Genomic DNA, 57127 nt, shown 5'->3' on the forward strand with positions numbered 1-57127 from the left:
GACGCAATGGATCGCCAACGGTTCCACTCTCTCCGTCATGCTCGGGCTTGACCCGAGCATCCAGTGCCTTGAGCCGCGGAAGCAGGACTAGATCCTCGGGTCAAGCCCGAGGATGACGGCGAGCGGGGCGGCCGCGAAATCAGCTTTGTCAGCATCCCCGGGTGCCCGCAGTCTCAGGCTTTTGCCCGGGAACGACTAACGCTGGCATCGACCTGCATATGCACAAACACCGCATTCAGGCAGGCGCCCCCAGCTGACGCGGTGCGTCGAGCGCGCGCAATCTCCCTTCATGGTTGTGAACGCCACCTGAACGCCGGGTTCAGCCTGCGTTCGGCAGCCGGATGCTTATATGTCCGCATGCGCTCCCAAGACCGGAAAGACCCGGCCATGCGCATGGGATGGGGCAACATCGTGCAGGTCTATTTCTTCGATTTGTATTGGGGCGACGAGCGTTTTGTCGACGAGGATGGCATCAGCCACTTCGACGAAGGTTCCGCCTTGTATTACGGCCAGCGAATTGCTGACAGGATCGGCCGCGATGCCGACTACGGATCTCTGAAGGTCCATATCCGGTCCGGCAACGGCGAGCTTCTGGCGATGATCGCACCATCCAATGGCCGTGGTCGCGAACAGGACGCTTTGATCGGTCGTCGCAGCCTGGGTGTTTTCCACCGGCCCGTCGACGTCCACCCCGCCCTATCCGCGCTCATCTGATCAATCGATCGGCACGGGGTACCGCGATCTGATTCGGGCCTCGGTCGATCGCTTTCCGTGCGCAAGCCGGACGGTTCTGATGCCGAAGACCAACGACGCGATCGAGATCACGCAAGCGATGGCGAAGACTGCCAGCAGAGCGTCGCGAATGACCACCACGCGCGCACCTTCATCGAAGCCGCGCATGTTGGCCGTCAGTCCGAAGGCAGCGGCGCCGATCGCATAGCCTGCCGATTGCAGCGTCGGCAGTAGCGCAGATGTCTTGTCCCGCTCGGCGGTTGGCGACACGTCCATCAGCAATTGGCTGAGCGTGCCCCAGCAGACGCCGAATCCGGCCCCGATGGCAACCTGGCCCGCAAAAACCAGCCGAAACTCCCCTGTTGCGATCGCCAGTGTCAAGCCGACGAGACCGAGGCATAGAAGCAGTGGCCCCACCCAAATCAACCGCACACGCAGATCGTGCGAGCGAAGGCTTGCAACCAGGATGGCCGTCAGGCTCCACGACATCGCCATCAAGGCGCTGGAGAAGCCAGCGGCCGTCGGACCGAAATTCCACAGATGCTGCAGGCCATAGACCAGGTAGACGGAGCCGGAGGCCTGAGCCAGTGGCATCAATAGAATGATCCAGAGGCCAGTGCCGAGCGGCCGCCGGACTGCGAACGCGCCGAGTGGCAGGATCGAATGTCTGGATCGGCGGTCGATGTGGATGGTGTTGACGAGAATGGCGATCGCCGTCACCAGCAAGGCTGCCATGGCAAAGCCGTTCTGCACCATGTTCGAAACCGAGATCAGCAATATGCCGAGGCCGAATGCGGACAGGCGAAGGAGCGGAATGGGTTGCACGACTTGAGACGACCTCGTCTGTCGGGGAACGATGGCGACAACAAGCGCGATGAAGATCGCGGCAGCGGGAATATTGACGAAGAATGCCGCACGCCATGACCAGTATTCGGTCAGAAATCCTGATATGAGTGGGCCAGCAAAGGCCGCGGTCGCCCAGACGATGGCCTCGGCGCCGAAAACTTTCGGCACGAGCCGTGGCGGGAAAAGTTCGGGGATCAGCGCGTAGCAGACGGCGGCAATGACGCCCTCGCCCAAACCTTGAAACAGTCTTCCGACCAGGACCTGCGGCATGCTCGTCGCCAGCGTTGCGATCGCGGTACCGGCAACGAAAACAAGTGCCGCTGCAATCAACGTGTTGCGGGCGCCGAAGCGAGCCTTCACGTTCGCCGCGAGCGCCCCGCCGACGATGGCAAAGACGAGATAGAGCGTGAAAGCCCAGGAGAGCAGTGCCGCGCCGCCAAAGTCCTCGACAGCCGTCGGCAGTGCCGTCGAGATGAAGAACTCGTTGAAGGCGAAGAGCGCGACACCGAGGCAAAGCGTCACGGTGGCCGCTAGGTGGTTGGGCTGCAGCAACTCGCTCCAACGCCCCTCCGCTTCTGAATGCGGGCCGGATTTTCCAGCGTCGCGGCCGTCTTTTGTCATGCTCATCCTGTCATTTCCGCCTGTTGGTCATTTCGGAAACAGAACTGTTACGACCTCAACCGCGGTTGAGGTAAAGCCCATTTCGTGAGGATGTCGATTTTCGAAGAGCGCCTACAGGTTGCGTCCTGCGTGAAGGGTGCCGTGGATCGTGGCGAAAAATCTGGCATTGGCGCTTTCCTTTCTGCTATAAGAACGGTTCGGATATTTCGGACGGTTCCGGTGTTTACGCGCCGGAGACCGTTTTCTTTTGCGTTGGCGCCGCCCCCAAGCGGCGCCTCGTTCTTGATGAAGGACATTGAAATGGTCGACAAAGTGCCGATGACACAGGGTGGATTCGTCAACCTGCAGGAGGAGCTGCGCTGGCGCCAGCAGGAAGAGCGACCACGAATCATCGAGGCCATCGCTGAGGCACGCGCGCATGGCGACTTGTCGGAAAATGCCGAGTATCATGCGGCCAAGGAAGCCCAGAGCCACAACGAGGGCCGCGTCGGCGAACTCGAAGATCTGATCGCACGCGCTGAAGTCATCGATCTGTCGAAGATGTCCGGTTCAAAGATCAAGTTCGGCGCCAAGGTGAAGCTCGTCGACGAGGACACTGACGAAGAAAAGACCTATCAGATCGTCGGCGACCAGGAAGCCGACGTGAAGGCTGGCCGCATCTCGATCTCGTCGCCGATCGCCCGCGCGCTGATCGGCAAGGAAGTCGGTGATTCCATCGAAGTGAACGCTCCCGGCGGTTCCAAGGCTTACGAAATCCTCGCGGTAAACTGGGGCTGATAGCCCCTTTGGGGCGGCGGTTCCGCTTCGCCCCGATCCCCCTGCCTTCCAAGACATTGATTGTCGCATGCCCAAGGAGAGCGCTTCCGTGGCTGATATCCGGGACGTCGAGGTCATCGCTCCCAATTTCAAGCGACGCCTCTCGGGCGTTACCTCGACGATCATCCAACTGATCCCGATCCAGCGCGCGCTGGGTCAGAAGATCGCGGTGCTTGGCCCCGGCCTTCCCGACAGCCTGCCTTCGATCCGGTTTCTCGATCTCTTGCATCTCTGGAAAGCACCGGCGGGCCGGCGCTGCCGCGTCTGGCACGCACGCCGCAATGTCGAGATGTTGCCGGCGATAATCCTGCGCGATCTCTTGCGCATGAAGTTGAAGATCGCCTTCACCTCGGCATCGCAGCGCCGCCATACGGGTTGGAGCAAATTTCTGATCGGGCGGATGGACGCGGTGATCGCGACAAGCGGCAAAACCGCCGCCTATCTCGAAGTGCCGAACGACGTCATCCTGCACGGTATCGACACCAGACGATTCGAGCCTCCGGCCGATCGGCACCAGGCGAAAGCCGCGCTCGACGTCGACCCGGCCCAGAAGTTCGTCGGCTGCTTCGGACGGGTCCGCCGTCAGAAGGGCACCGATCTTTTCGTCGACAGCATGATCGCCCTCCTGCCCTGCCGTCCGGGCTGGAGCGCGATCGTCGCTGGCCGGGCCACGGGGCCGCATGTGGCGTTTGAAAACGAGCTCAAGGAGCGCGTCGCGAAAGCCGGACTTGCCGAGCGCATTCTATTTGTCGGCGAACACACCAACATCCCCGACTGGTACCGGGCACTCGATCTTTTCGTCGCGCCGCAGCGCTGGGAAGGGTTCGGCCTGACGCCGCTCGAAGCCATGGCATCGGGTATTCCGGTCGTGGCGACGGATGTCGGTGCATTTTCAGAGCTCGTTGTGAGCGGAACCGACGAAACCGGCACGGTCGTTCCGGCCGACAATCTTCAAGCCATGGTGGAGGCGACGGCCGCCTTCATGGATGATGACCGGCGGCGCACGGCGGCCGGCGCGAGCGGCCTGGCGCGGACCGCCACCTCGTTTGCGATCGAAGGTGAAGCGGCCGCCATCAATGCGGTGTACGAGCGGCTGATGCGCTGACTGGCCGAATGGCCAGTTGCCTATTTCTTCGAGGTGAAGAGTTTCAGATAGGCATCGGTGATGGCCTGCTTGGAAAACTGGTTCATCAGCGTCTCGTGTCCGCGTTCCGCCAAGCGCAAGCCAAGTTGCTGGTCGTTGGCGATGCGCTCTATGGCACGGCCGAAACCGTCGGCATCGCCGATATCGACCATCAGGCCGTTTTCGCCGTCACGCATGAACCATTGCGGACCTTCAGAGCGGCTGGAAACGACCGGTGTCCCTTGCGCCCAGGATTCGAGAACGACGTTGCCAAGCGGCTCGTGGCTTGACGCCATCACGAAGATGTCGGCGGCGGCGAGGAACGGGCGGACGTCCTTCTGCCATCCGGCGAAGCGAACGCGGTTTGCAACACCCAGGTCGGCGGCGAGCTTTTCCAGGTTTTCGCGCTGTTCGCCGTCGCCGATCAGCCAGAGGTGTACGTCCGGCACCTTGGCGATCGCTTCGATCAGCGTATGGAAACCCTTGCGCGGAACGAAGCGGCCCATCGACATCACCACCGGCGCGTTGTCTGGCGTATCGAGCGTCGCGCGGCTGACGGGCGGGACCCGTTCGGTACCGGTGAAATTGGAGATGACCTCGACATCGCGCTTCCAACCGATGTTGCGCACATGTTCGGCGATACCAGGTGTGTTGCAGACGAGGCAGTCGGTGTTGCGGAAATAGTCGAGACGCAGCGGATAGTCGCCGAGCCGCGAGATCTTGATGCAACCCTTGTAGTTCGGCATCAGCCGGCTGGCGCGCGGCATCCAGGCAAACAGTGCGTCCGGCTTTTCCCGCCGCGCCATGCTGCTGACCTTCATTGGCAGCAGGATGCGGTCGAGCGAGAGATTGCGGAAATTGCTCTCGACGATCCGCGTCGCGCCTTCGATGTCCTTGCGCCAGATGCGCCCGGGACGAATGACCGCCGTCTGGTCGACGCCGCGCTCGGCCAAGGAGTTGACGAGATGGACGAAGAAGCGCTCCGCGCCGCCGTCCTTGCCGAAGTGGTAGTGCATGACTTTCATGGGAACCTCACGGCTGCCGGCGCGGCCGATCCATGTCGTCATGGTTCGGATGGCGCTTCAGCGCGTGCCTCTGATAGATCTTGGCGGCAGTCAAAAATGCGTAGACGGCCCCGGTCATGGCTTCGATGAACCCGGGGAAGCCGCAGCGCCAAAGCCCGTTGCGGAAATAGAGACGATAGAAATAGAGCGGTGGGCTAACGAGCATCTTGTAGGGGCGCGGCGGTTTACCCGCAGCAAACTGCTGGTCTGCCTTCAGCGTCGAATACTTGTTTTCCTTCAGGATCTGCTCGTCGATAACAAGTGGACGATAGTGAAGCAGGCTGCCCTTGCGGGCCACGCCGACCTGACCGTCCGGGACGATCCCTTCGTGTACCTTCTGATTGAGGTCGTAGCGTCCCCTGCCCTTGCGGATCAGGCGCAGGTTGCGGCGCTCGTGCACGCGCTCCGGCGTGTAGCCGTAACCGATCAGATAGGGGCGGCGCGCCACGCGCCAACCAACGGTCTCGGCCGGTCCGTCGAGGAGCGATGGTAAAAGCGCCTTGAGCGGTTCATCGAGACGCTCATCGGAGTCGATGTTGAAGCACCAGGGCTGTGTGCACTGATCGAGTGCGAACTGCTTCTGGCCCGCATAGCCCCGCCACGGCTCGTGCATGAAGCGGATCGGCCACCCCTTGTCGACGAAGGATTGCACAAGTGCGGCGGTTCCATCCGTCGATCCTGAATCGACGATGACGATTTCGGCGCATTGCGTTAGGCTCTCGATGCAGTTGCCGAGATAGGCCTCTTCGTTCTGGCAGATGATGAAGGCGGAAAGCGGAAGTTTGCTCATGGATGACGCCACTCAACTCCGGTCGTGTCTGCGTTCTCCAAGGGAGCCTCGCTGCCGTTGCGGATCCTCAAGTCTTCGGGATCCTAGATCTGGACCAGCCCGATATCCTTGACCTGGCGAATGGTCAACATCGTGCGCACCGTATCGACCCGCTCGTTGGCCGTCAAAACTTCGATGACGAAATCCTGAAACGCGGTCAGGTTTTCGGCAACGCAGTGAAGCAGGAAGTCGCTTTCGCCCGAGACCGTCCACGCCTGGCGCACGATCTGCCATTCGGCCGTTGCCGCTGCGAACGCCTTGAGATCCGCCTCCGACTGCCGCTTGAGGCCCACCATGCAGAACGCAACCAGGTCGAAGCCGAGCGCCGGCGCGTTCAGCAGCGCGTGGTAGCCCTTGATGACGCCGGTTTCCTCGAGTTTGCGAACGCGTCGCAGACACGGTGGCGCCGAGATGCCGACACGCTGGGCGAGGTCCACATTGGTCATCCTGCCGTCACGCTGGAGCTCGCGAAGGATCTTGAGATCGATTGCGTCGAGCTCGACTTGTTTCGTCATGAAGGTTCGTCCTTTTCACACGGCGACTTTGGCGCACAAGGCTAAGTCGAAACAGGAGTATTCTTGTTGGTTGCCCGGCGTGTTGTCGTCGCCGAGCCGATTATATCAGGATGGCCATAAGGTCGGCCGACTGCGGCCCGTCCGTTCGACCTGCATGTGGCGATAGATGCTGCGCCTGCATTCCTGTTCGGCAAGCGCGAGCTTTGCGCGTTCGCCGTGCGATCGTGTAGACGTGACGGCGTATGTTTGCGATCCGGGGGCCATATCGAGGGCGAGACAATTCTCCGGTGGTGAATTGCCAAACGCGATGAGTTCGCGGTCGAGCCAAACGCGGCTTGCATTCAACCCCATATGCCTCTCCAGCAAAGTGAATCCGCGTGAAATATCGCCAAACTGATCCGACAACAAGCATCTGCGCCCACTATTCGCGGGAAAACCGGCGCTACGGTGCGGCCGGGGCGGCTAAAGTCGATTCATTCGGGGCGATACATCGAAAAATCTGTGGCAACCCGGACTTTACCCTCCGCCCTGGTCCGTCCGTACGGCACGCAGGGGGCTAATGTCATGCCGCTGGCGATGCTATATCTCATGCCTCTGTTGCTGCCCCGCTTCCCATGCCGTGTGATCACGGGCTTGTGACGTGAATGCGCGCGACGCAAGCGGTGCAAAAATGCCTGATCTGGTGTCAAATCGGCGCCTTGGGCTCAAGCACTTGTGTGTATCACCGCTGCCGCCCTTGAAAGTCCCCTGGGGGAATACCTAAAGTATGGCACTATTTGCCTGTGATGTAACGGAAGCGGACATGCCCTTCGGCTGTTCGGTGAGCGAAGGACAAGACCATGACTGCCCGCCATGTAAAAGTGCTGATCATCGGCTCCGGCCCGGCCGGCTACACTGCCGCCATCTACACGGCGCGCGCAATGCTGGAACCCGTTCTGATCGCCGGTATGGAACAGGGCGGCCAGTTGATGATCACCACCGATGTGGAGAACTATCCGGGCTATGCCGACCCGGTCCAGGGGCCCTGGATGATGGAACAGATGCTGAAGCAGGCGACGCATGTCGGTGCTGAGATCGTTAACGATCTGGTGACGGATGTCGACCTTTCCGTTCGTCCCTTCCGGGTCAAGACCGATAGTGGCAATGACTGGACGGCCGACGCCTTGATCATCGCCACCGGCGCCAAGGCCAAGTGGCTCGGCATCGAAACCGAGCCGACCTTCATGGGCTTCGGCGTATCGGCCTGCGCCACTTGCGACGGGTTCTTCTATCGCAACAAGGACGTGATCGTCGTCGGCGGCGGCAACTCGGCCGTTGAAGAGGCTCTTTATCTCTCCAATCTGGCAAAGACGGTCACTGTCGTTCACCGGCGCGATTCGTTCCGCGCGGAAAAGATCCTGCAGGAGCGGCTGTTCGCCAAGTCCAACATCAAGATCATCTGGGACCACGAGGTCGTCGAATACCTCGGCGCTGCCCCCAAGCCGCCGATGCCGGCGTCGGTCAATGGCGTCAAGCTGCGCAACACCAGGACCGGCGAAACCAGCGACATGGTCACGGATGGCGTCTTCGTCGCAATCGGCCATGCGCCCGCCGTCGAACTGTTCAAGGGCAAGCTTCGGCAGAAATCGAACGGCTATCTCTGGACAGCCGCTGATTCGACGGCGACGGATGTATCAGGCGTTTTTGCCGCAGGTGACGTCACCGACGACATCTACCGCCAGGCCGTGACCGCTGCAGGCATGGGGTGCATGGCGGCGCTTGAGGCCGAGAAATACCTGGCGGGTCATATGCCCGTCGCAATTGCAGCCGAATAGAAGCTGCGAATCGGGAGGCTCCCCGCAAGGAGCCTTTCCGTTGGGAACAGATGCATCAGCCGCACCCGGAGGACATGATCCCGTCCCCCGGGGTGATTTCATATGGGGGACTTCATGTCGCTGGATTGGGACAAACTGCGCATTTTTCACGCGGCGGCCGAGGCTGGGTCGTTCACGCATGCGGCAGACAAGCTCCATCTCTCTCAGTCGGCGATCAGCCGTCAGGTGAGCTCGCTTGAGCAGGACGTCGGCATCAAGCTGTTTCATCGCCACGCGCGCGGCCTGATCCTGACCGAGCAGGGCGAGATCCTCTACCGGACCGCGCACGAAGTGCTGATGAAGCTCGAAAGCGTCAAGGTGCAACTGAGCGAGACGACGGACAAGCCGAGCGGCAAGCTGCGCATCACGACGACCGTTGGCCTTGGCCAGGGCTGGCTGACCGACAAGATTCAGGAATTCATGTCTCTGCACCCGGACGTCCAGGTACAGCTGATCCTCGACAACGAGGAGCTTGATGTGAACATGCGGCATGCCGACTGCGCCATTCGCCTGCGCCAGCCGCAGCAGTCCGACCTGATCCAGCGCAAGCTCTTCACCGTGCATATGCACGTCTACGCGGCGCCCTCCTACATCAACAAGCACGGCGAACCGCAGTCGCTTGACGATCTCGACAATCACCGCATCATCACCTTCGGTGAACCGGCGCCGAACTACCTGCTTGATGTCAATTGGCTCGAAATCGCCGGTCGCGATTCCGACAATCCGCGGACCTCGCACTTACAGATCAACAGCCAGACCTCGATCAAGCGCGCCTGCCTGCTCGGCATCGGCATCGCGATGCTGCCCGACTATATCGTCGGCCGCGACCCGGGCCTCATACAACTTCCGATCAGCGCCGACATCCCGTCGTTCGACACCTATTTCTGCTATCCGGACGAGATGAAGAATGCCGCCAAGCTCAAAGTCTTCCGCGACTACATTGTCGCCAAGGCGAGGAACTGGAGCTTCTGACGTCGTAGCCGCCATTGCTTGATTTGTGAGCATTTGCCGGATGGTCGCTTAGTTCGTTGTTTTCTAATTGTAATTTCTATGGTGCGGCGCATTTTGTGCGCCGCATTTTGTTTGTGCGATGCAAAAATGGGCAGTGATGCGCGCATCACATGGCTGACATGCATATTAAATGATTGCTGCCCGCTCAAAAAAGCAGCATACCACCCTCAGCTGATGCATCTTTGGTGGCTTCTCCTCCCAGTGCCACCGCAGCAGCTGTTCCCCTCTGGAGGTTTAATTACCTTCACAACTATAAGGGCCCAAGTCATCTTGCGGCCCTCTTTTTTTGTCTACTGTTAGGACACGGGCGAGCCGTGACGAAATTCACAGCCGGCTATTGAAAGCCGGTACTTCGCTTCCCATATCAAAATGCAGCTGATGCATTCTTGGTGGCTTTCTCCTCCCCGCCACCGCAGCAGCTGTTCCCCTCTGGAGGTTTTAATTACCTTCACAACTACAAGGGCCCAAGTTTTCTTGTGGCCCTCTTTTTTTGCCCATTTTCTCCTCACGTTCTTGTGATTTGTATATCGCTCATCGGCGATACATTTATCGATAAAACGCGATATGGCGATAGACGATGGATCGAGACGAAATCTTAAAGGCCCTGGCGCACCCGGCAAGAGTGAACATTCTTGCTTGGCTGAAGGAGCCCGAGGCGCACTTTCCGACGCAGGAGCATCCGTTCGAAATGGGTGTTTGTGCGGGCCAGTTCGAGCGCTGCGGCCTGTCGCAGTCCACCGTGTCTTCCCATCTCGCCATTCTCCAGCGCGCTGGCCTGGTGTCGACCCGGCGCCTCGGCCAATGGGTTTTCTACAGGCGCAACGAGGAGACGATTGCTGCGTTCCTGAAGGACATCGGCAGTCTCTGACACCCACCCCCCAAGATTCAAACTGAAACCGAAAGGACCTGCAATGGCCACCCTCTTCGACCCCATCACTGTCGGCGACATCGCTCTGAAGAACCGTATCGTCATGGCACCACTGACGCGCAATCGTTCGCCAAAGGCCGTACCGAACACCCTCAACGCCACCTACTACGAACAGCGCGCATCGGCCGGCCTGTTGATCACCGAGGCGACCGCGATCACCCAGCAGGGCCAGGGCTATGCCGATGTGCCCGGCCTCTATTTACCCGAAGCCCTCGATGGCTGGCGCAAGGTTACCGATGCCGTGCATGCCAAGGGCGGTCGTATCGTCGTGCAGATGTGGCATGTCGGCCGGATTTCGCATGATTCGCTGCAGCCGGGCGGTGGCAAGCCGGTAGCGCCGTCGGCGATAAGGGCAAAGTCCAAGACCTACCTGATCAATCCGGATGGCACGGGCTCGTTCGCCGAAACCTCGGAGCCGCGTGCGCTCGACATCTCCGAGCTCGATGGGATCGTCGAGGACTATCGCAAGGCCGCTCGTGCCGCGATCGATGCTGGCTTTGATGGCGTCGAGATCCACGCAGCCAATGGCTATCTCATCGACCAGTTCCTGCGTTCCGGCTCGAACGAGCGCACCGACGCCTATGGCGGTTCGATCGAGAACCGCGCCCGCTTTCTGTTCCAGGTGGTCGATGCCATCACATCGGAGATCGGGGCTGGCCGTGTCGGTATTCGCCTTTCGCCGGTGACGCCCGCCAACGATGCCTTCGATCCGGAGCCGCAGCCGCTCTTCGGCTATGTCGTCAAGAACCTGGCTCGCTATCCCTTCGCCTACATCCACATTATCGAGGGTGCGACCGGCGGTCCGCGTGACCATCAACAGGGCGAACGTCCGTTCGATTACCATGCACTGCGTGCTGCCTATGTTGCAGCGGGCGGCAAGGCGGCCTGGATGACGAACAACGGCTATGATCGCGATCTCGCAGCAAAGACCGTCGAAAGCGGCGAGGCCGATCTGGTTGCCTTTGGTAAGCCGTTCATTGCCAATCCGGACCTTGTCGAGCGGTTGAAGGAAAACGCTCCGCTGAATGCGCCGGATCAGGCGACGTTCTATGGCGGGGGAGCAAAGGGTTATACCGACTCCCCCGCCCTGGAACGGGGCGCCTGATCCCACCCCACCCCTCAAGCCCCGCCGATCGGCGGGGGTTGGTCGTTTTTTTGGGTGTCCCCCCCCCCCTGTTTTCTTTCTTCCTCGAAAAATGGTCGCTGCAGCCGGGCGGCGGAAGGGTCGCCACGCGATCGAGCCAACTGCTGCCGGTGCGCTGGCGCGGTCTGCCGGCAATGCTGAAGGTCGCGGAGGATGACGAAGAGCAGCGCGGCCGGTTGTCGATGCGCTGGTGGGCCGGTCAGGGTGCAGCCGAAGTCTATGCCGCAGACGACGACGCGCTTGTGATGGAGCGTACCGACAGCCGGCGATCGCTGTTTCATATGGCGATGACGGGAAGCGACGAGGCTGCGACCCGAATCATCTGCAACACCGTGGCCGCGCTCCATGCTCCCCGCGAAACGCCTGTTCCGGATCTCATCCCGCTTGAACGGTGGTTTGCAGCGCTGGCACCGGCGGCGCGTACCCATGGCGGCGTTCTGGCGCGTTCGCTGGCGGCAGCGGAGGCCTTGTTTGCCGATCCTCATCCGCCGGTCGTGCTGCACGCGGATATTCATCACGGCAACATTCTCGACTTCGGCGCCCGTGGCTGGTTGGCGATCGATTCGAAGCCGGTCTATGGCGATCCGGGTTACGATTACGCCAATCTCTTCTGCAATCCGGAACTGGCTGTGGTGACCGAACCCGGTCGCCTGCAACGCCACCTGCCTGTTGTCGCCGAGGCGGCGGGGCTGGCGCCGCGCCGTATCCTTTCCTGGATTCTGGCCTATTCCGGACTCTCTGCCGCCTGGTTCTTGGAGGATGACGACGACTTCAATGTCGAAGGCGAAATGCTGATCGCACGGATCGCTGCAGCCGAACTCGACAAATAGCGTCAGCGGCTTTTCAAGAGGATCACTGCATAGACACATGACGTGTCGCCGCCGTTGCGGAAGATGCAGTCTTTGGGTGGGCCAAGCTCCAAGCAATCGCCCTCTGCCAGCACATGCGTTTCTTCGCCTTCCGTGAAGGTCAAAGTGCCCTGTTTCACCCAGATCAACTGGCGAAACATCGCGTAGGCGGCCGCCGGCATGGGCACTTCCGCGCCCGCCGGCAGTTCGACCTCGACCAGTTCCAGCGGCAGGTCGGAGTTCGGCGAGACATGCCGCCTGAGATATCCGCTTTGCGGATCCCGCCAGATCGGCTGGTTATCACGGCGCGACAGGCGACCTTCGTGGATTTCAGCTCGGGCGATCAGTGTCGACATGGTCAGGCCGAATGCGCCTGAAAGCCGTGCAAGCAAGGTCGCCGTCGGGCTACTGTCCGCGCGCTCGATCTTGTGGATCATCGTGCGGGAGACGCCGGAGCGCTCGGCAAGCTCGCTCAGCGACCAGCCACGGATTTCCCGTTCAAGGCGGATGCGATCGCTGATGCGTTGATCGAGGCTGTACACTTTAGTATCCATGTCGTAGTCATATAGTGTACGAACATGCGAGGCAACATGCTGATCAGGCAAGCAAGGGAAGATGACCTGCCGGTCATCTGCGACATCTACAACGACGCGGTGGCCAATACGACCGCCATCTGGAACGAGACGATCGTCGATGTCGCCAATCGATCTGCCTGGCTCAAGGCGCGAAGCGATGTCGGATACCCGGTCCTCGTCGCCGTATCTGATCACGGCGATGTTGCCGGCTACGCCTCTTTTGGAGACTGGCGGCCGTTCGACGGCTATCGGCACACGGTCGAGCATTCCGTATATGTCCACCGCAGCTGCCGTGGTGGCGGCATCGGCCGCCAGCTGATGGTTGCCTTGATCGCCGCGGCCGAGCGTCTCGACAAGCACGTGATGGTGGCGGGGATAGAATCGGAGAATGCCGCCTCGATCCGGCTTCACCAGCAGTTGGGTTTCACCGAAACCGGCCGAATGCGCGAAGTCGGGACGAAGTTCGGCCGTTGGCTGGATCTGACCTTCATGCAATTGGTGCTCTCCACCGGCTCACCCGCCTGACGGGTGGGTTTTTCCGAGCCCCGCGAGATGCTATGTATGAAGCCGGTCTGTTCGATGAGGCATTGCGGGCACTGCATGGGGAACGGCGGCTCAAAGAGTTTTGCGTGTGCTGCCAGGGGGCTGCTCGCGTTGTTGATCGCCCTGAGTTTGGGAATGCCGGAAATTGCCCATGCCCGCATCGACGAACTGCCGGTGCGTGCAAAATGCATCTATGTCGGCCGGTCAGCCATGGACCCCGCCAAATCCCTGTGTGTCAGCAAGGAAAGCTTCGAGCGCGACGTTTGCGGCGTCATCGATCACTATGCCGCGGCGAATGATCTGCCTTCAGCCTTCTTTGCGCGCCTGATCTGGCGCGAAAGCCTGTTCCGGCCGAATGCGGTCAGCCCGAAAGGGGCCGAAGGGATCGCGCAGTTCATGCCAGGCACGGCGAAAATGCGCGGCCTTTCCAACAGCTTCGACGTCGTTGCCGCCCTGGGGAAATCGGCCGAGTATCTCGGTGAACTCAAGACGCGCTACGGCAATCTCGGTTTTGCCGCCGCCGCCTACAATGCCGGTGAAAATGGGCTTGAGCGTTTTCTCGAAGTCGATTGGCTGCCTGCGGAGACGCGCAACTATGTGCTGGCGATCACCGCCTACAGCGTCGAGGACTGGCGGGACAATCCCCCCAAGACACTCGATCTGACACTCGACAAGAACAAGAATTTCCTCGACGGCTGTGTGGCGCTCGCAAGCACGCGGCAACTGCGCGAGATCGACGTGATCGACGAGGCCGAGTGGGCGCCCTGGGGCGTACAGCTTGCCGCACATTTTCAGAAGTCGATAGCGCAGCGGCTGTTCGTCAACGCGGTCAAACGGTTGCCGGCATCGATCCGTAGCGAGAAGGCGTTGCTGCTGCGTGAGCGCAATGCCAGCTTTGGTCGCCGCATTCGGTATGCCGCCCGCATCGGTCGCGACAGCCAGGCGGAAGCCAATGCGCTTTGCGCCACCATACGGAAAAATGGTGGTGCCTGCCTGGTTTTCAGGAACTGACCGGCAGCTTTGCGGGCGTGAGTCCCTCGCCGACCCCGATTTGTCCGGCACTCTGCGGCAGGCAGCCGAGCGAATTGAGCGTTGTGGCCATGGCTTCATCGATGGGCGTATGCGGCTCCTCGCCGAGAAATGCTACCAGGCGATCGTTCGGCATCTGCAGCGGTTGGCGCCAGACGTAGCGCATCTTGCGCAGCTCCCGAAAGAGAGGAACGAAAGGCGATGCCAGCGTCATCAGCCACCATGGAAAGGCACGTGCCGGAAGCGCCTGACGTCCTGCCGCACGCCTGATGGCAGCAATCATCTTCGTGCCGTTGTCATCGATGAAGCCGCGCATATGGTAGACCGCAAAGGCCGGCAGGTCCTCGGCGCGCTCGACCAGACCGATCATCGTCTCGGCCACATCGGGCAGATACGCCCATTGGTGCGCGATGCCCTTCCTGCCGGGATAGCTGATGGCGCTCAGCGGCTTGCCCGGCTTTACCAGCCCTTGCGAAAACCAGTTGTTGGCGGCGTCAGGACCAAAGAAATCCCCTGCCCGCAGGATGATCACGCCGACACCGGCGTCTGACGCAGCCTTAAGCCGAAGTTCCATTTCCTTGCGGATCATGCCCTTGTCCGTATGCGGGTTCTGCGGGCTGTCCTCGGTCAGGACGGGGAAAGAATCCGGACCGAAATTGTAGATCGTGCCTGGCAAGAGAATGCGTGCGCCTTCCGCTTTCGCGGCAGCAATCGTGTTGTCGAGCATCGGCAACACCAGCGTCCCCCAGTTTCGATAGCCGGGCGGATTGACGGCATGCACGATCAGCTCGACGCCTTCTGCGGCGGCGCGAACGTCGAGCCGCTTCATTGCATCGCCCTCCACCCATTCGAACGCAGCTGCCGTCTTCGCTGCCTTTGTGATATTGCGGTTGAGTGCGCGCACTCTCCATCCCCGTCGGCTGAGGCCGCGGGCAACAGCACCACCGATGCCGCCGGTTGCGCCCAACACCAGGACTGTTCTTGCCTTTTCCAGTTTGTCGGCCATCACATCTGCTCCATCTGTTCTGATGGAAACACTGTCCTGCAAGTCCGGGATAAACGGAATTGCCGTTTTCTGTTTCATCGCTATACTTTTATGTATGAGTAAGATTGAACCGAGCTGGGACTACTACCGGACTTTCCTGATGGTGCTGAAGGAAGGCTCGCTGTCGGCGGCCGCGCGCGAGCTCGGACTGACGCAGCCGACCGTCGGGCGCCATGTCGATGCGATGGAGGAGATGCTCGGGTTTCCACTGTTCACACGTTCGCCGCAGGGGCTGCTGCCGACCGATGCCGCCCGGGCGCTGCAGCCCTATGCCGAAACGCTGGCAGCAACGTCAGCAGCGCTGCTTCGTGCCGCCTCCGGTCAGCAGAACACGGTGAGCGGTACGGTGCGCATCAGTGCCAGCGAAGTGATCGGTATCGAGGTATTGCCGCCGATCCTCGCCGAACTGCATGCGCAATATCCGGATCTGACCATCGAGCTCTCGGCTTCCGATGCGATCGAGGACATTCTGCGGCGGGAGGCGGACATTGCGGTGCGGATGGCCGTTCCCGGCCAGGATGCGCTGGTGGCGCTTCACATTGGTGCGGTATCTCTCGGCTTTCACGCCCATCGCCGCTACCTTGACCGGCGCGGCATACCGGAGACGCTTGCCGATCTCAGCCGGCACAGCCTGATCGGCTACGATCGCGAGACGGCGGCAATCCGGGCAATCATCGGCCGCTCGCCGGACCTGCCGGAGGTGCGCTTTGCGTTGAAGGCAGACAGCAACCTCGCGCAGCTTGCCGCCATTCGAGCCGGTTTCGGCATCGGCATCTGCCAGAACGCACTTGCTGCCCGGGATCCCGACATTCTTCCCGTGCTGGCGGACGACTTCGCAATGAAGCTCGAGACTTGGCTCGTCATGCATGAAAACCTGAAGACGGCGCCGCGTTGCCGCGTGGTTTTCGACGCGCTAGCTAAGGGATTGAGGGCTTATATTCGCAAGCCTCAGGAGATGTCCGCCTCATAAGAAAAGCCCGCCATTTGGCGGGCTTTTCAGTCGGTTGAAGCTGTCTATCAGGCTTCGGCTTCAGGCGTTTCCGGTGCGCCGTTTTCCGCCGCCACCAGTTCCTCGCCCTCTTCGTCGCCTTCCGGTTCGCTGATGCGCTCGACCGAGACGACCTTTTCGTCCTTGGCCGTCGAGAAGATCGTCACGCCCTTGGTGGCGCGGCTCGCAAGCCGGACGCCATTGATCGGCACGCGGATCAGCTGACCGCCGTCGGAGACGAGCATGATCTGGTCGTTGTCTTCGATCGGGAAGGCCGCGACGAGCACGCCGATTTCAGCCGTCTTCGAGGTATCGGTGGCGCGGATGCCCTTGCCGCCGCGACCCGAAGTGCGGAAATCGTAGGACGACGAACGCTTGCCGAAGCCCTTCTCCGAAACCGTCAGCACGAACTGTTCGCGCGCCTTCAGCTCTTCGTAACGCTCGTTGCTGAGTTCGCCGCCTTCGGTGACTTCCTCGCCGACCAGAGCGATTTCTTCCTCTTCGCCGTTGGTCGTACGCCGCTCGGCGGCTGCACGCTTCAGGTAGGCCGCCCGTTCCCATGGCTCGGCGTCGACATGGCCAAGAATCGCCATCGAGATGATGCGGTCGCCATCGCCAAGGTTGATGCCGCGCACGCCGATCGAGTTGCGGCCGGCAAAGACGCGCACGTCGTCGACGGGGAAGCGGATGCACTGGCCGAGCGCCGTCGTCAGCATGACGTCGTCATGCTCGGTGCAGGTGTCGACCGAGAGAATCTCATCGCCATCCTCCTCCAGCTTCATCGCGATCTTGCCGTTGCGGTTGACCTGGACGAAGTCGGAAAGTTTGTTGCGGCGAACCGTGCCGCGGGTCGTCGAGAACATGACGTCGAGGTTTTCCCACGTCGTTTCGTCCTCGGGCAACGGCATGATCGTCGTGATGCGTTCGCCGGGTTCCAGCGGCAGCATGTTGATCAGCGCCTTGCCGCGCGACTGCGGCGTGCCGATCGGCAGACGCCAGACCTTCTCCTTGTAGACGATGCCGCGAGAAGAGAAGAAAAGAACCGGCGTATGGGTATTGGCAACGAATAGCCGGGTAACGAAATCCTCGTCCCTGGTCGCCATGCCGGAGCGGCCCTTGCCGCCGCGGCGCTGCGCACGATAGGTCGTCAGCGGCACGCGCTTGATGTAGCCGAGATGCGAGACGGTCACGACCATGTCTTCGCGGGCGATCAGGTCCTCGTCGTCCATATCAGGGCCGCCTTCGGCGATCTCGCTGCGACGCGGCGTGCCGAACTCCTGGCTAATGGCGGTCAGCTCGTCCTTGACGATCGTCATGATACGAAGGCGCGACGACAGAATGTCGAGGTAATCCTTGATTTCCTCGCCGATCTTGTTGAGTTCGTCGCCGATTTCGTCGCGACCGAGCGCGGTCAGGCGCTGCAGACGCAGGTCGAGAATGGCGCGCGCCTGCTCTTCCGACAGGTTGTAGGTGTTGTCTTCGTTGATCCGGTGACGCGGATCGTCGATCAGCCGGATGAGGCTGTCGACGTCATGCGCCGGCCAGCGGCGTTCCATCAACTGTTCGCGCGCGGTCTGCGGATCGGGCGCCTGCCGGATCAGCTTGATCACTTCGTCGATGTTGGCAACGGCAATGGCGAGACCGACCAGGACGTGGGCGCGGTCGCGCGCCTTGCGCAGCAGGTATTTCGTTCTCCGGCTAACGACTTCTTCGCGGAAGGCGACGAAGGCGCGCAGCATGTCGAGCAGCGTCATCTGTTCCGGCTTGCCGCCGTTGAGCGCCACCATGTTGCAGCCGAAGGACGACTGCAGCGGCGTGTAACGGTAAAGCTGGTTCAGGATGACGTCGGCATTGGCGTCGCGCTTGAGTTCGACGACGACGCGGTAGCCCTGACGGTCCGATTCGTCGCGCAGATCCGAGATGCCTTCGATGCGCTTGTCGCGCACCAGTTCGGCCATCTTCTCGATCATCGTCGCCTTGTTCACCTGGAAGGGGATCTCGGTGATGATGATCTGCTCGCGATCGCCGCGCATCGGTTCGATATGGGCACGGCCGCGCATGATGACCGAGCCGCGGCCGGTCTCGTAGGCCGAGCGGATGCCCGAACGGCCCAAGATCAGCGCGCCGGTCGGGAAGTCCGGCCCGGGGATGATTTCCATCAGCTCCGGCAGTTCGATCGCCGGATTGTCGATCAGCGCCATGCAGCCGTTGATGACTTCGACGAGATTGTGCGGCGGAATGTTGGTCGCCATGCCGACCGCGATGCCGCCGGCGCCGTTGACGAGCAGGTTCGGGAACTTCGCGGGCACTACCACAGGCTCGCTCAGCGTGCCGTCATAGTTGTCGCGGAAATCGACCGTTTCCTTGTCGAGGTCGTCGAGCAGCGAGTGCGCGGCCTTCTGCAGACGGCACTCGGTGTAGCGCTCTGCCGCCGGCGGGTCGCCGTCGACGGAGCCGAAGTTGCCTTGGCCGTCGATCAGCGGCAACCGCAGCGACCAGTCCTGGGCCATGCGCGCCAGCGCGTCGTAGATCGCCGAGTTGCCGTGCGGGTGGTACTTACCCATCACGTCCCCGGTGACGCGGGCGCATTTGACGTACTTCTTGTTCCAGTCGATGCCGAGCTCGCTCATCCCGTAGAGGATGCGGCGATGAACGGGTTTCAGACCGTCACGCACGTCTGGAAGCGCGCGGCTGACGATGACGCTCATGGCGTAATCGAGATAGGACCGCTGCATTTCCTCGATGATGGAAATCGGCTCGATGCCTGGCGGAGTCTTTCCGCCGCCGGGAGTGCTTTGCTCAGTCAATTGTGATCACGATCTTTGTTCAGAATCAGTCGGATATTTATAGCCGAATGCGCCTGGAAGCGCCAATTTTGGCCCGTGGTTGTGAACAGTCTTTTGCCGTCGGAGCAGGCTTTTCTAGGGCATTGCAGCGGAAATCGGAAGTGCTGGCGACAAAGTCGGCCCCCGGCCTGAACGGCTATGAGAAGGTTCCGTCACATCCTCATTAAGCTATTGCTCAAGCTTTGGCCACCGGCCCCTTCCCAAGCCCCCGATGCTTGCCTAACAATGCCCCTCTGCCACCGGGAAAACCCGGGGTAACAATCCGGAAGGGGAAACGGATGTTCAATGTCGACCTCCTGGTCAACGCACTCACCACGCTGCTCGTCACGCTCGATCCGCCGGGGCTCGCTCCGATCTTTCTGAGCCTTACCGTCGGCCTCAGCCGGCAGGAGCGCTTTCAGGTGGCGACGCGCGGCTCGCTGATCGCCTTCTTCATCCTGGCCGCCTTTGCCGTCTTCGGCAACGGTATTCTCGGTCTGCTCGGCATCTCCATCGGCGCCTTCCGCATCGCCGGCGGCCTGCTGTTGTTCTGGATCTCCTTTGAGATGATCTTCGAGAAGCGTCAGGAACGGAAGGAAAAGACCGGCGAAAATGCCACCGTCAAGGACCACATCCACAATATCGCCGTGTTCCCGCTGGCCCTGCCGCTGATTGCCGGACCGGGCGCGATTTCTGCGACGATCCTGCTCGCCGGCTCGTTCCCGACCGCGGTCGAGCGCACGCAGTTGCTGATCGTCATCGCGCTGTCGATGGTCAGCCTCTTCCTGGCCCTCGTGATCGCCGAACGCATCGACCGTTTTCTCGGCGTCACCGGCCGGGCGATCCTCACCCGCCTGCTCGGCGTTATCCTGGCGGCACTGGCGGTTCAGTTCGTCGTTGATGGCGTCAAATCGGCAATGGCGATCTGATGTCATTATACCAACCTGCGCCGATATTGACCTCTTGCGCCGGAGCGATTTTGGTTTCCGGCAAGGAGAGAACCGGAAGCGGACCCAAGCGGTCCGGTGAGGATTGTCGACGCCGTCCGCAGGCCAAAAGCGCCCGGCCCTTCGGGTGGGCCGTCTGTCGGCCACCGGCAGTGTCGCAATCCTCGACCGATGCTACTGCATAATTCCTTAAACCGGATCCGATTTAAGGATAAAATTATGCAGCAAGTTTAAAGCGTTACAGCGTCCTTTGCGCGTCAGATTTGACGCGCGGCGCTGTAAGGCATCGCTCTGCGGTATGCTCCTCGCCGGATGACCGCAGACGGTCCCACGCAATAGGTCAATATCAACGCAGGTTGGTATTACGACGTTGGCTGGCCGAGGCTTTCGTTTGAACGCAAGAAGGGCCGGTTTCCCGGCCCATCTTCAATGTCACGATATTGCCAAACGGAGCCCGACACCGTCTGAGCCTGGTCGTCAGAGGGCGACCGCAGATCGCTGTGCTTAAGCCGTGGCTCAGAACGGGATGTCGTCGTCCAGGTCGCGCGAGAAGTTGCCGCCGGCCTGGCTGCCCTGACCACCCTGGCCGCCGCCGGAGCGTCCGCCACCGGAGGACTGGCGTGGCTGCTGGTCGTAGTCGTCGTAACCACCACTGCCGCCACCGAAGTCGCTCGAACCGCCGCGGCTGACGCCGGAGCCACCGCCCTCGCCGCGACCGTCAAGCATCGTCAGCGTCGAGTTGAAGCCCTGCAGCACGACTTCCGTCGAGTAACGGTCATTGCCGGTCTGGTCCTGCCATTTGCGGGTCTGCAGCGCGCCTTCGATATAGAGCTTGGCGCCCTTCTTGACGTATTGCTCGACGACCTTGCACAGGCCTTCGTTGAAGACGACGACAGTGTGCCATTCGGTCTTCTCGCGACGTTCGCCGCTGTTGCGGTCGCGCCAGGTCTCCGATGTTGCAATGCGCAGGTTGGCGATCGGCCGGCCGTCCTGCGTGCGCCGGATTTCCGGGTCTGCCCCGACGTTTCCGACCAAGATTACCTTGTTGACGCTACCAGCCATATTGCTTTTCCCGTGGTTTTGCCGCGCCACCGGCACGGCTTTCGAATTTCAAGAACGCGCATCTTAGCGGTCCGCCGCTGCGGATACGCCCCGCATCATACATAATCCACAACAGATTTGGTCGATCTGCGCGTTGTTTGTTCTTTCTTTGTTCTAATATTTCACTATGATCCTGTCAACCGAATCGAAATGGCCACCAGTTTTGCCGATTGCGCCTCGACATGGGCGTTAGCGTCATTACATAGGGGGCTTTCAACCGACATGCAAAAGCTGGCTTCCGATGAGCGAACTCAAGACCATCTCCATTCGTGGCGCGCGCGAGCACAATCTCAAGGGCATCGACCTCGATCTGCCGCGCAACAAGCTGATCGTGATGACGGGGCTTTCAGGCTCCGGCAAGTCGTCGCTCGCCTTTGATACGATCTATGCCGAAGGCCAGCGCCGCTACGTCGAGAGCCTGTCGGCCTATGCGCGCCAGTTCCTCGAGATGATGCAGAAACCGGATGTCGACCAGATCGACGGTCTGTCGCCGGCGATTTCGATCGAGCAGAAGACGACCTCGCGCAACCCGCGCTCGACCGTCGGCACGGTGACCGAGATCTACGACTACATGCGTCTGCTTTTCGCGCGTGTCGGTGTGCCCTATTCGCCGGCGACCGGGTTGCCGATCGAGAGCCAGACGGTCAGCCAGATGGTCGACCGCGTTCTCGCCTTCGGCGAAGGCACACGCCTTTATATCCTTGCGCCGCTCGTGCGCGGCCGCAAGGGCGAGTACAAGAAGGAACTCGCCGAGCTGATGAAGAAGGGTTTTCAGCGCGTCAAAGTCGACGGCACCTTCTACGAAATCGCCGAGGTTCCGGCGCTCGATAAGAAGTACAAGCATGACATCGACGTCGTCGTCGACCGTGTCGTCGTGCGGCCCGATCTTGCCTCCCGCCTTGCCGACAGCCTGGAAACCTGCCTGACGCTGGCCGATGGTCTTGCCGTCGCCGAATTTGCCGACAAGCCGCTGCCGCCGGAAGAGACGGCTGCCGGCGGCTCGGCCAACAAGTCGCTCAACGAAACCCATGAACGCGTGCTGTTTTCGGAAAAATTCGCCTGCCCGGTCTCCGGCTTCACGATTTCCGAGATCGAGCCACGCCTGTTCTCGTTCAACAATCCCTTCGGCGCCTGCCCGACCTGCGATGGTCTCGGCAGCCAGCAGAAGATCGACGAAGCGTTGATCGTGCCCGAAGACAACAGGACGCTGCGCGACGGCGCGATCGCGCCCTGGGCCAAATCATCGTCACCCTATTACAACCAGACGCTGGAAGCGCTCGGCAAGGTTTTCGGCTTCAAGCTCGGCAATCGCTGGAGCGAATTGTCTGCCGACGCGCAGAAAGCCATCTTGCATGGCACGGAGGAGAAGATCGTCTTCCATTATGAAGACGGTGCCCGCTCCTACAACACCACCAAGAATTTCGAGGGCATTGTGCCCAATCTCGAGCGCCGCTGGAAGGAAACCGACAGCGCCTGGGCGCGCGAGGAGATCGAGCGCTATATGTCGGCGGCGCCCTGCCCGGCCTGTGCCGGCTTCCGCCTGAAACCCGAGGCGCTCGCCGTCAAGATCGACAAGCTGCATATCGGTCAGGTCACCGAGATGTCGATCCGCATCGCCCGTGACTGGTTCGAGGCGCTGCCAGCTCATCTCAACACCAAGCAGAACGAGATTGCGGTTCGTATCCTCAAGGAGATCCGTGACCGCCTGCGCTTCCTCAACGACGTCGGCCTCGAATATCTCAGCCTGTCGCGCAACTCCGGCACGCTGTCGGGTGGTGAGAGCCAGCGCATCCGGCTTGCGTCGCAGATCGGCTCCGGCCTGACAGGCGTGCTCTACGTGCTCGATGAGCCGTCGATCGGCCTGCACCAGCGCGACAACGCCCGCCTGCTCGAGACGCTGCGCCACCTGCGCGACATCGGCAATACCGTCATCGTCGTCGAACATGACGAAGACGCGATCCTGACGGCGGACTATGTCGTCGATATCGGCCCGGCGGCCGGCATCCACGGCGGCGAGGTGATTGCGCAAGGGTCGCCCGCGGACGTCATGTCGAATCCGAAGTCGCTAACCGGAAAATATCTCTCCGGCGAGTTGTCGGTTGCCGTGCCGAGCGAGCGCCGCAAGCCGAAGAAGAAAAAGGAAATCGCCGTCGTCGGTGCGCGGGCCAACAACCTGAAGAATGTCACGGCGTCCATTCCGCTTGGCATTTTCACGGCCGTTACCGGCGTGTCGGGTGGCGGCAAGTCCACCTTCCTGATCGAGACGCTCTACAAGGCAGCCGCCCGTCGTATCATGGGTGCCCGCGAAAACCCGGCCGAGCATGACCGTATCGACGGCTTCGAGCACATCGACAAGGTGATCGACATCGACCAGTCGCCGATCGGCCGCACGCCGCGCTCCAACCCGGCGACCTATACCGGTGCCTTCACCCCGATCCGCGACTGGTTCGCCGGGCTGCCGGAAGCGAAAGCCCGCGGCTACCAGCCCGGCCGCTTCTCCTTCAACGTCAAGGGCGGACGCTGCGAAGCCTGCCAGGGCGACGGCGTCATCAAGATCGAGATGCACTTCCTGCCGGATGTCTACGTCACCTGCGATGTCTGCCACGGCAAGCGCTATAACCGCGAAACGCTCGACGTGCACTTCAAGGGCAAGTCGATCGCCGACGTGCTCGACATGACGGTCGAGGAAGGCGTCGAGTTCTTCGCTGCCGTCCCGGCAGTGCGCGACAAGCTGGTAACGCTGAACCAGGTGGGCCTCGGCTATATCAAGGTCGGCCAGCAGGCAAACACGCTTTCGGGCGGCGAAGCCCAGCGCGTCAAGCTCGCCAAGGAACTGTCGAAGCGCTCGACCGGCCGCACGCTTTATATCCTCGACGAACCGACAACTGGCTTGCATTTCCATGACGTGGCGAAGCTTCTTGAAGTTCTGCATGAACTCGTCAACCAGGGCAATTCGGTCGTCGTCATCGAGCACAATCTTGAGGTCATCAAGACCGCAGACTGGGTCATCGACTTCGGCCCCGAAGGCGGCGACGGCGGCGGCGAAGTCATCGCCAAGGGAACGCCCGAGGACGTGGTCAAGGAGCCGCGCTCCTATACCGGCCAGTTCCTGAAGGAGCTGCTGGAGCGTCGTCCGATGAAAAAGGTCGAGGCGGCCGAGTGAGCGTCTCGGGCAACGGGCGGAGCAGCGCTGTCGCCGGTCTCGCGATGATGCGACCGGCGACGATGAACGACTTGCCCGCCGTGCAGGATATCACCGTTGCAGCCTACGCGCCCTACACGGTCCTGCTCGGTGGACCGCCCTTGCCTGTAACCGAGGATTATGGGCCTCGCATCGCGCGCGAAGAGGTCTGGATCCGTGACGATGGCGACGCGGTTTCCGCGCTTGCCGTTTTCGAACGGCATACGGATCACCTTTTGATCTTCAGTATCGCGGTTGCACCCGCCTTCCAACGCCAGGGAATTGGGACCGAACTGTTGCGATTCCTTGATGCGCAGGCGGTCGAACGGGGCGTGACGGAAGTGCGGCTCTATACCAATGCGCGGATGGAGCGAAACATCGCACTTTACCGTGCCTATGGTTTTCAAGAAACGGGTCGCCGCCCGAACCCTTATCGGCCAGGGTGGACACTGGTGGATATGGCCAAGCCGGTAGGGCAGATGGCGTCCGAATAAATCGAGATGCGGCTTGACTGTGCCGCCATGAGGAGGATGGGATGACGAAATCCGGAAAGATCCGCGTTGGTATCGGCGGTTGGACGTTTGAGCCCTGGGAAGGAACGTTTTATCCCGACAGTCTGTCGAAGAAGCGCCAGCTTGAATTTGCTGGCAAGGAATTGCGGGCGATCGAGGTCAACGGCACCTATTATTCGTCGCAGAAGCCGGAGACCTTCGCGAAATGGGGCTCCGAGGTGCCGGAGGATTTCATCTTCTCGCTGAAGGCCAGCCGCTTCGTCACCAACCGCAAGGTTCTGGCCGAAGCCGGTGAATCCATGCAGAGATTCCTGACGCAGGGGCTGACGGAACTCGGACCCCATCTCGGGCCGATCCTGTGGCAGTTCGCGCCGACGAAGAAGTTCGAGCCGGAGGATTTCGAAGGCTTCCTCAAACTACTACCGGAGAAGCAGGACGGCCTGCCGCTGCGCCACGTCGTCGAGGTGCGCAATCCGACGTTTCAGGTACCCGAGTTCGTCGACCTGCTAGAGAAATACAAGGCGGCCGTCGTTCTGGCAGAACATGCGGACTATCCGATGATCGCCGATGTCACCGCCGATTTCGTCTATCTGCGCCTGCAGAAGGGCAGCGACGACATCAAGACCTGCTATGCCGCCGACCAGCTCGATCTCTGGGCGGATCGCGCCAAGACCTTTGCTGCCGGCGGAGAGCCGGGTGATCTCACCAGGAGCGCCCCCGATCGCAAGGCCAAGAAGGAGCCGCGCGACGTCTTTGCCTTCTTCATCACTGAGGGCAAGGTGAATGCGCCCAACGGTGCACGCGAGCTGCAAAAGCGCGTCAACTGACGGTAACGCGAGGCGCGGGAGACCCACCCGCGCCATCTTTTGTATGGTTGTCTGGGGCGGCTTCAGGAACCTTGAAACGAATCAGGTTGGCTGCCGCCCACATCGGTCGCCGCGGCGCAATCGCGGTTGCCCCTGGGGATTGCATTTATGTGCTTTTTTACCCTTCAAAAATTTGATTTTTTGCCTGCCGCTGCGGCAGTGTCACAGACAACCTGCGGAAGTACCTGATTTTCAAGGCATTGGCCACTTTCCCCGTTTTCCACAGTCTATCCACACAACATCTAGCGCTCAAACTTCCGTCACAAACCACCCCTTGACGCCCTGGGACGATTCACGGTTAATGGATTTTACGTTGCGACGGCGGCGGACCGGATTGTTTTGAGCCCGGTTCATTTCACGAAATCGTCGGTTCTGGCAGGCGGCAAATGCGGGTTCCCCCGCTTGAGCCGCAGTGAGAAATTCTGTGCGCATTTTCGGGCCCGCTTGAGCAACTTTTGGCTGGCATAAAGAAGTTGTTAATACTATATTTAGTGTTTGCAGCCAGCCTACCTCACAAGATACAGGGTCACCCAGATATGGGTTTCCTTTCAAGGACGGAAGCTGAGACTGGCTGCGGAATGCCTCCGCGGCCAGGCGGGGACAATTGCGCCTGTGGCGGGCGCATGGCAACACGAAGGACACGGGACAATGCTGATCGAACGTCGTTTCACCAAGGCCGGGCAATCCGCCTATGCGGAGATAGAGTTCCGCAAGGCTACGAGTGAAATCAAGAATCCGGACGGCTCGATTGTCTTCCGTCTGGCCGATATCGACGTGCCGGCGCAGTTCAGCCAGGTTGCCGCCGATATTCTCGCCCAAAAGTATTTCCGCAAGGCCGGCGTGCCTGCAAAGCTGAAGCGCGTCGAAGAGAACGATGTCCCCTCCTTCCTCTGGCGCTCGGTTCCCGACACGGAGGCGCTGAAGGCGCTGCCGAAGGACGAACAGTACGGTTCCGAAACCGATGCCCGTCAGGTTTTCGATCGCCTGGCTGGCACCTGGGCCTATTGGGGCTGGAAGGGCGGCTACTTCGATAGCGAAGAAGACGCCTCCGCCTTCCGCGACGAACTTGCCTATATGCTCGCCACCCAGCGCGTTGCGCCAAACTCCCCGCAATGGTTCAACACCGGCCTGCATTGGGCCTATGGCATCGACGGCCCCGGCCAGGGCCACTTCTATGTCGATCCCTTCACCGGCAAGCTGACGAAGTCCAAGTCGGCCTACGAACACCCGCAGCCGCACGCCTGCTTCATCCAGTCGGTAGCCGACGACCTCGTCAACGAGGGCGGCATCATGGACCTTTGGGTGCGTGAAGCGCGCCTGTTCAAGTACGGCTCCGGCACCGGCTCCAACTTCTCGCATCTGCGCAGCGAAGGCGAAAAGCTCTCGGGCGGCGGCAAGTCGTCGGGTCTGATGTCCTCCCTGAAGATCGGCGACCGCGCAGCCGGCGCCATCAAGTCCGGCGGCCCCCCCCGCCGTGCCGCCAAGATGGTCGTCGTCGATATCGACCACCCGGATATCGAGGAATACATCAACTGGAAGGTCAAGGAAGAGCAGAAGGTCGCAGCGCTCGTCACCGGCTCGAAGGTCGTCGCCAAGCATTTGAAGGCGATCATGAAAGCCTGCGTCAACTGCGACGGCACCGACGACGCCTGCTACGACCCCAAGCAGAACCCGGCGCTCAAGCGCGAGATCCGCGCTGCCAAGCAGGCGCTGGTTCCTGAAAACTACGTCCAGCGCGTCATCCAGTTCGCCAAGCAGGGCTACAAGGACCTCGAGTTCAAGACCTACGACACCGACTGGGATTCGGAAGCCTATCTCACGGTTTCGGGCCAGAACTCCAACAACTCCGTCTCGATCAAGGACGACTTCCTGCGCGCCGTTGAAGCCGATGGCGACTGGCACCTGACCGCCCGCAAGGACGGCCGCGTGATGAAGACGCTGAAGGCGCGTGACCTCTGGGAGTCGATCTCCTACGCTGCCTGGGCATCGGCCGATCCGGGCCTGCACTTCAACACGACGATGAACGACTGGCACACCAGCCCCGCCGCCGGCCCGATCCGCGCGTCGAACCCGTGCTCGGAATACATGTTCCTCGACGACACCGCCTGCAACCTCGCCTCTCTGAACCTGATGATGTTCAAGGACGCGGCGACGAAGCGCATCAATATCGCCGACTACGAACACGCGGTGCGTCTGTGGACTGTCGTTCTCGAAGTCTCGGTGATGATGGCGCAGTTCCCGTCCCGCGAGATTGCCGAACTGTCTTACGAATACCGCACGCTCGGCCTTGGCTATGCCAATATCGGCGGCCTCTTGATGTCCTCGGGCATTCCCTATGACTCGACCGAAGGCCGCGCCATTGCCGGCGCGCTGACGGCGATCATGACCGGCGTTTCCTATGCCACTTCGGCGGAAATGGCGGCCAAGCTTGGCCCGTTCCCGGGCTTTGCGCCGAACCGCGACAACATGCTGCGTGTCATCCGCAACCATCGCCGCGCCGCCTATGGCGAGACGACGGGCTATGAAGGCCTCTCGGTCAACCCGGTCGCCCTCATCCATAGCGAAAATCCGGACCAGGACCTCGTCATCCACGCCATGAGCGCCTGGGACAAGGCGCTGGAACTTGGCGAGAAGCACGGCTACCGCAACGCCCAGGCAACCGTCATCGCCCCGACCGGCACGATCGGCCTTGTCATGGACTGCGACACGACCGGCATCGAGCCTGATTTCGCGCTGGTCAAGTTCAAGAAGCTCGCCGGTGGCGGCTACTTCAAGATCATCAACCGCGCCGTTCCCGAGGCGCTGCGTTCGCTCGGCTACTCCGAGAGCCAGCTTGCCGAGATGGAAGCCTATGCGGTCGGTCACGGCAACCTCAACCAGGCGCCCGCCATCAACCCCTCGACGCTGAAGGCCAAGGGCTTCACCGACGAGAAGGTCGAGGCCGTCAACGCGGCCCTGAAGTCGGCCTTCGACATCAAGTTCGTCTTCAACCAGTGGACGCTCGGTGCGGACTTCCTGAAGGGCGCTCTGAAGGTTACCGACGAGCAGCTTGCGCAGATGGACTTCAACCTCTTGGAGCACATGGGCTTCTCCAGGAAGGACATCGAAGCGGCCAACATCCACGTCTGCGGCGCGATGACGCTTGAGGGCGCACCGTTCCTCAAGAACGAACACCTGCCCGTCTTCGATTGCGCCAACCCGTGCGGCAAGATCGGCAAGCGCTACCTCTCGGTCGAAAGCCACATCCGCATGATGGCTGCCGCCCAGCCGTTCATCTCGGGCGCCATTTCCAAGACGATCAACATGCCGAACGAGGCGACCGTCGAGGACTGCAAGAACGCCTACATGCTTTCCTGGAAGCTGGCGCTGAAGGCCAACGCGCTTTATCGCGATGGTTCCAAGCTGTCGCAGCCGCTGAATGCCTCGCTGATCGAAGACGAGAACGATGAGGATGCGCTGGAGGATCTGATCCAGGCGCCGGCCGCAGCCCAGGCGGTCACCATCACGGAAAAGATCGTCGAGCGCGTCATCGAGAAGGTGATCCGCGCCCGCGAAAAGCTGCCGAACCGCCGCCAGGGTTACACTCAGAAGGCTGTCGTTGGTGGCCACAAGGTCTACCTGCGCACCGGCGAGTTCGGCGATGGCCGCCTCGGCGAGATCTTCATCGACATGCACAAGGAAGGAGCTGCCTTCCGTGCGATGATGAACAACTTCGCCATCGCCATCTCGCTCGGCCTGCAATACGGCGTGCCGCTCGAAGAATATGTGGAGGCGTTCACCTTCACCAAATTCGAGCCGGCCGGCATGGTGCAGGGCAACGACGCGATCAAGAACGCGACGTCGATCCTCGACTACGTCTTCCGCGAACTGGCCGTGTCCTACCTCGGCCGTCACGATCTGGCCCATGTCGACACGTCCGACTTCAGCAACACGGCGCTCGGCAAAGGGATCCAGGAAGGCAAGACCAACCTGATCTCCACCGGCTGGACCCGCGGTTACAAGCCCACCATCGTCGGCGGCACGGCTGATCGTGCCGGCGAGCCGAAGGGTTCGGCGACGGCTGCCCCTGCCCGCGCCTCCTCGAGTGCAACGGTGACCTCGATTGCCGGCAACACGGTCCGCAAGATCGAGCAGGCGACGGCGATCGCAACCTCTGAAATCGTCGCGTTCAAGCGCGACTACGAAGAGCGCGCGGCGGAACTTGCCGAAGAGATCGCTGAGGAAACGGTCGAAACGGTCACGGAAGTGACGGCTCTCTTCTCCGACAAGGCGGCTGCCGAAGCGGCATCGGCCAAGTCGGACGCCAAGAAGCTCGAAGCCGAACGCCGCGCCCGCTCGATCATGCAGGGCTATACCGGCAACATGTGCTCCGAGTGCCAGAACTTCACCATGGTGCGCAACGGCACCTGCGAGAAGTGCGACACCTGCGGCGCCACCAGCGGCTGCAGCTAACTTTAGCAACGGCGGCGAACCTATATCCAACCCGAAGGTTTCTTCGGGTTGGATAACTAAGCAGACTCAGAGTCGAGGTAGCTTCGGTGGCCATTTACAAGGAGTTCCCCAATGGCTCGCAATGAACGCACCTCTAAATCGGTGGCTTCGACGGCCGGAAAGCTGCTCGGCAATCCGAAAACACCAGCTTCTGTCAAGAAAGTCGCAGCGTCCGCGCTAACTCAAGCGCCAAATAAGAAGAAATAGACGCGTACGAACGTCCTTCGCGGCGTGAGCCGCGAAGGGTCGAATTCGGAATCTACATTTTGACCTGCCAATTGGCGCTTAACAGCATTCCAACAATGCCTCCTGTCCTCGTCGACATCATCCTCGAAGATCCAAACAAGGACGACCTGCGCGCGATCGTCGCGACGCTTGACGCCTATAACGAGGCGCACAGCGGTATGGTCGACCAGCCTGGTTTCGCCGTCCTCATTCGTGATCCTGAAACGAAGGCGGCAATCGGCGGGCTTTATGCGACGGATGGTTATGGCTGGGCTTTCATCCGCTATCTCGCGATACCGGAAAGTCTGCGCGGCCAAGGTCTGGGGCAACGACTGATCGCCGAGGCGGAGAAGATCGCACTGGATCGCGGTTACATCGGCCTATGGCTCGATACGTTCGAATTCCAGGCCCGCCCTTTTTACGAGAAACTCGGCTTCGAAGTTTTCGGCCAGCTGGAGGGCGGGTCGGGGGCAATACCGCGCTATTTCCTGAAGAAGCGGTTTGAAACCTAGCTGACTTCAAGGGCGGATGGTGCGCGTCGCTGCCGGGGATAGGGGCATTCCGCCCGACGGGCAGTGTTGATTTGGGCACGAGTGCCACCGGCTTCGGCGCGAGCATTGCTTCGGTTGATCGGGGCGTGGGAGGCCGCACTCGCGCAACCGAAGCTCTTTTGGCGAAATGCCCATTTCCATGGGATTTCGGGCTGCCTTCACCGGATTATTTCGGTGAGACGATACCCTGGTAATAGTCGCCGTCGCCGCTGACATAATTCACACCACCGGCGCCACCCGTAGTTTGCGCACAAGCTGCCAAGGTGGAGAGAACGAGTAGCAACATCGCGGTTTTCATAGGCTTTTGCTCCTTCAGCGTCGTTTGATCTTCGGCCGTGCGCTACCGCCGAAGCGACGCATGACGATTTGACCCGGCAATTCTATGATACTCAACGCAGCGTCTATCAAGGACATTGATTGTTTAAAGCTAATTTGTGCTTGCCTGTGATGTGTTCAACGTCTGCGCGTATCTTGGGCGTGGCAAAGCGCCAGCGCTTTTGCTGTCAAAAGGGCATACCAGCCAAGCAATGGCGCGCCGCTTTCGGCTTCGTGGGCGAAGTCGCCTGTCCCAGGGAAAGCCGAAACGAAATCTCACGGCGACAGATGCTTTGCCGAATGCTCGCGCTCCCGCCAGTAACGCAGCCTGAGGCGTGGAGCCATCACCCACGCGATGAAGGGCGTGAGGATGAAACATGTGACCACCACAACAGGCAGGAAGTACTTGGCGTTGTCGGCCAGCACCGGGATGGAGAGAACGATGACTGCACCGATGCCGAAGAGCACGGCGTTGATCATCAGTCCAACCATGATGGCAAGCTGCAGGCGTACGGACATGTTGGCCTCCGTTGAAAAACCACCCAATGGCAACGCCGAACCTCGATTGTAGCAGAAACGGCTTACTCGCGAAATGAGAGCAAAAACCGGCACGCCGCTCGTTTTCTCCCTGTCGTTTCCGCGCGGCTGCCCTATGCTTGTCGTCAAGCGACCGATCACCCAATTGGATTGAGACATGTGAGCCGTACCGCACAATCTGATTCATTGTCGATCGCTTCAGTCTGAGGGAGACCGCATGCCGACCAGTCCTTACGAAACCCTGGGCGTCAGCCGGGACGCCACGCAAAAAGACATTCAAAGCGCCTATCGCAAGCTCGCCAAGAAACTTCATCCCGATCTCAATCCCGGAGACAAGGGAGCCGAGGACCGTTTCAAGGCGGTGTCGGCCGCCTATGCGCTCTTGAGCGACGAGGAGAAGCGCGGCAAATACGATCGCGGCGAAATCGACGAAACCGGCGCGGAAACGGCGCCTCGGAACTTCTACCGCGATTACGCCGGCGCCAACGACACCGCCGGTCGCTACGAAAGCGCTCACGGCTTTTCCGATTTCGGCGATGCGGACGATATCTTCTCCAGCTTCTTTTCTCGTCGTGGTCGGGGCCAACAATCCATGCGCGGGCGCGATGCACATTTCTCCATGGAGATCAGTCTGCTCGAGGCAGTCAATGGCGCCAAGAAGCAGATCAGCCTGCCGGGCGGCGGACCGGCGCTTGATCTGACGATCCCGCCCGGCACGCGCGACGGTCAGACCCTGCGTCTGCGCGGCAAGGGCGAGCCCGGCCATAACGGCGCGGCCGCCGGTGACGCGCTGATCGATATACGCGTGCGGCCGCATTCGCTGTTCCAGCTGGATGGCGAGGATGTGCGCTATGACATTCCGATTTCGCTGAGCGAAGCGGTGCTTGGTGGCAAGATCCGGGTTCCGACCATGGACGGCGCCGTCAATGTCACGATCCCGCCGAACTCCAACACCGGCAAGGTCTTGCGGCTGAAGGGCAAAGGCCTGCGCAAGCCGGGCGGTGGCCATGGCGATGCCTATGTGACGTTGAAGATCACGCTTGCGCAGCAGGCTGATCCGGCACTCGCCGCCTTCGTCGAGGGCTGGGCAGCCGGAAAAGCGGAGGATCCGCGCAAGAACCTGGGAGGCAACGCATGAACGACAGCGAGTTTTGCGAACACCTCGAAATAGAGATCACGGTGCTCAAGGTCTGGGTCGAGCAGCGCTGGCTCGTGCCACGCCGGGCCGAGAGCGGCTGGATCTTCAAAGACGATGATCTCGCCCGCGCCCGGTTGATCCAGGACCTGACTGGCCCCATGGGCGTTAACGACGACGGCGTCGACGTCGCCATGCAGTTGCTCGATCAAATCCATGGCCTTCGCGGCCGGTTGGGCGCGTTGATGACGGCAATCCGCAGCCAGGATCCAGACATTCAGAGGCTGATACTGTCTCGGGTCGAAGACGAATAATCAACCGCGATCGCCGGCATCGCGACAAGACCAACGGTTTCGGCAACGAGCAAGGTGTCGACGAATTCCGTCAGGTCCGCCATCCGGCCGTCGCTGAAACTGAACCTGTCCAGGATTTCCGTATCGAACCATGTGTCGGAAGGAACGAAGCGGATGGGGCCAACCCGATGGGCGTAGACCGTGCTGCCATCGACGTCGAGCTGAACCGTCTTCATCTGGCTCAAGTCCCAGGCGTCGACCAAGCCGCGAAAAGCGGAGCGCACTGATTCCGGATCACTGACCCTCTGGGTCATAGCCCCAAGACGACCACTGCCGACAATCCGGAAACTGAAGGCCGGGTGCAAGCAGGCCAGCATGCCCTCAAGGTCGTTGGCATCGCGCGCTGCATAGAGTGAGTGCACGGTTTGCTCGAGCGCGGTGCGATCGGCCATCACATTGCTCCTTTGTGATATCTGGCAGCGCCTTTGGTATCTGGGGCGAGTGTGCGCGTATTTAAGGGATGCTGCAAGTATATGCGAAGGCGGCAGCACAACCTCGGCCTGGCGTCGGCCTTTGCTGGCATGCGGCGGCCGCGCCTGCCGTCGGCAGGACGAGTGACCCAAGCGTCGAGGCAAAGAGAGCAATCGGGGTGGTCTTCAACATGTGCGTTCCTCCGTCGAGGGGTGATGCCGGAAATGTCCGGCCCTCATGCCCAAGGATGGGTCGCGTAAGCGGATCGCGACAAAGACACTTCGAAAACCGGACGGCGCCGCCCCATAAAAGCAATTGTTGGGATTCGACTAAAAGGCGACTGCCAATTTTCACCCAGCTTCAAGCGAAACGGAGCAAAAAGGAAAGGATTGATAACAAGTAAGGCGGGGGAAGAAGGTGGTACAGGTCGTCACGATATCCGCGACCACAGCGGCTTATGCGGCGGAAGCCGTCAAGCCGAAGGCGCGCGTGTCCGGCGATGGCCCGGCCGACGAGGCGATCACCCTGCTTTCGACCCGTCGTTCCAGCGAGCCGACGATCACCCCCGCATCTATTCCCAAGACGAAGGGCGCCCTGCCCTTGTCTTTGATGCTGATGAGCGCCGACGGCCGCCTGCCCCAGCAAACCGAGGCGGAAACCTTGCGCCGCTATCTCGAATGCATGCGCGACGACGAGGACATGCCGGAAGAGCGCGAACACGAAGGCCGGCAGGAAGATCCCGCCGGCCAGGAAGATGAGAGCGGCGCCGCCTGAGGCAGGGCCGCGCGTCACATCCGATTCGTCAGTGGTGCTTTTGGCCGCCCGCGGCCGCAGCGCCACCACTCGCCGTTCCCACCGCAAGCACGGCATCGACCTTGCCGCCCTTTTCGAAGACCAGCGTTACCGGCACTGTTTCGCCCTCGGCAAACGGCTTCGACACCTGCATGAACATCAGATGCAGGCCGCCGGCCTTGAGCTCGACGGTCTCCCCGGCCGGGATGGCAACGCCGTCATCGAGCTTGCGCATCTTCATGACGTCGTTTTCCATCGCCATTTCGTGGATTTCGACCCGACCTGCGACCGCGCTCTCGACTGCCACGAGCCGATCGTCAACGCTGCCGCCGTTCTTGATCGTCAGGAAGCCGCCGCCAACTTTGGCGCCCGGTAGCATCGCCTTGGCCGCACCGCCGGAAATTTCCAGGTCGCCCAGCTTGACCGGCCCGCCCGCGGCCATGTGCCCGCCGTGGCCCGCATGCTCGTCGCCACCGGCCGCCAGCGTTACCGTCACGGTGGGCGCCGGGCTCTTCAGGTCGTGTGCATTCTGACCCTCGGCGGCCACCTCGTTCCAAGCCACCTTACCCTTCGTGCCGCACAGTTGCACCGTCGGGAAGGCAAGCACGGTTTCCTTGTCGAAGCCCGAGATCTTACCCTTGACGACAAAGGTGTCGTAGAACTCGTCGGGTAGATTTCCGCCCTTCCAGCGGATCTCAACTGGGCCGGAAGAGACCTTCTTGCCATGATTGTCGTAGGTCTTCTGGTAGTCGCCCTTGATGATCTCCAGCTCCCAGCCGGGCTTCGGTTGCGGTTTGGCGAAGACGAATCCTTCGGGCAGTTTCATCTGCACTTCAGTCGTTGCCTTGCCGTCGCAACCGTGCGGTACCTGCAGCACCGCCTTGAAGCTCTTTTCAGATTGGATGCGGTCGGTTTCGAACGTCGCATGGGCATGGGCGATGCCTGCGGTCGCAAGCGTCAGGCCGAGGGAAAGCACAGTCAGTCTGGTCGTGTTCATGTCGTAATCTCCTGACCACGGGCCGGGGAGAGCCCGGTCCTGCCGTGGTCGATGCCGCGATCGCGGCGCATTGAAATCTTGAATGCGTGTGGAAGCGTTACGACTGGTGAGGAGGTCCGCGCGGCGGCGGCAGAAGGCGCAGGTGCCGGACGGTGATTTCGTCTTGCGCGCGGTGCAGATCGGCGAGCCAGTTGCCGGTCTCGGCGCGTTCGCTTTGCTGCGGCGGTGCCGGGAGCAGGGCAGCGCCCGCGAGCCGGCAGGCCTCGCAGACCGGCGCCATCGATTGCGACTTGCTGCTATCGTGGTCGATGCCGTCCATGCCGAAGCAGATATCGGCGATGGTGCCATCGGGGAGCTGGTAGGCTGCGATCTCCGCGGGCGTCAGACTTTTCGCCATTGCCGGCTTGTGAGCGAAGGACAGGAAGACGAGCGCGAAGGCGGCGACGATCCGCACAGCGATCCGCAAATGTCCTTCACACCTAGTCATTGTCGTCCCCGGTATCGATCCTGAGTTATCCTCAAGCGGAGGAGAATGCAAAGGCAGAATTGACGCACCCGTTTCCCGCGACGGAAAACCGCTGCGACAAAAATGTGTTTGACCGCGACACCGCCCTCTTGCCAAGTTGACGGGTTCGCCGTTATTTGGAGACGATCTTGTTGGGAGAAACCGGTTCGCTCCGGTGCCGAAGGAGCAACCGCCCCCGGAAACTCTCAGGCCAAAGGACCAGCAAGGTGCCGGTAGGACTCTGGAGAGAAGCGTTCTTGCGCTCGCCGAAGGGATAACAATCTCAGGCAAAGGGACAGAGGGGGCTCGAATTTGACGGCGTCTGACGCCGGAAGTGTGAGCCGGCGCGCGTGCGCCAGACCTGGAGGCCGGAGTTGGAAGAGATTTCCCATTTGAAACATACGCCGCTGCATGCGCTGCATCTGTCGCTGGGTGCCCGCATGGTGCCCTTTGCCGGCTACAACATGCCGGTCCAGTACCCCGACGGCGTGATGAAGGAGCATCTGCATACGCGCACCGCGGCAGGCCTCTTCGACGTCTCGCACATGGGTCAGGTCATCGTCCGGCCGAAGTCCGGCAAGATCGAGGACGCAGCCCTGGCGCTGGAAAAGCTGGTGCCGGTCGATGTGCTCGGCCTTGCCGAGGGCCGGCAGCGTTATGCAATCTTCACCAATGCCGAAGGCGGCATTCTCGACGACCTGATGATCGCCAACCGCGGCGACCACCTCTTCCTCGTCGTCAACGCCGCCTGCAAGGATGCCGATTTCGAGCACCTGAAGAATGGCCTTGCCGACACCTGCGAAGTCACGATGCTCGACGATCGCGCGCTGATCGCGTTGCAGGGACCGCACGCCGAAGCAGTACTTGGCGAATTGTGGGCTGACGTCTCGGCCATGCGCTTCATGGATGTTGCCGAAGCCGATCTGCACGATGTTAGCTGCATCATCGCCCGCTCCGGCTACACCGGCGAAGACGGTTTCGAGATTTCCATTCCCTCGGCATCGGCCACCGACGTCACCCAGCGATTGCTCGAACACCCGGATGTCAAGCCGATCGGCCTTGGCGCGCGCGATTCGCTGCGCCTCGAAGCGGGCCTTTGTCTCTACGGCAACGATATCGATACCACGACCACGCCGGTCGAAGGCGCCATCGAATGGGCGATGCAGAAGAGCCGGCGTGCCGGTGGCGCCCGCGAGGGCGGCTTTCCCGGTGCGGATCGCATTCTTGGCCAGTTCGCAGAAGGCGCATCTCGCCGCCGCGTCGGCCTAAAGCCCGAAGGCCGCGCCCCCGTGCGTGGCGGCGCCAATCTTTTTGCCGACACCGAGGGCAAGACGCTCGTCGGCAAGGTTACATCAGGCGGCTTCGGCCCCACCGTCGATGGCCCGGTTGCCATGGGCTACGTCGACGCCACCCATACCGACAACGGCACGACGGTTTATGCGGAGGTGCGCGGCAAATATCTGCCGGTCGTCGTCGCCGCCCTGCCCTTTGTCAAACAAACCTACAAACGCTGATCAGGAGAGAGCGCAAATGTTGAAGTTCACCGACGAACACGAGTGGCTGAAGGTCGAAGCTGGCGTAGCAACGGTCGGCATTACCGAACACGCGGCCGGCCAGCTCGGCGACCTCGTCTTTGTGGAACTGCCGGAAACCGGCTCCACCTTTGCCAAGGGTGACACGGCGGCAACCGTTGAATCCGTCAAGGCAGCATCCGACGTCTATTGTCCACTTGATGGCGAAATCGTCGAAGTCAACCAGGCGATCGTCGACGACCCGTCGCTGGTCAACAGCGACCCGCAGGGCGCTGCCTGGTTCTTCAAGCTGAAACTCGCCGATCCGAACGCAGCTGACGCCCTTCTCGACGAAGCGGCCTACAAGGAGCTCGTCGCCTGATGAGCATGCCCAAGGACTTCACCTTTACCGACTACAAGCCGTATGACTTCGCCAACCGGCGTCATATCGGCCCGTCGCCGGCCGAAATGGATGAGATGCTGAAGGTCGTCGGTTATCCGTCGCTCGACGCGCTCATTGATGACACCGTTCCGCCGTCGATCCGTCAGAAGACGCCGCTCGCCTGGGGCGCGCCGATGACCGAGCGCGAAGCGCTCGACAAGATGCGCGAAACCGCCAACCGTAATCAGAAGCTCGTGTCGCTGATCGGCCAGGGCTATTACGGCACGATCACGCCGCCGGTCATCCAGCGCAACATCCTGGAAAACCCGGCCTGGTACACGGCCTACACGCCGTATCAGCCGGAAATCAGCCAGGGTCGCCTGGAAGCGCTGCTCAACTACCAGACCATGGTCTGCGACCTGACGGGCCTCGACGTTGCCAATGCCTCGCTGCTCGACGAGGCGACGGCCGCTGCCGAAGCGATGGCGATGGCCGAACGTGTCTCGAAGTCCAAGGCGAAAGCCTTCTTCGTCGATGAGAACTGCCACCCGCAGACGATTGCGCTGCTGAAGACCCGTGCCGAGCCGCTCGGCTGGCAGATCGTCATTGGCAACCCGTTCACCGATCTCGATCCGGTCGACGTCTTCGGTGCCATCTTCCAGTATCCGGGCACTTACGGCCATGTGCATGACTTCACCGGCCTGATCGCCCGCCTGCACCAAACCGGCGCGATCGCAACGGTCGCGGCCGATCCGCTGGCGCTTGCTCTCTTGAAGTCGCCCGGCGAAATGGGTGCTGACATTGCCATCGGCTGCACCCAGCGCTTCGGTGTTCCGGTCGGCTATGGCGGCCCGCATGCCGCTTACATGGCCGTCAAGGACGCGCACAAGCGCTCGATGCCCGGCCGTCTCGTCGGCGTCTCGGTCGATGCGCGCGGCAACCGCGCCTATCGCCTGTCGCTGCAGACCCGCGAACAGCACATCCGCCGCGAAAAGGCGACGTCGAACATCTGCACCGCCCAGGTGCTGCTGGCCGTCATGGCCTCGATGTATGCCGTCTTCCATGGACCGAAAGGCATCAAGGCGATCGCCCAGAGCGTTCACCAGAAGACTGTTCGGCTGGCCATGGGCCTCGAAAAGCTCGGCTACACCGTCGAGCCGGACGTATTCTTCGATACGATCACTGTCGATGTCGGCAAGCTGCAGGGCATCATCCTCAAGACCGCCGTCGCCGAGGAAGTCAACCTGCGCAAGATCGGCGAAACCAAGATCGGCATCAGCCTCGACGAGCGCTCGCGCCCCGTCACGCTCGAAGCCGTCTGGCGCGCCTTCGGTGGCGACTTCAAGGTGGAAGAGTTCGAGCCGGGCTATCGCCTGCCGCAGCCGCTGCTGCGCACGAGCGAGTACCTGACGCATCCGATCTTCCACATGAACCGCGCCGAAAGCGAAATGACGCGCTATATCCGCCGTCTTTCGGACCGCGACCTTGCGCTCGACCGGGCGATGATCCCGCTCGGCTCCTGCACGATGAAACTCAACGCCACGGCGGAGATGCTTCCGATCACCTGGCCGGAATTCGCCGAGATCCATCCTTTCGTTCCGAAGGATCAGGCGGCCGGTTACCAGCACATGATCGAGGACCTGTCGGAGAAGCTCTGCGCCGTCACCGGCTATGACGCGATCTCCATGCAGCCGAACTCCGGCGCCCAGGGCGAGTATGCCGGTTTGCTGACGATCCGCGCCTATCACCTGGCGCAGGGCAACGGCCATCGCGACGTCTGCCTGATCCCGACCTCGGCGCACGGCACGAATCCGGCCTCTGCCCAGATGGCCGGAATGAAGGTCGTTGTTATCAAGGTCAGTGACAACGGCGACATCGACATGGACGATTTCCGTGCGAAAGCAGAGCAGTACGCGGAAAACCTCTCGTGCTGCATGATCACCTACCCCTCGACGCACGGTGTGTTCGAGGAGAACGTGCGTGAGGTCTGCGAGATCGTGCACAAGCACGGCGGCCAGGTCTACTTGGACGGTGCCAACATGAACGCCATGGTCGGCCTTGCCCGCCCCGGCGACATCGGCTCCGACGTCAGCCACCTGAACCTGCACAAGACCTTCTGCATTCCGCATGGCGGCGGCGGTCCCGGCATGGGCCCGATCGGCGTCAAGGCGCATCTGGCACCCTACCTGCCGGGTCACCCGGAAACGGATGGCAATGACGGTGCGGTTTCGGCAGCTCCGTTCGGCTCGGCCTCGATCCTGCCGATCTCCTGGAGCTACTGCCTGATGATGGGCGGCGAAGGCCTGACCCAGGCGACGAAGGTGGCGATCCTCAACGCCAACTACATCGCTGCAAGGCTGAAAGGCGCCTACGAGGTGCTCTACAAGTCGTCCAAGGGCCGTGTCGCGCATGAGTGCATCATCGACACCCGTCCGCTGGTCGAAAGCGCAGGCGTCACCGTCGACGACGTTGCCAAGCGCCTGATCGACTGCGGTTTCCACGCTCCGACCATGAGCTGGCCGGTCGCCGGCACGCTGATGATCGAGCCGACGGAATCGGAAACCAAGGCCGAGATCGACCGCTTCTGCGAAGCGATGCTGGCAATCCGCGAGGAAGCCCGCGCGATCGAAGAAGGCCGGATGGACAAGGTCAACAACCCGCTGAAGAACGCTCCGCACACGGTCGAAGACCTGGTCGGCGATTGGGATCGTCCCTATTCGCGCGAACAGGCCTGCTATCCGCCGGGCGCCTTCCGGGTCGACAAATACTGGTCGCCGGTCAACCGCGTCGACAACGTCTTCGGTGACCGCAACCTCGTCTGCACCTGCCCGCCGCTGGAAAGCTACGCGGAAGCAGCGGAATAAGCTGATGATAAGCGGGGTGCGCCGCAATGGCGCGCCCCGTACCCTACCTCAATTGGTGAAGCACCACACCGCGCGGCGGCAAGGTGTTGTCTATCCAGAAGCGGACGAAGGCCTCGGCGAATTGCCGGTAGCCCGAGAGCGACGACGGTTTGGCCGCATAGGCGTTCGCGCCGGCCTTGTAGGACCGGAAGACGTCGCTCGGATTGGTGGATGACGTCAGCACGATGACCGGCACCACCGACGTGCCCTCATTTGTGCGAATGCGCTCCAGCAATTCCATCCCGTCGACGCCGGGCATTTTGATGTCGAGCAGCACATAATCGAAGTGGTCGTGCTCAAGGCGCACCACGGCCTCGTCTGCGTGGATGACATGGACGATATCGAGCGTGTCGTCGGTCTGCGAAAGGGCGCGCGTGACGAAACGCGCGTCGTGCACGTTGTCGTCCACCACAAGCAATCGCTTCGGTGACTTGGCCAACCCGGTCGCCTTATCTGGTCTTCCGCATCCGTTTCGGAAGGGTCACCACAAATCGTGCGCCTTCGGTGAAGTCCGTGTCAAGATGGATCGATCCGTTGTGGCTTTCGGCGATCCGCTTGGCGAGCGCAAGGCCAATGCCCGTGCCGCCATAGGTGTTTTCGTCGTGATGCAGGCGCTGGAACACCTCAAAAATGCGCGTTGCGAACCGTGGGTCGATGCCGATGCCGTTGTCGTGGACGACAAGTTCGACTTGCTGGCCGACGGCGCCGCCGTTGATGCGGACGACCGGTTTGCGTTCGGGGTGGCGATACTTGATGGCATTGCCGATCAGGTTCTGAACGAGCCGGCGCAAAAGCTCCGGATCACCCTGCACCTTAGGCAGCGTGCCGACCTCGAAGACCACATTAGCCTCGCGAGCGTGGCCGCCCAGAACGCCCAGCGTATCGGCGACGATGTCCCCGAGGTCGACATCGGACCAGGTGCTGATCTGATAGGCGATCTGCGAATAATCGAGCAGGCTGTCGATCACCCGGTTCATCCGCCTTGCGCTGTCGCGCAGATGGCGGGCACTGGCTGTAACTTCGTCCTGATTGCCGGCGGCCAGCTCGTCCTCGATCATCTCGGAGAACATCGAGATGTGCCGCAACGGCGCCTTCAGGTCATGGGAGACGGTCGCCGTGAACTGATCGAGTGCCTCGTTCTTGTGCTCAAGCTCCTGTCGCTGGCGCTCGAGCGCCAGTTCGGCGCGCTTCAATTCAGTCACGTCGACGCGTAGGACGACGGTGTTTCCGTCCTTGGTCTTGATATTTTCCACCCTCAGCCACCGGTCGCCGGCGTAACGGTAGATCTTTGCCCTGCTGTCCGGTTCGCGAAAATCCTGCAGTCGGTGTGCCACCCAGGCCTGCCAGTCCGGGCTGTCGGGCAAGGCCTCGGGATAGTGGCCCTCCTTCTGCGCAAGCAGAAGGATCTCTTCGGCGGTGATGCCAGGGCGAAGCAAGGGGCCGGCCGGGCCGCAGATCGTCACATAGGCGCGATTGTAGACCAGCAGCCTTTCCTCGGGATCGAAGATCGCGAAACCTTCGGGCATGACGTCGAGTGCTGCGTCAAGCATGTCCGACGCCTGCTGCCTCTCAAGCACCGCCTTGGCGAGATCCGAGACATCGCGAATGATACCGATCAGAGCCAGTTCCTGCCCGTGCGCGTCGACGAGCGGTGTGGTGCGCAGGTGGCCTGAGAATGTCGAGCCGTCACGCCTGACATAGGTGTAGGTCGAAGTGCGCGCGATCCTCTCGTCGACCCTTGCGGCGCGATTGCGCAGCCGCCTGTTGTATTCGTCGTCGTCAGCATAGATAAGTCGCGCCGGCTGACCGATGAAGGCACCCGCTGCATAGCCGAATTGCGCAAGTGCGGCCGGGTTGGCCGAGCGAATGATGCGCTCCGCGTCGAGGATGATCACCGGATCGGGAAAGGTCTCATAGAGCACCTTGAAGACAAGCTCCTCGTCGAACGCCGTCACGCCCATCTCCCCCAGTCACGCGCCCTTATATCAGCAGAAAAAAGGCCCGGCGAAAACCCGGGCCTGATGGTCTGTTCGAAAAGGTTGGGACGCTCAGTTTGCGCGCACGACGGCATCGCCCTTGGCGGCGAGAGCGGCCAGATCGGCCGGCTTCAGTTCGACTGATTCACCACAGCCGCAGGCGGACGTCTGGTTTGGGTTGTTGAAGGTGAAGCCGGAGCGCAAGGCCGTCACCTCGAAATCCATCTGCGTGCCGAGCAGATAGAGCACGGCCTCGGGAGCGACCCAGACCTTTGCACCCTGGTGTTCGATCAAGTCGTCCTTCAAATTGGGTTCGGTTACCAGATCGACGGCATATTCCATGCCGGCGCAGCCGCCCTTTTTGATGCCGACGCGGATTCCCAGAGCATCGCCACCTGCATTTTCAACGATCGCCCGAACGCGGCCGGCAGCAGCATCGGTCAAGCTCATCACGGCAAAGCCCATCGGCTCTTTCTCCTTGTCGTCACCGGGGTAAAGGCCCGGCGCTTTCCAGAATCAAATGTAGTGTCCGCAGCTTAACGGATCAATACGGAGCCCTCAGTACCAGCCGATGGCGACCTGGGCCTCTTCCGACATGCGGTCAGGCGTCCACGGCGGATCGAAGGTCATCGAAACCTCGACACCTGACACGCCTTCGACGGCGCCCACGGCATTTTCGACCCAGCCGGGCATCTCGCCGGCAACGGGGCAGCCAGGCGCCGTCAGCGTCATGTCGATCTTGACCATGCGGTCATCCTCGATATCGATCTTGTAGATCAGGCCGAGTTCGAAAATATCCGCCGGGATTTCCGGGTCGTAAACCGTCTTCAGTGCGCCAATGATATCGTCGCTCAGACGTGCCAGTTCTTCGGCCGGGATTGCCGAATGCACGATGCCCTCGCGGACGTCGATCTTGTCTTCCGTTGCATCCAGGCTCATGTCGGCCTCCTAGACTTTCTCTTTTAGTTCAGATGCTTGAGTGGAAGTTCTGAACCATTTTTCAAACTCGATCAGGCGAAGAACTTGCGCGCATGCTCCAGCGCGTCAGCCAACGCGTCCACTTCGGCACGCGTATTGTAGAGGCCGAAGGATGCCCGGCATGTGGATGTGACGCCGAAGCGTTTCAAGAGCGGCTGAGCACAATGCGTGCCAGCGCGAACGGCAACGCCGGCGCGGTCGATCACCATTGACACATCGTGCGAGTGGATGCCGGCGATCTCGAAGGCAAAGATGCTGCCCTTATCAGGCGCATCGCCGAAAATCCTCAGCGAGTTGACCGACGACAGGCGTTCGCGGGCGTAGGCCGTGAGGTCCGCCTCGTGCGCGCGGATCGCGTCGCGGCCGATCTTTTCCATGTAATCGAGCGCGTAGCCAAGCCCGATCGCCTGAACGATCGGGGGGGTTCCGGCTTCGAAGCGGTGCGGCGGATCGTTGTAGGTGACGTAATCCTCGGTCACCACCTCGATCATCTCGCCGCCGCCCAGGAACGGCCGCATCTCTTTCAGGCGGTCCATCTTGCCGTAGAGCACGCCAACGCCGGAGGGGCCATAGAGCTTGTGGCCGGTCATCACATACCAGTCGCAATCGATGTCCTGCACGTCGACCGGCATATGGACGGCCCCCTGACTGCCATCGACCAGCACCGGAATGCCGCGCTCGCGGGCGATGCGGCAGATCTCCTTGACCGGAACCACGGTGCCCAGAGCGTTCGACATATGGGTAATGGCGATGAGCTTTGTCCGCTCCGTCAGGCACTTGACGAAATCTTCGATGTGGAACGCGCCGTTCTCATCCACCGGAGCCCAGACGAGCTTGGCACCCTGGCGTTCGCGGATGAAATGCCATGGCACGATGTTGGAGTGGTGCTCCATGATCGACAGCACGATCTCGTCGCCCTCGCTGAGCTTCGGCATGCCGTAGCCATAGGCGACCGTGTTGATCGCCTCGGTCGAGGATTTGGTGAAGATGATGTTGTCGGCCGATGGCGCATTCAGGAAGCGGCGCACTTTTTCACGCGCCGCCTCATAGGCTTCGGTGGCTGCATTCGACAGGAAATGCAGTCCGCGATGTACATTGGCGTATTCATTGGCGTAGGCATGGCTCACCGCGTCGATGACGACTTGCGGCTTCTGCGCCGATGCGCCGTTGTCGAGATAGACAAGCGGCTTGCCATAGACGGTCCGAGACAGGATCGGGAAATCCTTGCGGATCGCTTCGACGTCGTAGGCGGGCACCGGTACAGTGTGTTCCATGTCTTTCAATCCAATCAGTGTGCCTGTCAGGCGTGCTTGTCGAGCCAGGTCGAGATCACGCCTTCCAGAGCTTCAACGAGCGGCTCGTCTTCCAGTTCTTCGACGATTTCGGCGACGAAGGCATTGACGAGCATCGCCCGCGCCTTGTTTTCCGGAATGCCGCGCGCCAGCATGTAGAAGAGTTGCGTGTGGTCGATGTCGGTAACCGTCGCGCCGTGACCGCACTGCACGTCGTCGGCAAAGATCTCCAGCTCGGGCTTGGACGAAAGGTCGGCATCGTCCGAAAGAAGCAGCGTGTTGCACGCCATCCGCGCGTCGGTCTTCTGCGCGTCCTTGGCCACCAGGATCTTGCCCTGGAACACGCCCTTGGCGCGATCGAACACGACGTTGCGGATGATTTCCGTCGATGTGGTGTGCGGCACGTTGTGGCCAAGCGTGAAGGTTACGTCCGTGTGGCTTTCGCCGCCGAGCAGGTTGATGCCGCGCAGTTTGAAGTCGGCGCCTTCGCCGCTCGTCTTGCCGTGGATCTCCTGGCGCACCAGCTTGCCGCCGGCATTGATGACGAAAAGATACAGCTTGGCGTCCTTGGCGAGATCGAAGCGGATCTGGCCGAGATGCGTGTCGGCGACCCCCTGCTGCTGCAGAATGATCCAGATGATATCGGCGCCTTCGCCAACCGTCACGTCGTTGACCGTTGAGACCAGGCTCTCGCCGGCATCGGTCGACAGATGGCGCTCGATCACGGTCGCCTTGGTGCCGGCACCGAAGGAAACCGGGAAGCGCGTATGCGCCTGGCCCATGCTCTGCACCAGCTGGATTTCAAGCGGATCTTCCAACTCGGTACCGTCTGCGATCGTAAGTTCCAGACCGCCGCGCACAAGGCCGCCATTGATGCGGCCGATCGCGTCGTCCGAGCCGAGCACGGCAAGGCCGGCGGCGGCAGAACCGTCGAGCAGGCTGTCAGTATAGGAACGGATCGTCACGCCCTCAGGCGCGTTACCCTTGAGGTCGGCATGGCCGTTGCGCACCGAAAGCACGGTCGAGCCGGCGACAAGTGCCTCGACGCGATCGGCGAACGCCGTCGGATCGGCGGCAGGCACCGCCCGCAGCAGTGTGCGAAGGTCCGTATAGTGCCAGGATTCGACGCGGCGCGTCGGCAGGCCGGCCGTCCGCAGTTCGTGCACCAAGGTGTCACGAACCGACAGCACCGAGCCGTCGCCCGGCAGATCGCCGATCTGCGCAGTATAGGCATCGACGAGCGCCGTTTCGGCTGCCGTCATCTTGATTGCCTGTTGCATATTCATTCGAACACTCCTTCAACAGGCTCTAGGCCGCGGCCTCGATGAGGTCCGCATAGCCGTTGGCTTCGAGTTCGTGTGCAAGCGTCTTGTCGCCCGACTTGATGACCTGTCCCTTGTAGAGCACGTGCACGGTGTCCGGAATGATGTAGTCGAGCAGGCGCTGGTAGTGGGTGATGACGATCACGGCGCGGTCGGGCGAACGCAGCGCGTTGACGCCGTCGGCAACGATCTTCAACGCATCGATGTCAAGACCGGAGTCGGTTTCGTCGAGTACGCACAGCTTCGGCTCGAGCAGAGCCATCTGCAGGATCTCGGCGCGCTTCTTTTCACCGCCGGAGAAGCCGACATTCACCGGACGGCGCAGCATTTCCGGCGCGATCTTCAGCTCGGCGGCGGCCGCCTTGACGCGACGCATGAATTCCGGCGTCGTCAGCTCGTCTTCGCCGCGATACTTGCGCTGCTCATTCATCGCCACCTTCAGGAACTGCATCGTGGCAACACCAGGGATTTCGACGGGATACTGGAAGGCAAGGAAGATGCCCATGGCTGCGCGCTCCGAAGCATCGAGCTCCAGAATGCTCTCGCCGTTATAGAGGATGTCGCCTTCGGTGACTTCGTAGTCTTCGCGACCCGAGAGGATATAGGACAGCGTCGATTTGCCGGAGCCGTTCGGGCCCATGATGGCGGCAACTTCGCCGGCCTTCACGGTCAGGTCCAGGCCACGGATGATTTCGGTGCCGTCTTCGGCGATGCGTGCGTGCAGGTTCTTGATTTCAAGCATTTCTATCGTCCTCTTGGGAAACGAACGTTTGTTCGCGCGCAAAAAGCTGATGCGCGCCATTCAATATTCAGTTCAGGGCGCCTCAGCCGACTGAGCCTTCCAGCGAGATGCCGATCAGCTTCTGCGCTTCGACCGCGAATTCCATCGGCAGTTCCTGGATGACTTCCTTGACGAAGCCGCTGACGATCAGGGCGATCGCCGCTTCTTGCGGAATGCCGCGCTGCAAGCAGTAGAACAGCTGGTCCTCGGAGATCTTCGAGGTCGTCGCTTCGTGCTCGAACTGCGCCGTCGAGTTCTTCGCCTCGATATAGGGCACGGTATGAGCGCCGCACTTGTCGCCGATCAAAAGCGAGTCGCACTGGGTGAAGTTGCGGGCATTCTCCGCCTTGCGGTGGGCCGAAACCTGGCCGCGATAGGTGTTTTCCGAAACGCCGGCAGCAATGCCCTTGGAGATGATGCGGCTCGACGTGTTCTTGCCGAGGTGGATCATCTTGGTGCCGCTGTCGATCTGCTGGTGACCGTTCGATACGGCGATCGAGTAGAACTCGCCGCGCGAACCGTCGCCGCGCAGGATGCAGGACGGGTACTTCCAGGTGATCGCCGAACCGGTTTCCACCTGGGTCCAGGAGATCTTGGAGTTCTTGCCGCGGCAATCGCCACGCTTGGTGACGAAGTTGTAGATGCCGCCCTTGCCCTGCTTGTCGCCGGGGTACCAGTTCTGGACCGTCGAATACTTGATCTCGGCTTCATCGAGCGCGACGAGTTCGACCACAGCCGCATGCAACTGGTTTTCGTCGCGCTGCGGCGCCGTGCAGCCTTCGAGGTAGGAAACGTAGGCGCTCTCTTCGGCGATGATCAGGGTGCGTTCGAACTGACCGGTGTTCTTCTCGTTGATACGGAAGTAGGTCGACAGTTCCATCGGGCAGCGAACGCCCTTCGGCACGTAGACGAACGACCCATCGGTGAAGACGGCGGAGTTGAGCGTCGCATAGTAGTTGTCGGTCGGCGGAACGACGGAGCCGAGATACTTCTTGACGAGATCGGGATGCTCGCGGATCGCCTCGGAGATCGACATGAAGATCACGCCGGCCTTCTTCAGCTCTTCCTTGAAGGTCGTCACAACCGAAACGCTGTCGAACACGGCGTCGACTGCGATCCTCGACTTCTGCACGCCGGCAAGGATTTCCTGTTCCTTCAGCGGAATGCCGAGTTTTTCGTAGACCTTCAGGATCTCCGGATCAACTTCGTCGAGCGACTTCGGCCCCGTCGTGCCCTTCGGCGCGGCGTAGTAATAGATGTCGTTGAAGTCGATCTTCGGATAGCTGACGCGCGCCCAGCTCGGCTCGTCCATCGTCAGCCAACGGCGATAGGCCGCCAGGCGCCACTCGAGCATCCATTCCGGTTCGCTCTTCTTGGCCGAGATGAAACGAATGATGTCTTCGGAAAGACCCTTCGGCGCCTTCTCGACTTCGATGGTCGTTTCAAATCCGTATTTGTACTGGTCCACGTCGATCTGACGGACCCGATCAATGGTCTCCTGCACGGCAGGCATGTCGTTCTCCAATCTTTCCGGATCCAAGGTCCGGTAGCTTGTCAACACGATGCGAACTTGTCGCACCGCTTATGTAATGGCTAAAAGGCGCTTTTCACCCCGTTTGCCAAGCGGAAAATTGCTTTTCCGCAATTTCGTTCAATCGCACGTCCTCATGCGGCCTGTCCCGTTGCGCGGCGCCTTGCGGCAACCTTGGCGAACACCGCCGCGCAACGCTCGATCTCCGCTTCCGTGGTGGCCGGGCCGATCGAGATGCGGAGTGCCCCCTGGCGCGGGTCATAGCCCATGGCCGTCAGCACGTGGCTCTGGCCGACCTTGCCGGACGAGCAGGCCGAGCCTGCCGAAAGTGCCACGCCTTCAAGATCGAAGGCGATCTGTCCCGTTTCCGCCTTCATGCCAGGAAGCGTGAAGAAGCTGGTGTTGCCAACGCGCGAAACGTCGCGGCCGTGGATGACCACATCCGGCGCCGAGACCTGCATCTCCTGTTCCAGCCGGTCGCGAAGTGCCGCCACCGATGTCATTCGCTCCGTGAGATTATCGGCAGCCTTACGTGCCGCCGCGGCAAAGCCTGCAAGTGCGACCGCATTCTCCGTACCGGACCGATGGCCTTTTTCCTGGCCGCCGCCCCTGATCAATGGTGTCGGCATCATGATCTCTCCACGGGCGACAAGCGCGCCAGCCCCCTTTGGGCCGCCGATCTTGTGCGAGGAGATGATCAGAAAATCCGCTCCCAACGCTTCGATTGAAAGCGGCAGCCGTCCGGCGGCCTGCACCGCGTCGACGACGAGAATGCCGCCATGGCCTCGAACGATCTCCGCAATCTCGGCAACAGGTTGAACGATGCCGGTTTCGTTGTTGACCAGCATCACCGCCACCATCGGCAACCCGCTTTCGCGGTCATGTGCATCCAGGAGTTCGCGCAGCGCCTCCAGATCGACGATGCCGGCGGCGGTCACCGGGACTTCCGAAACGTTCTCGCGCGCAAACCGCCCACCTTCGCGCACCGCCGGATGCTCGATAGCAGACGCATAGAGCCGGCCGATCTTAAGCGGTGTCCGGCCCATGCGGAAATCGGGCGTCAGCACCATGTTGGCGGCTTCGGTCGCACCGCTCGTAAAGATCACGCTTGCCGCCTTGGCGCCGCAAAGGGCGGCCACGTCGCGGCGGGCATTTTCGATCAGTGTGCGGATCGTCCGGCCCTCGCCGTGGACCGAGGAAGGGTTGCCGACCAGGTCGAGCGCAGACAGGCACGCGTCGCGCGCTTCGGCAAGAAGCGGCGCCGTGGCGTTCCAGTCCATATAGATGCGCGAACTCGACATAATTTCCTTCGCTAGAACAAGTGGCTCATCGCCGACAACCACCGACGGTGCATTTTCCTTGAATTTTCCGCACCGCTTGCCTTATGAGACGAAGCACACGGCGGAATGCCCGCACAGAAGTTTTGAACGGTTCTAAACTAGGTTTTAGAAAAGCTGAGTGCTTTCGTCAAGACTCATCGCGATCCGAAACCAAGATTCGAACCAGGAACACCCCCGGAGAGCCAATGCCCGAAATTATCTTCAACGGACCTGCCGGCCGCCTCGAAGGCCGCTATCAGCCTTCGAAGCAGAAGAGCGCCCCGATCGCCATCATCCTACACCCGCACCCGCAGTTCGGTGGCACGATGAACAACCAGATCGTCTACCAGCTCTTCTACATGTTCCAGAAGCGCGGCTTTACGACACTGCGTTTCAACTTCCGGGGTATCGGCCGCAGTCAGGGCGAGTTCGATCACGGCGCCGGCGAACTGTCGGATGCCGCATCGGCGCTCGACTGGGTGCAGAGCCTGCATCCCGATTCGAAGAGCTGCTGGGTTGCCGGTTATTCCTTCGGCGCCTGGATCGGCATGCAGCTCCTGATGCGCCGTCCGGAAATCGAAGGCTTCATGGCCGTCGCTCCGCAGCCGAACACCTACGACTTCTCGTTCCTGGCGCCCTGCCCGTCTTCCGGCCTGATCATCAATGGTGATTCGGACAAGGTGGCGCCCGAGAAGGACGTGAACGGACTTGTCGAAAAGCTGAAGGCACAGAAGGGTATTCTCATCACCCACAAGATCGTGCCGGGAGCCAACCACTTCTTCAACGGCCAGGTCGAAGGCTTGATGGCGGAATGCGAGGATTATCTCGACCGTCGCCTCAACGGCGAACTGACGCCGGAGCCAGCTGCCAAGCGCATCCGCTGATGCCGATGAGGGCGGCTCTCAAGGCCGCCCGATCCATTGTGGGACCGTTGGGTTGACCACATTCTGCGGCACCTCGGCGCATTCCACGCGGTTGCGCCCGTTTTCCTTTGCTGCATAGAGAGCCTTGTCCGCCCGCTGCATCGCCTGCTCGAGCGGTTCGCCCTTGGCAATGGCCGCCACACCGAAGCTTGCCGTCACCCTCGCCTGCTCCGCAAGGCCGTCGATCCTCTGCGACATCATCGCAGCGCGCATTCCGTGCGCCACCACCCGCGCCTCCTCCAGGTCGGTGGACGGCAGGAACACCGCAAATTCTTCGCCGCCAAGACGACCGGCAACCGCGCGGTTGGGCATGACATCCTTCAGGACCCGGGCAAACCGACGGATCACCTCGTCACCGGTGTGATGACCGTAGCTGTCGTTCACCAGTTTGAAACGGTCGAGGTCGGCCAGAATCAAGGTGCCCGGCAGGCGACCTTCGCGCAGTTGGAACATGGGGATGACGCGTTCGGTGAAGCCGCGCCTGTTGTAGAGCCCGGAAAGCAGGTCGATTTCCGAGCGTGCATGCGCGTCGTCGACGATCTCCTTAACCATGACGCCGAGCATGGCCAGGCCGGTGCTGACGATCAGCATCGCGCCAAGCGCCTGGGAAATCAGGGCGAACGGGCTCGATACATAATCCTGAGCTGTTGCCCCGGAGCCGGCTGCGACAGCGGCATAGACTTTCAGGAGATAGTAGCCAGAGGTCAGTACCAGCAGCCAGAGCAGGATCCAATCTGCCGCCGAGCGCCGCTCGGAGCGCATGACGACTGATGCCGACCACGCCTGAATGACGAAGAACGGCAACTGGTAGAGGGCCGCGTGCTGCAGCGTTCCTCTAGGCAGGTCGTAGATGGCCAGGTCGAGCGCCACTGAAGCCAGGAAGAACGCGACAAGCATCTGCCAGTTGGCCGGCACGCGATAGAACAGACCGAGGCCGAAGCGCAACAAACAGAAACCGGCGAGCACGCTCGCAAATGCACTGATGGCAAAAAGGCGCGGAAAGGATGTAAACGGCACGATCGTTTCGAACACCGCGGCGAGCGACGCAACGGCAAACCCGCCCGCGCAATAGAGCGCTGCGCGTCTGGACCTGCTCTTCGCGGCTATCACAAGAAATGCTGCAGTGAATATCTGGGCGATGATGAAGTTCACTGCCAGCAGAGAAATCGCACCACCCATCGACTGAACCCGAATTGTCTATTGCTACGGCGAGGCCGCTTGGTGCCGCCTCATGTGACAGCGCCGGACGATACTATCGGCGGCGGGCGAAAATTTGATTAATCGGTCAAAGGGAATCGCGGCCGCCGGTGCCGGTCGTCATCTCGCGGTACCCGATGCGTATTTTCCACCGGTCAGCGGTTGGCGCACGCCGGTTGTGCCTGGATAGGTCAGGGGTAGCCCTCGGTGCGACCGTACCGCAAGATAGGCCCAGGCCTCGGCTTCCATCGAATCGCCGTTGAAGCCGATCGCCTCGGCCGCAAGCACGTCTGCACCATAGGCCTTCGCATGGGATGCCAGATCCCGCATGATCACCGGATTGAGCCTACCGCCGCCGCAAACGATGTAGGTCCGGGGTGTTGTTGGCAGGTGACCTGCCGATTTGACGATCGCGGCCGCCGTCACATAGGCGAGCGTGCGCGCACCGTCTTCGAGATTGGCGTCTTTTCCCTGTGGCGGCGCGAAATCGTTACGATCGAGCGAACGGCGCTTTTCGGTCGAGAAGAAGGGATTGAGCAGATAGCGTTCGGCAAGATCCGGCAGCACACTGCCTTCGCTGGCGATCATGCCGCCCTGGTCAAAGGGAATGCCGGCATGTGCCTCCACCCACTGATCGATCAGCGTGTTGCCGGGCCCACTGTCATAGGCAACCAGTCCGTCGTCCGATCCGATGAACGTCAGATTTGAGATGCCGCCGATGTTGACGAAGACGACCGGCGCAACCAGTTCGCCATTCGCCGCGGCGCTACGGGCGAGCGCTGCATGATAGGCTGGAATGAGCGGTGCGCCCTGGCCGCCGTGCTCCATGTCGTTGGCGCGCATGTCATAGACGACATCGATGCCCGTTTCACGGGCGAGCAGCGCCCCGTCGCCGATCTGCACGGTCAAGCCGTCGTCAGGCCGGTGAAGCACCGTCTGTCCGTGAAAGCCAAGGAGATCAACACTTTCGCGCAAGATATTGTTATACTGGAGAAAGGTTCGGACCGCCTCGGAATGCCTGAGCGTCAGTTCCCGTTCGAGATCGGCCAGGATGCCTGGCCGTTGCTCGCGGCTTGCGATCGACTTTGCGTCTTCCAGACCCTGCTTCAGCCGGTCGCGGAAGCAGGCCCCGTAGGCATAGCCGGCCGAAGGCCCCCGCTCGACAATCGCGTCGCCGTCGGTGCGCAGCAGCGCCACGTCGATCCCGTCCATGCTCGTCCCGCTCATCAAGCCGATCGCGGTCATGATCTTGCCCATGCATTCCTCCAAGGCGTTGCCTGTCTACATAGCAAAAACATCGGCCAAGCAAAGACGTGCACTTTTGCCCAAACAGTGCTAAACGCCGCGCGCAGACGTTCTACCCAGCCGAAAGACACAGGTCATGTCCGAGTTCAAGTCCGATTTCCTCCACACCCTCAGCGAGCGCGGTTTCATTCATCAGAGTTCGGATGACGCCGGCCTCGACCAGTTGTTCCGGACGGAGACCGTGACTGCCTATATCGGCTTTGACCCGACGGCGCCGAGCCTTCACGCCGGCGGCCTCATTCAGATCATGATGCTGCACTGGCTGCAGGCGACCGGTCACCGGCCGATCTCGCTGATGGGCGGCGGCACCGGCATGGTTGGCGACCCCTCCTTCAAGGACGAGGCGCGCCAGCTGATGACGCCGGCGACGATCGACGCCAACATTGCCAGCATCAAGACGGTGTTTTCGAACTACCTCACCTACGGCGACGGCCCCAAGGACGCGCTGATGATCAACAACGCCGACTGGCTGCTTGGCATCAACTACCTTGAATTCCTGCGCGACGTCGGCCGCCACTTCTCGGTCAACCGCATGCTGTCGTTCGACAGTGTCAAGACGCGGCTTGACCGCGAGCAATCGCTGTCGTTCCTCGAATTCAACTACATGATCCTCCAGGCCTACGATTTCGTCGAACTGCACAAGCGCACCGGCTGCCGGCTGCAGATGGGCGGCTCCGACCAGTGGGGCAATATCGTCAACGGTATCGACCTTGGCCACCGCATGGGAACGACACAGCTCTACGCCCTCACCTCACCGCTCTTGACGACGTCGTCGGGCGCGAAGATGGGCAAGTCGGTCAACGGCGCCATCTGGCTGAACCCGGACATGCTGTCGGCCTACGACTTCTGGCAGTACTGGCGCAACACCGAGGATGCCGACGTTTCGCGGTTCCTCAAGCTCTACACGACTCTGCCGATGGCGGAGATCGCGCGGCTTTCGCAGCTCGGCGGCTCGGAGATCAACGAGGTCAAGAAGATCCTTGCAACCGAGATCACCGCCATGCTGCACGGCCGCGCCGCTGCCGAGCAGGCGGCAGAGACGGCCCGCAAGACCTTCGAGGAAGGTGCTGTCTCGGAAAACCTGCCGTCGGTCGATGTGCCAGCATCGGAGCTCGAGGCCGGCATCGGCCTGCTGACGCTTATCGTGCGCGCAGGACTTGCCTCATCGAACGGCGAAGCCCGCCGTCACGTTCAGGGCGGTGCCGTGCGCATCAATGACGAGGCCGTCAGCGACGAACGCCGCCTGATCGGTAGTGGCGATGTGACTTCGGATGGCATCGTCAAGCTGTCGCTCGGCAAGAAGAAGCACATTCTGGTTCGCCCGGCCTAAAGCATGTCGCGCAAAAGTGTGCAGCGGTTTTGCGATAACGACATGCGAAAAACAGGAGCGTAAAGCGCAATAAGCGAATCCTAGAGATCGCGACGCGCTTTAAGCCGAGCGTCAATCAGACCATGTCGAAGGCCGGCCATTGCGCCGGCCTTTTTATTGAAACTCGAAAATGCTGCGGAAGACGCCGGGCGCGATGATCGAAAGCGGATTGATCGTCAGCTTCGGCTGGTTGAACGGGCCATTGAGCTTGAAGGTGATGCCGAGCAGGCCGCGGTCACGGCCATTGCCAAGCAGGACGCCGATCAACGGCAGCTCCCCAAAAATCCGGTTCAAGCCGTAGGCGGGCATGAAGGTGCCCGTCATGTCCATGATGCCGTTGCCGTCGCGCACGGTTCCCTGGAAGGTCGCGCCGACATCGGTCCCCCTGAGGACGCCGCCGTCGACCCGAATGGCGCTGCGATCAAGCGCAAGCTGGGCAAAGCCGCGTTCGAAGCGTGCCGTGCTGACGTCGATATCACGGCGGACCGCCTGATTGAGGCTTCGTCCGTCCTGTCCCGCCGGCGTCGACACCATCGACTGCAGGCGTTGTTCGCCGACGAGCGAGAACTTGCGGATGTCGATCGAGCCGCGCCAGGACCGGCCGCCGCGATCACGCAGCTTCAGGTTCATGAGACCGCCGCGCATGTTGCTGTAGATATCTGCAAAGCGGGCAAGCGAACCGGCGTCGCCAGTGGTCAGTTCAAGCGTGTTGTCGGCGCCCGATTTGGCCAGCCGCGCCACCACCGCCTGGCCGCTGCCGGTCACCGCCGACAGATTGATGTCTTCGATCTGTCGGCCCCGTTCTGAATACACCAGGTTCACATTCGACAGCACTTCGCCGTTGAAGCCGGCGACGCGACCGAGTTGGCCCTGGATGGTAATGTCGTCACCGCTGCCGCCGTTACCGTTCGCGCCGCTCTTCATCTGAGCAAGGATCGGACGGATGTCGGCGGCAGCGCCACTCAGCGTCACGACATGGACGCCCTTGCGGCGAGCGATGGCGACGTTGAAATCGTCACCCTGCGCCAGACGGACATTGGTGAGCTTTGCGCCGACCACGCCGGCGCCATCGACCTGCAGGCTGCCCCGTGCGCCGAAACCATCGCCGGCGATCGCAAAGTCCTTGATGGTTGTCACGCTGTCGCTGATGTCGGATGTGAAGCGCACCTCGGCGGGTATGCCTGCGCCTTTGTTCCAGCCGATCCAGGGCAGCGAGAGTTTGGCCCTGGTCAAATCGACGGTCACGTGCTGAACATCAGCCTCGTCGATCACCAGGTCTACGTCCATCGGGCCAAAGATGATCTTCGACAGGCCGGGTGTCAGCTTCTCCCGAGCTGCTTCATCGAGCGTCCCGCTGATTTCGCGTTTGCGCTTGACCTTCGATTTGCTGTCGACCGGTTCCGTGAGCGCGATCTTGACCTTTGCGCCTTCAACAACCGCATCGGCATCGAGAACCGCTTGCTCGTTGTCGATACGGAATGTGCCAGAAAGATTGGAGACGTCACGACCGGCGATCGGGCGCGTGACAGTGACGTCATCGAGCTGCATTTCCACCTGCCAGAGCGGCGGTGGCGGGTGCTGGTCGGTGACAAGGCCGAATCGGGCGCCGACCTGTGCCGTCAGTGGACCGGTAAAGTCGCCCGGCACGAACGGTGTCTTTTGCAGTGCCTGGATCGGCTTGTAGGTGACGAGTTCGGCGATCGCGTCTGCCTCACCGCCAACTTCGATCTTCATCTCGGCGATCAGCGGCTTGGTGTAGACGTCAGGAATGATGAAGTCGCCACCGTTGAGTGCGACGGATCGACCGGAGGGGAAATAGGCCGCCCCCTGCTTTACGCCCACTTCCATGCGCTGGCCGCTCAGCTTGAACGTGCCCGACGTGTCGCGCAGCGGTGGTATCTCGCCGGCAATGTTGATCCGCGTGTCGTCGATGTTGAACGTGATGTTCAATTCTTTCTCGCCGAGCTTCAACTCGCCTTCGTTCTCGGCTATCCGCCCCTCCGCCACCGAAACCTCAATGCGCGCATCGGTGACCGCGCCGCCGAAGAGATTGCCGATCGCCCAGCGGCGGGCGCCCTTGGCGA

51 protein-coding genes and 1 riboswitch (1 of these 52 only partly in view) are annotated in these 57127 nt (G+C 61.3%); of the genes, 26 read left to right on the forward strand and 25 right to left on the reverse strand.

Annotated features, from left to right (window positions below; translation table 11 throughout):
- The first annotated feature begins 411 nt into the window (after nt 1–411).
- Entirely contained in the window at nt 412–714 is a 303-nt protein-coding gene (locus AC244_RS03845; RefSeq protein WP_152975827.1) for a hypothetical protein, read from the forward strand.
- On the opposite strand, the gene AC244_RS03850 is transcribed toward AC244_RS03845, so the two are convergent.
- Nucleotides 715–2205 (reverse strand): MFS transporter, encoded by a 1491-nt coding sequence (locus AC244_RS03850; protein ID WP_053247444.1) that lies wholly within the window; start codon nt 2203–2205, stop codon nt 715–717.
- Nucleotides 2206–2499: 294 nt separating this feature from the next.
- Between AC244_RS03850 and greA the strand changes: the two genes are divergently transcribed.
- A complete protein-coding gene (greA, locus tag AC244_RS03855) occupies nt 2500–2976 on the forward strand; it encodes a transcription elongation factor GreA (protein ID WP_053247673.1) in 477 nt (158 codons plus the stop codon).
- An 88-nt stretch (nt 2977–3064) separates the two neighbouring features.
- The gene (locus tag AC244_RS03860; protein ID WP_053247445.1) at nt 3065–4120 is read left to right on the forward strand and encodes a glycosyltransferase family 4 protein; all 1056 of its coding nucleotides are present in this window, start codon (nt 3065–3067) and stop codon (nt 4118–4120) included.
- Between the two features lie 20 nt (nt 4121–4140).
- Here AC244_RS03860 and AC244_RS03865 read toward each other — a convergent pair whose 3' ends face one another.
- The 3 genes from AC244_RS03865 to AC244_RS03875 form a co-directional block, all read right to left on the reverse strand.
- Complete coding sequence (locus AC244_RS03865) at nt 4141–5163, reverse strand: glycosyltransferase (protein ID WP_053247674.1); 1023 nt, start codon at nt 5161–5163, stop codon at nt 4141–4143.
- 7 nt (nt 5164–5170) lie between these two features.
- Complete coding sequence (locus AC244_RS03870; protein WP_053247446.1) at nt 5171–5992, reverse strand: glycosyltransferase family 2 protein; 822 nt, start codon at nt 5990–5992, stop codon at nt 5171–5173.
- Between the two features lie 83 nt (nt 5993–6075).
- A complete protein-coding gene (locus tag AC244_RS03875; protein WP_053247447.1) occupies nt 6076–6546 on the reverse strand; it encodes an Lrp/AsnC family transcriptional regulator in 471 nt (156 codons plus the stop codon).
- An 839-nt stretch (nt 6547–7385) separates the two neighbouring features.
- On the opposite strand from AC244_RS03875, the gene trxB reads away from it, so the two are divergent.
- The 5 genes from trxB to AC244_RS03905 all read left to right on the forward strand — a co-directional run bounded on the left by trxB (nt 7386) and on the right by AC244_RS03905 (nt 12312).
- Complete coding sequence (gene trxB / locus AC244_RS03885) at nt 7386–8360, forward strand: thioredoxin-disulfide reductase (RefSeq protein WP_053247449.1); 975 nt, start codon at nt 7386–7388, stop codon at nt 8358–8360.
- A 114-nt stretch (nt 8361–8474) separates the two neighbouring features.
- Nucleotides 8475–9371: a LysR family transcriptional regulator VtlR gene (locus AC244_RS03890; protein ID WP_038577011.1), complete on the forward strand. Its 897-nt coding sequence runs from the start codon at nt 8475–8477 to the stop codon at nt 9369–9371.
- Between the two features lie 616 nt (nt 9372–9987).
- Complete coding sequence (locus AC244_RS03895) at nt 9988–10278, forward strand: ArsR/SmtB family transcription factor (protein ID WP_053247450.1); 291 nt, start codon at nt 9988–9990, stop codon at nt 10276–10278.
- Between the two features lie 43 nt (nt 10279–10321).
- Nucleotides 10322–11443 carry an alkene reductase gene (locus AC244_RS03900; RefSeq protein ID WP_053247451.1) on the forward strand — a complete coding sequence of 374 codons (1122 nt, stop codon included), beginning with the start codon at nt 10322–10324 and terminating at the stop codon, nt 11441–11443.
- Between the two features lie 68 nt (nt 11444–11511).
- Entirely contained in the window at nt 11512–12312 is an 801-nt protein-coding gene (locus AC244_RS03905; protein ID WP_053247675.1) for an aminoglycoside phosphotransferase family protein, read from the forward strand.
- 2 nt (nt 12313–12314) lie between these two features.
- Here AC244_RS03905 and AC244_RS03910 read toward each other — a convergent pair whose 3' ends face one another.
- Entirely contained in the window at nt 12315–12884 is a 570-nt protein-coding gene (locus tag AC244_RS03910; protein WP_053247452.1) for a helix-turn-helix domain-containing protein, read from the reverse strand.
- A gap of 36 nt (nt 12885–12920) precedes the next feature.
- On the opposite strand from AC244_RS03910, the gene AC244_RS03915 reads away from it, so the two are divergent.
- Nucleotides 12921–13430 (forward strand): GNAT family N-acetyltransferase, encoded by a 510-nt coding sequence (locus AC244_RS03915; protein ID WP_053247453.1) that lies wholly within the window; start codon nt 12921–12923, stop codon nt 13428–13430.
- 153 nt (nt 13431–13583) lie between these two features.
- Nucleotides 13584–14459, forward strand: coding sequence for a lytic transglycosylase domain-containing protein (locus tag AC244_RS03920; RefSeq protein ID WP_234716838.1), 876 nt, complete (start codon nt 13584–13586; stop codon nt 14457–14459).
- On the opposite strand, the gene AC244_RS03925 is transcribed toward AC244_RS03920, so the two are convergent.
- The gene (locus AC244_RS03925; protein ID WP_053247455.1) at nt 14449–15483 is read right to left on the reverse strand and encodes an SDR family NAD(P)-dependent oxidoreductase; all 1035 of its coding nucleotides are present in this window, start codon (nt 15481–15483) and stop codon (nt 14449–14451) included. The two genes, AC244_RS03920 and AC244_RS03925, sit on opposite strands and share 11 nt — an antisense overlap.
- A gap of 94 nt (nt 15484–15577) precedes the next feature.
- Between AC244_RS03925 and AC244_RS03930 the strand changes: the two genes are divergently transcribed.
- Entirely contained in the window at nt 15578–16492 is a 915-nt protein-coding gene (locus tag AC244_RS03930) for a LysR family transcriptional regulator (RefSeq protein WP_053247456.1), read from the forward strand.
- Between the two features lie 47 nt (nt 16493–16539).
- Here AC244_RS03930 and gyrA read toward each other — a convergent pair whose 3' ends face one another.
- Entirely contained in the window at nt 16540–19317 is a 2778-nt protein-coding gene (gyrA, locus tag AC244_RS03935) for a DNA gyrase subunit A (protein WP_053247457.1), read from the reverse strand.
- Nucleotides 19318–19634: 317 nt separating this feature from the next.
- Between gyrA and AC244_RS03940 the strand changes: the two genes are divergently transcribed.
- Entirely contained in the window at nt 19635–20264 is a 630-nt protein-coding gene (locus AC244_RS03940) for a MarC family protein (RefSeq protein ID WP_053247458.1), read from the forward strand.
- A 534-nt stretch (nt 20265–20798) separates the two neighbouring features.
- On the opposite strand, the gene AC244_RS03945 is transcribed toward AC244_RS03940, so the two are convergent.
- The gene (locus AC244_RS03945; RefSeq protein ID WP_053247459.1) at nt 20799–21344 is read right to left on the reverse strand and encodes a single-stranded DNA-binding protein; all 546 of its coding nucleotides are present in this window, start codon (nt 21342–21344) and stop codon (nt 20799–20801) included.
- 280 nt (nt 21345–21624) lie between these two features.
- Between AC244_RS03945 and uvrA the strand changes: the two genes are divergently transcribed.
- From uvrA to AC244_RS03970, 6 genes are all read left to right on the forward strand, one after another.
- The gene (gene uvrA / locus AC244_RS03950; protein WP_053247460.1) at nt 21625–24546 is read left to right on the forward strand and encodes an excinuclease ABC subunit UvrA; all 2922 of its coding nucleotides are present in this window, start codon (nt 21625–21627) and stop codon (nt 24544–24546) included.
- A 44-nt stretch (nt 24547–24590) separates the two neighbouring features.
- The gene (locus AC244_RS03955; protein ID WP_053247676.1) at nt 24591–25058 is read left to right on the forward strand and encodes a GNAT family N-acetyltransferase; all 468 of its coding nucleotides are present in this window, start codon (nt 24591–24593) and stop codon (nt 25056–25058) included.
- A gap of 41 nt (nt 25059–25099) precedes the next feature.
- The gene (locus AC244_RS03960) at nt 25100–25903 is read left to right on the forward strand and encodes a DUF72 domain-containing protein (protein ID WP_053247461.1); all 804 of its coding nucleotides are present in this window, start codon (nt 25100–25102) and stop codon (nt 25901–25903) included.
- Between the two features lie 687 nt (nt 25904–26590).
- A complete protein-coding gene (locus AC244_RS03965) occupies nt 26591–30394 on the forward strand; it encodes a vitamin B12-dependent ribonucleotide reductase (protein ID WP_053247462.1) in 3804 nt (1267 codons plus the stop codon).
- 111 nt (nt 30395–30505) lie between these two features.
- Entirely contained in the window at nt 30506–30640 is a 135-nt protein-coding gene (locus tag AC244_RS38570) for a hypothetical protein (RefSeq protein ID WP_268750758.1), read from the forward strand.
- Nucleotides 30641–30735: 95 nt separating this feature from the next.
- Nucleotides 30736–31170 (forward strand): GNAT family N-acetyltransferase, encoded by a 435-nt coding sequence (locus AC244_RS03970; RefSeq protein ID WP_053247463.1) that lies wholly within the window; start codon nt 30736–30738, stop codon nt 31168–31170.
- A 205-nt stretch (nt 31171–31375) separates the two neighbouring features.
- Here AC244_RS03970 and AC244_RS38575 read toward each other — a convergent pair whose 3' ends face one another.
- Together AC244_RS38575 and AC244_RS03975 are read right to left on the reverse strand one after the other, a co-directional pair.
- Nucleotides 31376–31507, reverse strand: coding sequence for a hypothetical protein (locus tag AC244_RS38575; RefSeq protein ID WP_268750759.1), 132 nt, complete (start codon nt 31505–31507; stop codon nt 31376–31378).
- Nucleotides 31508–31800: 293 nt separating this feature from the next.
- Entirely contained in the window at nt 31801–32043 is a 243-nt protein-coding gene (locus AC244_RS03975) for a hypothetical protein (RefSeq protein WP_053247464.1), read from the reverse strand.
- 235 nt (nt 32044–32278) lie between these two features.
- On the opposite strand from AC244_RS03975, the gene AC244_RS03980 reads away from it, so the two are divergent.
- Both AC244_RS03980 and AC244_RS03985 read left to right on the forward strand, forming a co-directional pair.
- On the forward strand, nt 32279–33199 hold the full coding sequence (locus tag AC244_RS03980; RefSeq protein WP_053247465.1) for a DnaJ C-terminal domain-containing protein: 921 nt from the start codon (nt 32279–32281) through the stop codon (nt 33197–33199).
- Complete coding sequence (locus AC244_RS03985; RefSeq protein ID WP_053247466.1) at nt 33196–33510, forward strand: chaperone modulator CbpM; 315 nt, start codon at nt 33196–33198, stop codon at nt 33508–33510. Before AC244_RS03980 ends, AC244_RS03985 begins: the two co-directional genes overlap by 4 nt.
- On the opposite strand, the gene AC244_RS03990 is transcribed toward AC244_RS03985, so the two are convergent.
- The gene (locus AC244_RS03990) at nt 33474–33941 is read right to left on the reverse strand and encodes a nuclear transport factor 2 family protein (protein ID WP_053247467.1); all 468 of its coding nucleotides are present in this window, start codon (nt 33939–33941) and stop codon (nt 33474–33476) included. The two genes, AC244_RS03985 and AC244_RS03990, sit on opposite strands and share 37 nt — an antisense overlap.
- Before the next feature lie 436 nt (nt 33942–34377).
- Between AC244_RS03990 and AC244_RS03995 the strand changes: the two genes are divergently transcribed.
- Nucleotides 34378–34734, forward strand: coding sequence for a hypothetical protein (locus AC244_RS03995; protein ID WP_053247468.1), 357 nt, complete (start codon nt 34378–34380; stop codon nt 34732–34734).
- Between the two features lie 28 nt (nt 34735–34762).
- Here the strand turns inward: AC244_RS03995 and AC244_RS04000 are convergent, their stop codons facing one another.
- Both AC244_RS04000 and AC244_RS04005 read right to left on the reverse strand, forming a co-directional pair.
- Nucleotides 34763–35749, reverse strand: coding sequence for a DUF1775 domain-containing protein (locus tag AC244_RS04000; protein ID WP_053247469.1), 987 nt, complete (start codon nt 35747–35749; stop codon nt 34763–34765).
- A 97-nt stretch (nt 35750–35846) separates the two neighbouring features.
- A complete protein-coding gene (locus tag AC244_RS04005) occupies nt 35847–36236 on the reverse strand; it encodes a hypothetical protein (RefSeq protein ID WP_053247470.1) in 390 nt (129 codons plus the stop codon).
- 161 nt (nt 36237–36397) lie between these two features.
- Nucleotides 36398–36486, forward strand: a riboswitch (glycine riboswitch).
- A gap of 142 nt (nt 36487–36628) precedes the next feature.
- Between AC244_RS04005 and gcvT the strand changes: the two genes are divergently transcribed.
- Genes gcvT through gcvP form a run of 3 tightly spaced genes read left to right on the forward strand, consistent with a single transcriptional unit; the run spans nt 36629 to nt 41011 of the window.
- Nucleotides 36629–37768, forward strand: coding sequence for a glycine cleavage system aminomethyltransferase GcvT (gene gcvT, locus AC244_RS04010; protein WP_053247471.1), 1140 nt, complete (start codon nt 36629–36631; stop codon nt 37766–37768).
- 16 nt (nt 37769–37784) lie between these two features.
- Nucleotides 37785–38147: a glycine cleavage system protein GcvH gene (gene gcvH / locus AC244_RS04015; protein WP_025427112.1), complete on the forward strand. Its 363-nt coding sequence runs from the start codon at nt 37785–37787 to the stop codon at nt 38145–38147.
- Complete coding sequence (gene gcvP, locus AC244_RS04020) at nt 38147–41011, forward strand: aminomethyl-transferring glycine dehydrogenase (protein WP_053247472.1); 2865 nt, start codon at nt 38147–38149, stop codon at nt 41009–41011. The genes gcvH and gcvP overlap by 1 nt, the downstream gene beginning before the upstream one ends.
- A 43-nt stretch (nt 41012–41054) precedes the next feature.
- Here the strand turns inward: gcvP and AC244_RS04025 are convergent, their stop codons facing one another.
- The 9 genes from AC244_RS04025 to AC244_RS04065 all read right to left on the reverse strand — a co-directional run bounded on the left by AC244_RS04025 (nt 41055) and on the right by AC244_RS04065 (nt 50231).
- On the reverse strand, nt 41055–41489 hold the full coding sequence (locus AC244_RS04025) for a response regulator (RefSeq protein WP_053247473.1): 435 nt from the start codon (nt 41487–41489) through the stop codon (nt 41055–41057).
- 10 nt (nt 41490–41499) lie between these two features.
- A complete protein-coding gene (locus tag AC244_RS04030) occupies nt 41500–43005 on the reverse strand; it encodes a sensor histidine kinase (protein ID WP_161807834.1) in 1506 nt (501 codons plus the stop codon).
- A gap of 93 nt (nt 43006–43098) precedes the next feature.
- Nucleotides 43099–43491 (reverse strand): Fe-S cluster assembly scaffold SufA, encoded by a 393-nt coding sequence (gene sufA / locus AC244_RS04035; RefSeq protein WP_053247475.1) that lies wholly within the window; start codon nt 43489–43491, stop codon nt 43099–43101.
- Nucleotides 43492–43584: 93 nt separating this feature from the next.
- Entirely contained in the window at nt 43585–43965 is a 381-nt protein-coding gene (locus tag AC244_RS04040) for an SUF system Fe-S cluster assembly protein (protein ID WP_053247476.1), read from the reverse strand.
- 71 nt (nt 43966–44036) lie between these two features.
- Nucleotides 44037–45278: a cysteine desulfurase gene (locus AC244_RS04045; protein ID WP_053247477.1), complete on the reverse strand. Its 1242-nt coding sequence runs from the start codon at nt 45276–45278 to the stop codon at nt 44037–44039.
- Nucleotides 45279–45304: 26 nt separating this feature from the next.
- Entirely contained in the window at nt 45305–46582 is a 1278-nt protein-coding gene (gene sufD / locus AC244_RS04050) for a Fe-S cluster assembly protein SufD (protein WP_053247478.1), read from the reverse strand.
- A 22-nt stretch (nt 46583–46604) separates the two neighbouring features.
- Nucleotides 46605–47360 (reverse strand): Fe-S cluster assembly ATPase SufC, encoded by a 756-nt coding sequence (sufC, locus tag AC244_RS04055; protein ID WP_053247677.1) that lies wholly within the window; start codon nt 47358–47360, stop codon nt 46605–46607.
- Between the two features lie 82 nt (nt 47361–47442).
- A complete protein-coding gene (gene sufB, locus AC244_RS04060; protein WP_053247479.1) occupies nt 47443–48912 on the reverse strand; it encodes a Fe-S cluster assembly protein SufB in 1470 nt (489 codons plus the stop codon).
- Between the two features lie 152 nt (nt 48913–49064).
- A complete protein-coding gene (locus AC244_RS04065) occupies nt 49065–50231 on the reverse strand; it encodes a cysteine desulfurase family protein (protein ID WP_053247678.1) in 1167 nt (388 codons plus the stop codon).
- Between the two features lie 224 nt (nt 50232–50455).
- Between AC244_RS04065 and AC244_RS04070 the strand changes: the two genes are divergently transcribed.
- Nucleotides 50456–51133 (forward strand): alpha/beta hydrolase, encoded by a 678-nt coding sequence (locus AC244_RS04070; RefSeq protein WP_053247480.1) that lies wholly within the window; start codon nt 50456–50458, stop codon nt 51131–51133.
- Between the two features lie 18 nt (nt 51134–51151).
- Here the strand turns inward: AC244_RS04070 and AC244_RS04075 are convergent, their stop codons facing one another.
- Together AC244_RS04075 and AC244_RS04080 are read right to left on the reverse strand one after the other, a co-directional pair.
- Nucleotides 51152–52351, reverse strand: coding sequence for a sensor domain-containing diguanylate cyclase (locus tag AC244_RS04075; RefSeq protein WP_053247481.1), 1200 nt, complete (start codon nt 52349–52351; stop codon nt 51152–51154).
- 138 nt (nt 52352–52489) lie between these two features.
- Nucleotides 52490–53626: an anhydro-N-acetylmuramic acid kinase gene (locus AC244_RS04080; RefSeq protein WP_053247482.1), complete on the reverse strand. Its 1137-nt coding sequence runs from the start codon at nt 53624–53626 to the stop codon at nt 52490–52492.
- A 124-nt stretch (nt 53627–53750) separates the two neighbouring features.
- Here AC244_RS04080 and tyrS point away from each other — a divergent pair, with 124 nt between their 5' ends.
- Entirely contained in the window at nt 53751–55004 is a 1254-nt protein-coding gene (gene tyrS, locus AC244_RS04085) for a tyrosine--tRNA ligase (protein ID WP_053247483.1), read from the forward strand.
- 153 nt (nt 55005–55157) lie between these two features.
- Here the strand turns inward: tyrS and AC244_RS04090 are convergent, their stop codons facing one another.
- On the reverse strand, nt 55158–57127 hold the 3' portion of the coding sequence (locus AC244_RS04090) for a DUF3971 domain-containing protein (RefSeq protein ID WP_053247484.1). The gene runs 1426 nt beyond the window's last position; the window shows 1970 of its 3396 coding nt (coding positions 1427–3396); its start codon lies beyond the right edge, outside the window; its stop codon occupies nt 55158–55160.

The sequence above is a fragment of the Ensifer adhaerens genome, from assembly GCF_001270265.1.
Classification (GTDB): domain Bacteria; phylum Pseudomonadota; class Alphaproteobacteria; order Rhizobiales; family Rhizobiaceae; genus Ensifer; species Ensifer adhaerens_B.

What these genes read in the sequence shown, in the direction of transcription:
- AC244_RS38570 (WP_268750758.1), top strand. Translation starts at nt 30,506, where the DNA reads ATGGCTCGCAATGAACGCACCTCTAAATCGGTGGCTTCGACGGCCGGA.
- AC244_RS03895 (WP_053247450.1), top strand. Translation starts at nt 9,988, where the DNA reads ATGGATCGAGACGAAATCTTAAAGGCCCTGGCGCACCCGGCAAGAGTG.
- AC244_RS03960 (WP_053247461.1), top strand. Translation starts at nt 25,100, where the DNA reads ATGACGAAATCCGGAAAGATCCGCGTTGGTATCGGCGGTTGGACGTTT.
- sufB (WP_053247479.1), bottom strand. Translation starts at nt 48,912, where the DNA reads ATGCCTGCCGTGCAGGAGACCATTGATCGGGTCCGTCAGATCGACGTG.
- tyrS (WP_053247483.1), top strand. Translation starts at nt 53,751, where the DNA reads ATGTCCGAGTTCAAGTCCGATTTCCTCCACACCCTCAGCGAGCGCGGT.
- AC244_RS04080 (WP_053247482.1), bottom strand. Translation starts at nt 53,626, where the DNA reads ATGGGCAAGATCATGACCGCGATCGGCTTGATGAGCGGGACGAGCATG.
- gcvP (WP_053247472.1), top strand. Translation starts at nt 38,147, where the DNA reads ATGAGCATGCCCAAGGACTTCACCTTTACCGACTACAAGCCGTATGAC.
- trxB (WP_053247449.1), top strand. Translation starts at nt 7,386, where the DNA reads ATGACTGCCCGCCATGTAAAAGTGCTGATCATCGGCTCCGGCCCGGCC.
- AC244_RS03865 (WP_053247674.1), bottom strand. Translation starts at nt 5,163, where the DNA reads ATGAAAGTCATGCACTACCACTTCGGCAAGGACGGCGGCGCGGAGCGC.
- AC244_RS03850 (WP_053247444.1), bottom strand. Translation starts at nt 2,205, where the DNA reads ATGAGCATGACAAAAGACGGCCGCGACGCTGGAAAATCCGGCCCGCAT.
- AC244_RS04005 (WP_053247470.1), bottom strand. Translation starts at nt 36,236, where the DNA reads ATGACTAGGTGTGAAGGACATTTGCGGATCGCTGTGCGGATCGTCGCC.
- AC244_RS04065 (WP_053247678.1), bottom strand. Translation starts at nt 50,231, where the DNA reads ATGTCGAGTTCGCGCATCTATATGGACTGGAACGCCACGGCGCCGCTT.
- gcvH (WP_025427112.1), top strand. Translation starts at nt 37,785, where the DNA reads ATGTTGAAGTTCACCGACGAACACGAGTGGCTGAAGGTCGAAGCTGGC.
- AC244_RS03910 (WP_053247452.1), bottom strand. Translation starts at nt 12,884, where the DNA reads ATGGATACTAAAGTGTACAGCCTCGATCAACGCATCAGCGATCGCATC.
- AC244_RS03955 (WP_053247676.1), top strand. Translation starts at nt 24,591, where the DNA reads ATGATGCGACCGGCGACGATGAACGACTTGCCCGCCGTGCAGGATATC.
- AC244_RS03945 (WP_053247459.1), bottom strand. Translation starts at nt 21,344, where the DNA reads ATGGCTGGTAGCGTCAACAAGGTAATCTTGGTCGGAAACGTCGGGGCA.
- AC244_RS04070 (WP_053247480.1), top strand. Translation starts at nt 50,456, where the DNA reads ATGCCCGAAATTATCTTCAACGGACCTGCCGGCCGCCTCGAAGGCCGC.
- AC244_RS03870 (WP_053247446.1), bottom strand. Translation starts at nt 5,992, where the DNA reads ATGAGCAAACTTCCGCTTTCCGCCTTCATCATCTGCCAGAACGAAGAG.
- AC244_RS03925 (WP_053247455.1), bottom strand. Translation starts at nt 15,483, where the DNA reads ATGGCCGACAAACTGGAAAAGGCAAGAACAGTCCTGGTGTTGGGCGCA.
- AC244_RS04075 (WP_053247481.1), bottom strand. Translation starts at nt 52,351, where the DNA reads ATGGGTGGTGCGATTTCTCTGCTGGCAGTGAACTTCATCATCGCCCAG.
- AC244_RS03940 (WP_053247458.1), top strand. Translation starts at nt 19,635, where the DNA reads ATGTTCAATGTCGACCTCCTGGTCAACGCACTCACCACGCTGCTCGTC.
- greA (WP_053247673.1), top strand. Translation starts at nt 2,500, where the DNA reads ATGGTCGACAAAGTGCCGATGACACAGGGTGGATTCGTCAACCTGCAG.
- AC244_RS04040 (WP_053247476.1), bottom strand. Translation starts at nt 43,965, where the DNA reads ATGAGCCTGGATGCAACGGAAGACAAGATCGACGTCCGCGAGGGCATC.
- AC244_RS03915 (WP_053247453.1), top strand. Translation starts at nt 12,921, where the DNA reads ATGCTGATCAGGCAAGCAAGGGAAGATGACCTGCCGGTCATCTGCGAC.
- uvrA (WP_053247460.1), top strand. Translation starts at nt 21,625, where the DNA reads ATGAGCGAACTCAAGACCATCTCCATTCGTGGCGCGCGCGAGCACAAT.
- AC244_RS03980 (WP_053247465.1), top strand. Translation starts at nt 32,279, where the DNA reads ATGCCGACCAGTCCTTACGAAACCCTGGGCGTCAGCCGGGACGCCACG.
- AC244_RS04045 (WP_053247477.1), bottom strand. Translation starts at nt 45,278, where the DNA reads ATGGAACACACTGTACCGGTGCCCGCCTACGACGTCGAAGCGATCCGC.
- AC244_RS03900 (WP_053247451.1), top strand. Translation starts at nt 10,322, where the DNA reads ATGGCCACCCTCTTCGACCCCATCACTGTCGGCGACATCGCTCTGAAG.
- sufA (WP_053247475.1), bottom strand. Translation starts at nt 43,491, where the DNA reads ATGGGCTTTGCCGTGATGAGCTTGACCGATGCTGCTGCCGGCCGCGTT.
- AC244_RS03930 (WP_053247456.1), top strand. Translation starts at nt 15,578, where the DNA reads ATGAGTAAGATTGAACCGAGCTGGGACTACTACCGGACTTTCCTGATG.
- AC244_RS03990 (WP_053247467.1), bottom strand. Translation starts at nt 33,941, where the DNA reads ATGGCCGATCGCACCGCGCTCGAGCAAACCGTGCACTCACTCTATGCA.
- AC244_RS03920 (WP_234716838.1), top strand. Translation starts at nt 13,584, where the DNA reads ATGCCGGAAATTGCCCATGCCCGCATCGACGAACTGCCGGTGCGTGCA.
- AC244_RS38575 (WP_268750759.1), bottom strand. Translation starts at nt 31,507, where the DNA reads ATGAAAACCGCGATGTTGCTACTCGTTCTCTCCACCTTGGCAGCTTGT.
- AC244_RS04000 (WP_053247469.1), bottom strand. Translation starts at nt 35,749, where the DNA reads ATGAACACGACCAGACTGACTGTGCTTTCCCTCGGCCTGACGCTTGCG.
- AC244_RS03970 (WP_053247463.1), top strand. Translation starts at nt 30,736, where the DNA reads ATGCCTCCTGTCCTCGTCGACATCATCCTCGAAGATCCAAACAAGGAC.
- AC244_RS03890 (WP_038577011.1), top strand. Translation starts at nt 8,475, where the DNA reads ATGTCGCTGGATTGGGACAAACTGCGCATTTTTCACGCGGCGGCCGAG.
- AC244_RS03965 (WP_053247462.1), top strand. Translation starts at nt 26,591, where the DNA reads ATGCTGATCGAACGTCGTTTCACCAAGGCCGGGCAATCCGCCTATGCG.
- sufC (WP_053247677.1), bottom strand. Translation starts at nt 47,360, where the DNA reads ATGCTTGAAATCAAGAACCTGCACGCACGCATCGCCGAAGACGGCACC.
- AC244_RS03975 (WP_053247464.1), bottom strand. Translation starts at nt 32,043, where the DNA reads ATGTCCGTACGCCTGCAGCTTGCCATCATGGTTGGACTGATGATCAAC.
- AC244_RS03985 (WP_053247466.1), top strand. Translation starts at nt 33,196, where the DNA reads ATGAACGACAGCGAGTTTTGCGAACACCTCGAAATAGAGATCACGGTG.
- AC244_RS03875 (WP_053247447.1), bottom strand. Translation starts at nt 6,546, where the DNA reads ATGACGAAACAAGTCGAGCTCGACGCAATCGATCTCAAGATCCTTCGC.
- sufD (WP_053247478.1), bottom strand. Translation starts at nt 46,582, where the DNA reads ATGAATATGCAACAGGCAATCAAGATGACGGCAGCCGAAACGGCGCTC.